Here is a 55,496-nt window from a genome sequence, read left to right on the forward strand (position 1 = left end):
GCGGGAATAGCTCAGTTGGTAGAGCACGACCTTGCCAAGGTCGGGGTCGCGAGTTCGAGTCTCGTTTCCCGCTCCAAATTCAGAAAAAACGCCGCTCATTGAGCGGCGTTTTTTTTTTGCTTTCGATTTGTCTCCAGACCACCCAAAGGCCCGCCAGTCAGACTGAGCGGGCCTTTTGTGTGTGGGCTGTTTTCACATCGACAGAATCAGGCGCCCGGCGAACAGAATCAGGATCACCCCCATGGTGCGTTCGAACCAGTGCCCCATGCGCATGAACAGAACACGCACCCGGTGGCTGGAAAAGAACAGCGCAACGATCACGAACCACAAGGCATTCACCAGGCACATCCAGGCCCCGTACAGCGCCTGAATCCCCAGCGGGGTGGCGGTGTTGATGAGGGTGGTAAAAATCGCCAGGAAAAACAGTGTCGCCTTGGGGTTGGTGGCATTGGTCAGGAAACCGGTGGTGAACGCCTTGGTCAGCGATTGTCCGGCCAGCGGTTCGTCCGGGTTCCTTGCAATGTCGAGCATCGTCTTGGGTTGGCTGCGCAACAGGTTGATGCCGAGGTAGAGGATGTAGGCGCCGCCGATGATCTTGGCCACGGTCAACAGCCAGGGCAGGGTGTGCATCAGGGTCCCGACACCCAGCAGGGTGTAAAGCACGTGCACGGAAATGCCCGCGCCTATGCCCAGCGCGGTGCAGATGCCCACGCCTCGACCGAAACGCACGCTCTGGCGGATGGTGATCGCGAAGTCTGGCCCCGGGGCCACCACGGCCAGAAAATGAATGATCGCCAGCGCCAGGAATTCACCCAGGTAATTCGAATACTGCATCTCAACTCCAGAACGTCAGGGGTGAAGCATTGCCGCGATAGCCGACAAAAAATGAAAGGCTCAGGCGTGGATCCGCCACGCCAGGTGTGACGGCGTGCATGCAGCGCGAATTGAACATGATGAAATCACCGGGCTCGGGACGCACTTGCAGGGCGGGTGCGCCGAGCAAGGCCGGGTCGATGCCGTAGCTGTCGCCGCGCAGGGCGTCGAACCGGTCCGGGGAAATATCGTGATTCCACATCTGCAGCGCGCCACCCTCGGCAGGCATGCTCAGATACAGGTTGCAGGCGAACTGTGCATCGAGGCTGTGTGCCTGGTAGCTGTCGGGTGCATCCCTGGCGAGGATGTCGTGATGGGCCAGGAAGCGGATCCCGGGCTTCACCACCCGGGCGAGCCCGACGGACATCTTGCGGCCATAGAGGTTTTCCAGATGGGCCCCGGCCGGCCAGGATTCGTCGAGCATGCAGCGCAGGGTGTCGACCGGCGAGGCGTAGGGTGCGCAGCGCTCGCGCAACTCTGCGATGTTGCGGGTTGCACGTGCGAAATAGTCCTCGACCAGCACGGGCTGGTTCTCTGCTTCATAAAAGGCCATGCCGATGCGACCGATACTCGGCGCGTTGAGATAGCCCTCGAACCCCGGTTCGAGAACCCGGTCGCCAATCTGTTTGGCCAGCGACGGCGCCAGGAAGCGTTTCACGCGCAAGGCGAGGACTTCTTCGGTGGCCAGTTTTTTTATGCACGTCTCATCGAGACGCTCAACGTCAAGCATCATGGTTAAAGTCCATTTAATTGATAGTCAACGGAACGGCGATTGCCTGCGGGCTCAGTCCACGCTGTAGTGGACCGACAGGGTGCCTTTCTTCTGCGAAACGGATGCAATCGTGACGTGGCCCAATTCCTTCAGGCTCCGTACATGGGTACCGCCGCAGCCGTAGGCCGGCAGGTCACCAAAACCGATTTCCCGGGCGCCTTCGCGCAACGAGGTCAGGCGCGGCAGGTCATGGGCGATCCATTGTTCGAGGCCGAACGCGATGGTCCGGGCATCCACCTCCTGCGCCGAATCCGTCGGTTTGAACTGCACCCGTCCTTCGCCAGGCCAGTGGTGCGCCTTGATCGGCATCCAGCCCATGGCTTGCACGAAGTGACCGATCAGGTGACCGGCTGAATGCATCCGCGTATTGAACCGGCGACGCGGTTCATCGACGCGAATCTGGGTCATGCCCGGCGCTACAGGGCGATCGACGAAGTGCAGGATGTGCTCCGGATCCTGCACCACCCGCAGTACCTGGCTGTCGCCGATCCGGCCGGTGTCAAAGGGCTGTCCGCCGCCCTGGGGGTGAAACAGTGTGGCACGCAACTCCACGGCGAATTCATGCTCGTGGGGCGTGCATTGCAGGACTTCCACGTTGGCCTTGAGGTCATCACTATGGAAAAACAGGCGAAGCGTCATAGTTCATGCCATCGTCAACGATTACGGATTTCATTATATGAATCGCGCAATTGCGTGATAATCCGTTCAAACATCAAAGGACTGTTGCGTCGTGAGCATAAATCTTCCCCTGCCATTGCTCGGCGAAATGGCGATTTTCGTCAAGGTCGTCGAGACCGGTAGTTTCTCCGAGGCCGCACGTCAGCTGGGCGCCTCGCCCTCGGCGATCAGTCGCAGCATTTCGCGCCTGGAGAAGGCCTTGGCCACGCGCCTGCTGCAACGCACCACGCGCAAGTTACGTCTGAGCGATGCGGGCGAGGAGGTCTTCAAGCGCTGTCGGGAGATGGTCAGCGCTGCCAAGTCGGTCATGGAGATCAGTGGCCAGTTCACCGATGAGGCGCAAGGGCTGGTGCGCGTCAGCGTTCCCAAGGCGGTCGGGCGTTTCGTGATCCACCCGCACATGCCCGAGTTCCTGCGGCGTTATCCCAAGGTTGACGTGGAGTTGTTGCTGGAGGACCGGGAGGTGGACCTGATCGACGAGCAGGTCGACCTGGCGATTCGCATCACCGATCATCCGCCCGCCGGCCTGGTAGGGCGGCAATTGCTGACCATCGACCACATGCTGTGCGCGACACCGCAGTACCTGGCGGAACATGGCACCCCGACCCATCCCCACGACTTGCTCAACCACAGTTGTATCTACCTGGGCGAAACGCCAAGCGATGCACGCTGGAAATTCAAGCAGGGCACCAAGTCGGTCACCGTCGGCGTGCGTGGGCGCTATGCCGCCAATCACACCGGCGTACGACTGGGCGCGGTGTTGCAACACATCGGCATTGGCAGCTTGCCGTACTTCACGGCACGTCATGCGCTGGAGCAGGGGTTGATCGTGCAGGTGTTGCCGGACTGGACGTTTCTGGCGTCGTACCACGGCGGCGCATGGTTATTGCATTCGCCCACCCGTTATCTGCCGCCGAAGTTGCGGGTGCTGATCGATTATCTGGTGGAGTGTCTGGAGAAGGAGCCGACCCTGGGCAAGCCGGGCAAGGTCGCGACGGCGTATGAGCTGCCGGAGAGTGATGGGTTGTTTTGAAAGCGTGTGCCGTCAACTGTAGGAGCGAGCATGGTCCGGGCGGCGTTCCGACGATGGGCTCTGAAACACCGCGGGGTGCCAGGTACCCCACGTCATCGTTAACGTCCATCGTCGGAACGCCGCCCGGACCATGCTCGCTCCTACAGGTACAGTTACAGGTCAGTGCTTGCTCGCGTCGTTCGACATTGCCAGCAGCTGTTTTTCCTGGTTCCAGTCGAACGGTTCGTCGTTCTGTTCGGCTTCGAAGCGCCGATCTTCCAGGGCCTGGTACAGGTCGATTTCTTCATCGGGCATGTAGTGCAGGCAGTCGCCGGCGAAGTACCACAGCAGGTCGCGAGGCACCAGGTGAGCGACTTGCGGGTAACGGGTCATCACCTGGCACAGGATGTCCTGGCCCAGATACTGGCTTTCGATCGAGTCGATCGGCAGCAAGGCACGCAGTTCGTCGAAACGCTCCAGGAACAAGGCATGGCTTTCTTCGGGAACCTGTTCGGCCTCACCCACGGCGACCAGAATGCTGCGCAAGTGGTCAAGCAAGACGAGATGGTCGGCAACGACGTTGGACACGAGATAAGTCCTCAAGAGCAAAACGGGCGCGGGAGTATAAAGCCCCCGCGCCGGTTTTTACATGGCTGGCGGGATCAGCGGACTTTCCCCGGTGCCAGGGCCAGTTGCTCCTTGTCGAAATCGTCGACGTCTATCACCTTGCGTCGCGCCACTTCGGCGGCCTGCAGGCTGTGGGCCTCCATTGGCTGCAACACGCCAGCCTCGAGCGCCGCATCGATGACGTTTTCCCCTGCCGACGGTTTGACCTGACCGCTCTTGAGCGCCACATGCAGCTTTTTCTGTGCAGGTTTCACCGCCTCCAACACGTCGCAGGCGTGCTGCAGGGCGCCGACGGCGTCATCGGCCGATTGTGGGCGGAAGCAGCCACCGAGCAGTTCCTCCAGGGTCGGATCGCCTTTGGCCCGGCCAATCACCGCCGCGACTTCGGCGCCGAGTTTGTCCGACGGGCCTTTGTGCCGGCGTCCGAATGGAAACACGATGACCCGCAGCAGGCAGCCCAGCACTTTGTTCGGGAAGTTGGTCAGCAGTTCATCCAGCGCGCGTTCCGACTGGCCGAGGCTTTCCTCCATCGCCCAGTTGAACAGCGGCGCCATGTGCTCGGGTGAATCCAGGTCGTGATAGCGTTTGAGCGCGGCGGAAGCCAGGTACAGGTTGCTGAGCACATCCCCCAGACGCGCCGACAGGCGTTCGCGGCGTTTCAGCTCGCCACCGAGCAGCATCATGCTCAGGTCGGCGAGCATGGCGAATGCCGCCGCCTGACGGTTGAGCGCGCGGAAATAGCCCTGGCTGAGCTTGTTGCCCGGCGCCTTCTCGAAGTGACCGAAGCCGAGGTTGAGCACCAGGGTGCTGGCCGCGTTGCTGACGGCGAAACCGATGTGCCTGAGCAGCAGGCCATCGAATTCGGTGAGCGCCTGGTCCTTGTCCTCACGTCCGGCGAGGGCCATTTCCTTCAGCACGAATGGATGGCAGCGAATCGCGCCCTGGCCGAAGATCATCAGGTTGCGCGAAAGGATGTTGGCGCCTTCCACGGTGATGAAGATCGGTGCGCCGTTCCAGCTGCGGCCCAGATAATTGTTCGGGCCCATGATGATCGCCTTGCCGCCGTGCACATCCATCGCGTGGCTGATGCACTCGCGGCCGCGTTCGGTGAGGTGATACTTGAGGATGGCCGAGAGCACTGACGGTTTCTCGCCAAGATCCACCGCGTTGGCGGTGAGCATCCGCGCCGCGTCCATCATCCAGGCATTGCCGCCGATACGCGCCATCGCTTCCTGGATGCCTTCGAAGGCCGACAGCGGCACGTTGAACTGTTCACGGATCTGCGCGTATTGACCGGTCACCAGGCTGGTGAACTTCGCCGCGCCAGTGCCGACCGCCGGCAGCGAAATCGAACGCCCCACCGACAGGCAGTTCATCAGCATCATCCAGCCCTTGCCGAGCATGTCCTGGCCGCCGATCAGGAAGTCCAGCGGGATGAACACGTCCTTGCCGGCGTTTGGGCCGTTCATGAAGGCTGCGCCCAGCGGCAGGTGGCGCCGGCCGATTTCAACGCCCGGCGTATCGGTGGGAATCAGCGCCAGGCTGATGCCCAGGTCTTCTTCCTCACCCAGCAGGTGATCGGGGTCATAGGCCTTGAAAGCCAGGCCGAGGAGGGTGGCCACCGGGCCCAGGGTGATGTAACGCTTTTCCCAGTTCAGACGCAGGCCAAGGGTTTCCTGGCCGTTCCATTCACCCTTGCAGATCACGCCGGTGTCAGGCATCGAGCCGGCATCGGAGCCGGCCAGTGGCCCGGTCAGGGCGAAGCATGGGATGTCATCGCCACGCGCCAGTCGTGGCAGGTAATGGTTGCGTTGTTCGTCGGTGCCGTAGTGCAACAGCAGCTCGGCGGGGCCGAGGGAGTTGGGGACCATTACGGTGGACGCGAGGTCGCCGCTGCGGGTCGCCAGTTTCATCGCCACCTGGGAGTGGGCGTAGGCGGAAAAACCCTTGCCGCCATACTCCCTGGGAATGATCAGGGCGAAGAAGCCGTTGTCCTTGATGTGCGCCCAGGCTTCGGCGGGGAGGTCCATGTCCTGGCCGATCTGCCAGTCGGTGACCATGGCGCAGAGTTCTTCGGTCGGGCCATCGATGAAGGCCTGTTCCTCTTCGGTCAATTGGACCTTGGGGTAGGACAGCAACTTGTCCCAGTCCGGACGACCGCTGAACAGTTCACCGTCCCACCACACCGTGCCGGCGTCGATGGCGTCGCGCTCGGTTTCCGACATCGGCGGCAGGGTTTTCTGGAACCAGTCGAACAGCGGCGCGCTGAAGTATTTGCGGCGCAGGTCGGGCAGCAACAGCGGGAGGGCGACGGCGGCGATCAACAACCACAGGACCAGCAGCAACCAGCCCGGCGCGCGACTGAAAGCGCCCATCGCCACCACGTAAACGGCAACGATGCACAGGGCAGGCATGGGGGCGATACGGCGGTGGGCTAAATACGCAATCCCGACAACCAGAACCAGCATCCACAACAGCAGCATATTTAATCCTCCGGGAAACAAGGGCAAAAACAACCTTCAGAGCTTAGACGGCATCCGCGAAACCGGTGAGTCAGAGCGGTGTGATTGAAATCGTGGGAAATCTTCAAAGGGTTCGTAGGATCGGTTGGCAGCACAGCGCACCAATCGTTCGAGGGGCGGGCGGCAAAGCGTCCATGTTTGGCCGAAACGTCGTTATCTCTGTGCTGAACCTGTCGCTAGACTCGTGGCTTATTCAGGAGATTGTTCGCATGCACGAGTATTTGAGTCCCGGTCTCTTCATCGATAGTGACCATCCGTCGGTGGTGGAGTTCGCCGAAAAACACCGTGGCAAAGGTCGCGATCCGCTCGAACAGGCGATCAATCTCTACTACGCAGTGCGTGAGGCCGTGCGGTACAACCCCTACACCTTCAGTCGCGACCCCGGCACCCTGCGCGGCAGCCACGCACTGGCGGCCGGGGAAAGTTACTGCGTACCCAAGGCCACGCTGCTGGCCGGTGCTGCTCGCCACTGCGGGATTGCCGCGCGGATCGGCCTGGCGGATGTGCGCAATCATCTGTCGACCCCGCGCCTGCTGGCGTTGCTCAAGAGCGATGTGTTCGCCATGCACGGTTATACCGAACTGTTCCTGAACGGCCGCTGGGTCAAGGCCACGCCGGCGTTCAATCAGCAGTTGTGTGAACTGTTCAAGGTGGCGCCGCTGGAATTCGATGGCGTCAACGACAGCGTGTTCCACCCCTTCAATCGCGACGGCGAGCCGTTGATGGAGTATCTGGTCGACCACGGCCAGTTCGCCGACGTACCGCAGGCCTTCTTTTTCGAGCACCTGAAAAAGTGCTACCCGCATTTGTTCGGCGAAGCATTGCCGCTGCTGCTGGGTGACATGCAAAGCGATATGCAGGCTGATGTGCTGGCGGATGCGAGCCGCACCTGATCCGGCGTATGCTGCCCTGGCATTCATCCATCAAGAGGCAGCCATGCTGAAAATCTGGGGTCGGAAAAATTCGTCGAATGTCAGGAAGCCCTTGTGGGCGGCCGAAGAGCTGGACCTGGCCTATGAAGCCATCGATGCGGGCGGTGCCTTTGGCGTCGTCGACACGCCGCAGTACCGGGCGATGAACCCCAATGGCCGGGTGCCGGTGATCGAGGACGATGGTTTCGTGCTGTGGGAGTCCAATGCGATCGTGCGCTACCTGTTGGCCCGGCATGCCCCGGGCACCGCGTGGTATCCGGACGACCTGAAGGCGCGCGCCATTGCCGACAAGTGGATGGACTGGACCACATCGAGTTTTGCCGGCCCGTTCCGCACGGTGTTCTGGGGTGTTCTGCGCACGCCGGCCGATCAGCAGGACTGGCCCGCCATCCATGCGGCGATCAGGGAATGCGACACCTTGTTGTCGATGGCCGATCAGGCGCTGGCGCTCAAGCCGTACCTGTCGGGCGATGAAATCGGCATGGGCGACATCCCCCTCGGCAGTTTCATTTATGCCTGGTTCGAGATGCCGATCGAGCGTGCCCCGCAACCTCACCTGCAAGCCTGGTACGCACGGCTGCAGCAGCGTCCGGCGTATCGCAAGGCCGTCATGACCGCTTTGACTTAATACTGACTATCGACACACTTCACTGTACTTGTGTGGCGGCGACACGCACCATTGTGCTCTTGCGCTTCGGTTGCGTTGTGCGCCGCCCGCCCTTATTTGTTCTTTTTCTCCTTCTTGGTGCGTAGACCCGATATGAGTTCCGCTCTGTCCATCCGGCAGCTAACCAAAACCTACGGCAACGGTTTCCAGGCCCTGAGTGGTATCGATCTGGACGTCGCCGAAGGTGACTTTTTCGCCTTGCTCGGCCCTAACGGTGCCGGCAAATCCACGACCATCGGCATTCTCTCGACCCTGGTGAACAAGACCAGCGGCACGGTGAATATCTTTGGCCACGACCTGGACCGAAATCCTGCGCAGCTCAAGCGCTCCATCGGCGTCGTGCCGCAGGAATTCAACTTCAACCAGTTCGAAAAAACCTTCGACATCGTCGTGACCCAGGCGGGTTACTACGGCATCCCGCCGAAAGTCGCCAAGCAACGCGCCGAGCAGTACCTGACCCAGCTCGGCCTGTGGGACAAGCGCGATGTACCGTCACGTTCGCTGTCTGGCGGCATGAAGCGTCGCCTGATGATCGCCCGTGCGCTGGTCCACGAACCGCGCCTGCTGATCCTCGACGAGCCGACGGCGGGGGTGGATATCGAACTGCGTCGTTCGATGTGGACCTTCCTCACCGAACTGAACCAGAAAGGCATCACCATCATCCTCACCACGCATTACCTGGAGGAGGCTGAGCAGTTGTGCCGTCATATCGGGATCATCGACCACGGCACCATCGTCGAGAACACCAGCATGAAACAGCTGCTGGGCCAATTGCATGTGGAGACCTTCCTGCTCGACACCCGCAACGCACTGAGTGTCGCGCCGCAGTTGCTCGGTTACCCGTGCCGATTGCTCGATGCGCATACCCTTGAGGTCCAGGTCGAGAAGACCATGGGCATCACCGCGCTGTTCACCCAGCTGGCGCAGCAGAACATCGAAGTATTGAGCCTGCGTAACAAAACCAATCGTCTCGAGGAGTTGTTCGTGTCCCTGGTGGAGAAAAATCTGTCGAAGGTGGCCGTATGAATTCCGAGCTGCGACCCAACCTCGTCGCCCTCAACACCATCGTTTACCGTGAGGTCAGGCGCTTCACGCGGATCTGGCCGCAGACCTTGCTGCCACCGGCCATCACCATGGTTCTGTACTTTGTCATTTTCGGTAACCTGATTGGCCGGCAGATCGGTGACATGGGTGGTTTCACCTACATGGAATACATCGTGCCGGGGCTGATCATGATGTCGGTGATCACCAACTCCTATGGCAACGTGGTGTCGAGTTTCTTCGGCAGCAAGTTCCAGCGCTCCATCGAGGAATTGATGGTGTCGCCGGTATCGCCGCACACCATCCTGATCGGCTTTACCCTCGGCGGTGTGCTGCGCGGGTTGATGGTCGGGCTGATTGTCACGCTGCTGTCGATGTTCTTCACCCACCTGCAGGTGCATCACCTGGGCATCACCATTCTGGTCGTGGTGCTGACGGCGACGATCTTCTCGCTGCTGGGTTTCATCAACGCAGTGTTTGCGCGCAACTTCGATGACATTTCGATCATCCCGACCTTCGTGCTGACGCCACTGACCTACCTGGGCGGTGTGTTCTATTCGATCTCGTTGCTGTCGCCGTTCTGGCAGACCGTTTCCCTGGCGAACCCTGTGTTGCACATGGTCAATGCCTTCCGCTTCGGCATCCTGGGGGTGTCGGACATCAGGATCAGCGTGGCGATCACTTTCATGCTGGTGGCCACGGTGGTGCTGTATGTCGGCTGCGCGCGGTTGCTGGTGAGTGGGCGAGGGATGAGGACTTAAGGGATTTCTTCGGGGGGCTATGGGTCTGTGCGCGTATCCATTTCACGGGTGTAGATCCATTTTATTTGTGAGGGCGGCTGGCGGAACCATAATCCGCCATCACCCAAAAAACGGATATTTACCCAGTCCAAAACAGAACCGAGGTCACCCCATCCGCCTTTTCTTGCGCCGCGCCCACTGCCGACTCACCCACCACCGCCAGTACACCATCACCAGACAATACGCGAGCGCGCCCAGCAGCAGGCCTGTCACCACCGATCCCAGCAGGAAGGGTTGCCACAAGGTCGACAACTCGCCGCTGATCCATTCCCAGGTCAATTCGTCCGGCAAGGTCCTGGCGGGCACGTTCATCAGCCAGGCGCCCATCTGATAGGTGCAGAAAAACACCGCCGGCATGGTGATCGGGTTGGTCAGCCAGACCAGGCTGACGGCGATCGGCATATTGCCGCGCACCACGACGGCCAGGGCAGCGGCCACCAGCATTTGCATGGGAATCGGCAGGAACGCCGCGAACAGCCCCACCGCCATGGCACGGGCCACCGAGTGGCGATTGAGGTGCCAGAGGTTCGGGTCATGCAGCAGGGTGCCGAGAAAGCGCAAGGATTGATGTTCCCTGATGCTGGTCGGGTCTGGCATGTAACGTTTGAATAAGCGCCGGGGCATAGGGCTTCTCGGTCGGTCAAGGCGGCAAGTATGTCTGGATTCCATGAACCGCCTATTCAGAGTTTGTGACAATTATTGACCACGCTCGTGCCGTCAGCCGGCTATGACTAGAAGGGGGACTCTCAAGGACGGGCTTATGCGCACAGGGATGATGGCGCTGGCGTTGGGTCTGCTGACCTTGCGTTTTTTACCGGCATTGCCGCCGGTCTGGTTGTGGGGGGTGTTGCCGGTGGCCGCTTTGATGCTGTTGCCGTTCAGAACCTACCCTTTGGCGTTTTTCCTCTTCGGCTTCAGTTGGGCCTGCGCGAGTGCGCAATGGGCGCTGGAGGATCGCCTGGCGTTCGATCTCGATGGTGAAACCCGTTGGGTCGAGGGACGGGTGGTGGGTTTGCCGCAAAACGGCGAAGGGGTGGTTCGATTCGAATTGACCGACGTCCGTTCGCGTCGGGCAAAGGTGCCGCAAAGCCTGCGCCTGGCCTGGTACGACGGGCCGCCGGTCAACAGCGGCGAACGGTGGCGGCTGGCGGTGAAGTTGAAGCGTCCGGCCGGGTTGCTCAATCCTCATGCCTTCGACTACGACGCCTGGTTGCTGGCGCAACGCATCGGCAGCACCGGCATCGTCAAGGCTGGCCAGCGCCTCGCCGAAGCCCGTTGGGCCTGGCGCGACGACGTGCGCAAACACTTGCAGGCAGTGGATGCCCAGGGCCGGGCCGGGGCTCTGGCGGCGCTGGTGCTGGGCGACGGCGCCGGGCTCACCCGCGAAGATTGGCAGGTGCTGCAGGACACTGGCACCGTGCACCTGCTGGTGATTTCCGGGCAGCACATCGGCCTGCTGGCCGGCGTGATGTACCTGTTGATCGCCGGTTTGGCTCGTTACGGGCTATGGCCGAACCGTTTGCCGTGGCTGCCCTGGGCGTGCGGGCTGGCATTCGCCTCGGCGCTGGGCTACGGGCTGCTGGCGGGGTTCGAAGTGCCCGTGCGGCGGGCCTGCGTGATGATCGGCCTGGTGCTGTTGTGGCGCCTGCGTTTTCGCCACCTTGGCGCCTGGTGGCCGCTGTTGCTGGCCCTGAATGCGGTTCTGCTGTTCGATCCGCTGGTCAGCCTGCTGCCGGGTTTCTGGTTGTCCTTCGCGGCGGTGGCGGTGCTGATCTTCACTTTTGGCGGCCGCCTCGGGCCCTGGCGATGGTGGCAGACCTGGACCCGCGCACAATGGTTGATGGCCATCGGCTTGGGCCCCTTGCTGCTGGTGCTGGGATTGCCGATCAGCCTCAGCGGCCCGCTCGCCAATCTGCTGGCGGTGCCCTGGATCAGTCTGCTGGTGTTGCCGCTGGCCTTGTCGGGCACGCTGTTGCTGCCTGTCCCTTACGTGGGAGAAGGCTTGCTGTGGCTGGCCGGCGGGCTGATCGACGGGCTGTTCAAGGGCCTTGCATGGCTGGCCGGGCACGCGCCGGCGTGGGTGCCGGTGGCGATTCCATTCTGGGCGTGGGCCTTGGCAAGCCTTGGCGCACTGCTCCTGTTGCTGCCCCGTGGCGTACCGCTGCGTCCGTTGGGGTGGCCGCTGCTGCTGATGCTGGTGTTCGCGCCCAGGCCCCAGTTGGCCGAAGGCATCGCCGAAGTCTGGCAACTGGATGTCGGCCAGGGGCTGGCGACGCTGGTGCGAACCCGTCATCACACCTTGCTGTACGACAGCGGTCCACGCTTGCGCGACGTCGACCTTGGCGAGCGTGTCGTCCTGCCGACCTTGCGCAAACTGGGCGTGGACCGGCTCGACCTGATGTTGATCAGTCATGCGGACGCCGATCATGCAGGCGGCGCGCAGGCGATTGCCAAGGGGCTGGCGGTGACCCGGGTCATCAGCGGCGACCCCGTGGCGCTGCCCGATGAATTGCACGCGCAGCCGTGTGACAGCGGCCAGCAATGGAGCTGGGATGGTGTCAGCTTCCAGCTCTGGCAATGGCCCCAGGCCTCGGACAGCAATCAGAAGTCCTGTGTGCTGCAGATCGAGGCCAAGGGTGAACGTTTGTTGCTCAGCGGTGACATCGACAGCGCCGCCGAGCGCGCCCTGCTCGACAGTCCGCTGGCCGTGCCCACCCAGTGGTTGCAGGCGCCGCACCATGGCAGCCGCAGTTCGTCCTCGATGGCCTTGCTGGCGACGCTGCAACCCACAGCGGTGCTGATTTCACGTGGCAACGGCAATTCGTTCGGCCACCCGCATCCCAGGGTCATGGCGCGGTATCGAAAGCGCGGCATGATCGTGCATGACAGCGCCGAGCAGGGCGCCATTCGTCTGCGTCTTGGACGCTTCGAGCCGGCCTGGACGATGCGTCAGCAACGGCGTTTCTGGCGTCTCGCGCCCTGAGCGCCGCCTGTCTACGCCCGACCGGATGCGACATCACGCGCTTCGGTGAACCGACCCCCCTATGTTAGAGTGGCGCACTTTTTCGAGGGGACTGACACTGTGTGGGAATTGGTCAAATCCGGCGGCTGGATGATGCTGCCGATCATTCTGAGTTCCATCGCGGCCATGGCGATCGTCGCCGAACGTCTGTGGACCCTGCGAGCCAGCCGCGTGACCCCGGAGCATCTGCTCGGCCAGGTCTGGGTGTGGATCAAGGACAAGCAGCTCAACAAGGAAAAGCTCAAGGAGCTGCGCGCCAACTCGCCCCTGGGTGAGATCCTGGCGGCAGGCCTGGCCAACTCCAAACACGGCCGCGAGATCATGAAGGAGTGCATCGAGGAAGCCGCGGCACGGGTCATTCACGAACTGGAACGCTACATCAATGCACTGGGCACCATTGCCGCCATGGCGCCTTTGCTGGGCCTGCTCGGCACCGTGCTGGGCATGATCGACATTTTCAGCGCCTTCATGGGCACGGGCATGACCACCAACGCGGCGGTGTTGGCCGGCGGTATTTCCAAGGCCTTGATCACCACGGCAGCGGGCCTGATGGTGGGTATTCCGGCAGTGTTCTTCCACCGATTCCTGCAACGCCGCATCGATGAACTGGTGGTGGGCATGGAGCAGGAAGCGATCAAGCTGGTCGAGGTGGTGCAGGGTGATCGCGACGTGGACTTGCACGAGGGTAAAAAAGCGTGAAATTCCGTCGCAAGCCACGGGAGAACGTAGACATCAACCTCGCGTCGCTGATCGACGTGGTGTTCATCCTGTTGCTGTTTTTCGTCGTGACCACAACCTTCACCCGTGAAACCCAGTTGCGCGTGGACTTGCCCGAAGCGGTCAGCGGTTCGCCCGCCGAAGACCAGGCGAAACATCTGGATGTGACCATCAGTGCCGACGGCGTGTTCTCGGTGAATAACCAGATCCTGCCAAAGAGCGATCTCGCCACCTTGATGGACGCCTTGCGGAAAGAGTCCGCTGGCGACACCAATCTGCCGCTGTCCATCAGCGCTGACGGCAAGACCCAGCACCAGTCGGTCATCACGGCCATGGATGCCGCCGGCAAGCTGGGCTTCAGCCATCTGCGCATGACCACAGTCGAGGCGGCGCCGCCCGCGCCCTGATGGCCATGTCCGATCGTTTGCTCGCCGCGTGGTATCAGGGGCATCCAGCCCTGAAATTGTTGCAGCCGCTGGAATGGTTGTACCGGCGCGTGGTCACCCGCAAGCGCGAACGCTTTCTGGCGGGTGAGGGTGAGATCTATCAGCCGCCGGTGCCCCTGATCGTGGTCGGTAACATCACCGTGGGCGGCACCGGCAAGACCCCGCTGATTCTGTGGATGATCCAGCACTGCCAGCGCAGCGGCCTGCGGGTCGGCGTGGTGAGTCGCGGTTACGGTGCCAGACCGCCACAACTGCCATGGCGCGTCGAAGCCGAGCAGGATGCCGCCGTGGCGGGCGACGAGCCATTGCTGATCGTCCAGCGTACCGGCGTGCCCTTGATGATCGATCCGGACCGCAGCCGCGCGGTCAAGGCGCTGTTGGCGAGCGAGCCGCTGGACCTGATCCTGTCCGATGACGGCATGCAGCATTATCGCCTGGCGCGGGACCTTGAACTGGTCCTGATCGACGCGGCCCGTGGCTTGGGCAATGGACGTTGCCTGCCCGCCGGCCCCCTGCGTGAGCCGGTCGAGCGCCTGCACAGCGTCGACGCCGTGCTGTACAACGGTGCCGCCCAGGACCGTGCGGACGGTTTTGCCTTTACCTTGCAACCCGGCGCGCTGGTCAATCTGCAGAGCGGCGAGCGGCGTGCCCTGGACCACTTCCCCGCCGGCCAGGCGCTGCATGCAGTGGCCGGCATCGGCAATCCGCAGCGTTTCTTCACCACCCTCGAAACGCTACACTGGCAGCCAGTGCCCCACGCGTTTGCCGATCACGCCGAATACAGCGTGCAGGCCTTGAATTTCACACCGTCATTGCCCGTGGTGATGACCGAAAAGGACGCGGTGAAGTGCCGCGCCTTCGCCGCCGCCGATTGGTGGTACCTGACAGTCGATGCTGCCCCCTCGCCGGCCTTCGTGGCCTGGTTCGATACGCAGTTGATGCGTCTGTTGCCGGCTCGTCTTTTGCCTTAAACCGTTGTTCTCCAGGGAATGCTCATGGACACCAAACTGCTCGACATCCTCGCTTGCCCGATCTGCAAAGGCCCGCTCAAGCTCAGCGCCGACAAAACCGAATTGATCAGCAAGGGCGCCGGCCTGGCGTACCCGATCCGCGACGGTATTCCGGTCATGCTCGAAACCGAAGCCCGTACCCTGACGACCGACGAGCGCCTGGATAAATGAGCGCAGCCTTTACCGTTGTCATTCCATCGCGTTATGCCTCCACCCGCTTGCCGGGCAAGCCGTTGCTGCTGATTGCCGGTAAGCCGATGATCCAGCATGTCTGGGAACAGGCGAGCAAGAGCAGTGCCCAGCGCGTGGTGGTGGCCACCGACGATGCGCGCATTGTCGAGGCCTGCAAGGGCTTTGGCGCCGAAGTGGTGCTGACCCGCGAAGATCACAATTCCGGCACCGACCGTCTGGCCGAAGTGGCGAGCCAACTGGGCCTGGCGCCTGATGCCATCGTGGTCAACGTTCAGGGGGACGAGCCGCTGATCCCGCCGAGCGTGATCGATCAGGTAGCCGCCAACCTGGCCGCACACACCGAAGCGCGCATGGCCACCCTGGCCGAGCCGATCGAAGACGTGGAAACCCTGTTCAACCCCAATGTGGTGAAGGTGGTCAGCGACCTCAACGGCCTGGCGCTGACCTTCAGTCGCGCGACCCTGCCTTGGGCCCGAGATGCGTTCGCCAAAAGCCGCGATCAGTTGCCAGAGGGCGTTCCGTATCGCCGTCATATCGGGATCTACGCCTACCGCGCCGGGTTCCTGCATGACTTCGTCAGCTGGGGGCCGTGCTGGCTGGAAAACACCGAATCCCTGGAGCAGCTGCGTGCCTTGTGGCATGGCGTGCGCATTCATGTCGCCGACGCGCTGATTGCGCCGCCGACCGGTGTCGATACCCCCGAAGACCTCGAACGCGTTCGTCGCCTGCTGGAGGCCTGATGCGGGTTCTGTTCGTCTGCCTCGGCAATATCTGCCGCTCACCTACAGCCGAAGGCGTGCTGCGCCACAAGCTGCGCGAAGCAGGTTTGGCCGATCAGGTCGAAGTGGCTTCAGCCGGTACCGGTGACTGGCACGTCGGCAAAGCGCCGGACAAGCGCAGCCAGGCGGCGGCCAGGCGTCGGGGTTACGACCTGTCTGCCCAGCGTGCGCAGCAAGTCACCCGTGCCGATTTCGCCACTTATGACCTGATCCTGGCCATGGATCACAGCAACCTGCGCAATCTGAAGGCCCTGCAACCGGCCACGGGCAAGGCCGAGCTGGACCTGTTCCTGCGGCGTTATCAATCGCCGGTCGACGAAGTTCCGGATCCGTACTACGACGACCAGGGATTTGATCAGGTGCTCGATCTGATCGAGGGTGCCACTGATCAATTGCTGATCGAATTGAAGGGCCGGTTATGAGTTTGCAGGTGCAGCGCGAGGTTTCCCTAAAGCCGTTCAACACCTTTGGCGTGGATGTCCGGGCCCGTTTGTTTGCAGAGGCCCGTAGCGATGCCGACGTGCGCCAGGCGCTGGCCTATGCCGAGGAGCAGGGAGTGCCGCTGTTGGTGATCGGCGGCGGCAGCAACCTGTTGCTCACCGCCGACATCCCGTCGCTGGTGCTGCGCATGGCCAGCCGGGGCATTCGTATCCTCGAGGACGACGGCAGTCGCGTCGTCATCGAAGCCGAAGCGGGCGAGCCCTGGCATCCGTTTGTGCTGCACACCCTCGCGCAGGGGTTGTCGGGGCTGGAAAACCTCAGCCTCATTCCCGGCACCGTTGGCGCCGCGCCGATGCAGAACATCGGCGCCTATGGCGTGGAAATCAAGGACGTGTTCGCCGGGCTGACCGCGCTGGATCGCCAGACCGGCGAGCTGCGTGACTTCACCCTGGACGAGTGCAACTTTGCCTACCGCGACAGCCTGTTCAAACAGCAACCAGCCCGCTGGTTGATCCTGCGGGTGCGGTTTGCCCTGAGCCGCATTGCGCACTTGCACCTGGAATACGGCCCGGTGCGTCAGCGCCTGACCGAACAGGGGGTCGACCAGCCAACCGCCACCGACGTCAGCCGGGCGATCTGCAGCATTCGCAGCGAAAAGCTGCCCGACCCGGCCGTGCTCGGCAATGCCGGCAGCTTTTTCAAGAACCCGCTGGTATCGGCCACGCTGGTCGCGCAACTCAAGGGCCAATACCCCGACCTGGTGGCTTACGCACAACCCGACGGCCAGATGAAACTGGCCGCCGGCTGGCTGATAGAGCGCGCCGGGTGGAAAGGTTTCCGCGACGCCGACGCCGGGGTGCACAAGGCCCAGGCGTTGGTGCTGGTCAACTATGGCAACGCAACAGGGCTGCAATTGCTCGATCTGGCTCAGCGCATTCAGAAAGACATTTCGGAGCGCTTCCATGTCGAGCTGGAAATGGAGCCAAACCGCTATTGAAGCTACGCTGTCAGGATTGATTTGAAAGCCCTGTACAACTTCCATTGTGCAGGGCTTTTTTGTTAATACTGGGTTAACTTGGTCAGCTAACGATACAAGCCATTTGCTCCACCAAAGGCCCGGTGCAGACGCTCGCGTCTACACAAGAGAGCCTGATTAGCCTGAGCCGATCTGCGTGACTGCACCCGCCGAACACCCGGCGGCAGATTGCTCGACCCCATAACCTTCATCTCTATGCGGGCGTGCCCATGATTACCCTCAAACTCAATGGTCAAGACCATCAACTCGACGTCTCCGAGGACATGCCGCTGCTCTGGGCGATCCGCGACGTGGCGGGTTACAACGGCACCAAATTCGGTTGTGGCATGGGCCTGTGCGGCGCTTGCACCATCCATATCGACGGTTCACCGGCGCGCAGCTGCATCACGCCGATCGGCTCGGTCGTCGGCCAGGACGTCACGACCATCGATAACCTGCACGCCGATCCGGTCGGCCAAGTCGTCCAGCAGGCTTGGCTGGACAGCGCCGTGGCGCAGTGTGGTTATTGCCAGGGCGGGCAAATCATGTCGGCGACGGCGCTGCTCAAGGCCAACCCGAACCCCAGCGACGAACAGATCGAGGAGGCCATGGTCGGCAACATCTGCCGGTGCGGCACCTACAACCGGATCAAGACCGCGATCCGCCAGGCCTCCACTCACCTGAAGGGGGCCAAGGCATGAGCCAGTTACCCAATGATTTTGCCCTGAGCAACCTCAGCCGCCGTGGCTTTCTCAAGGGCGTCGGTGCCACCAGTGCCCTGGTGATCGCCGCCAGTTGGGGCTGGCAGGACGCATTCGCCGCCGACCCGGAGAAAAAATTCGGCGCCGACGGCATGCCCAACGGCTGGATCGATGACCCGAAGGTCTACGTCAGTATTGCGACGGACGGCACAGTGACCGTGGTGTGCAACCGCTCGGAAATGGGCCAGGGCGTGCGCACCAGCCTGACCATGGTGGTCGCCGATGAGCTGGAGGCCGATTGGGCGCGGGTCAAGGTGCAGCAGGCACCGGGCGATGAAGTGCGTTTCGGCAACCAGGACACCGACGGCTCGCGCAGCATGCGCCACTGGTACGAACCCATGCGGCGTTGCGGTGCCGCTGCGCGGACCATGCTGGAGCAGGCGGCTGCCGACCAGTGGAAAGTCCCGGTCGGCGAGTGCCACGCCCAGCTGCATAAGGTCATCCACAAACCCAGCGGCCGGGAGCTGGGCTACGGCGAGCTGGCGGTCGCTGCGGCTGCATTGGCCGTGCCCGCCCGTGACGGCCTGCGACTCAAGCAACCGTCGGAGTTCCGTTACATCGGCAAGGAAAGCGCCCGGGCCATCGACGGTGCAGATATCGTCAATGGCCGCGCCATCTACGGCGCCGATGTGCATTTCGATGGCATGCTCTATGCCACCATCGCCCGTCCGGCGGTCTACGGCGGCAAGGTGAAGTCGCTGGACGACAGCGCGGCGCTGAAGGTCCCCGGGGTGATCAAGGTCCTGCAGATCGAAAGCCGGCCATTGCCCTCGGAGTTCCAGCCGCTCGGCGGCGTGGCGGTGGTGGCCAGCAACACCTGGGCCGCCATCAAGGGGCGCGAGGCGCTGAAGATCGAGTGGGACGACGGCCCCAATGCCAGTTACGACTCGATTGCCTACCGCAAGGAGTTGGAAGCAGCATCCCTGAAACCGGGCAAGGTGGTGCGCAACACCGGCGACATCGACAAGGCGCTCGGCAGCGCCGACAGCACGCTGGAAGCGTCGTACTACCTGCCGCACCTGTCGCAATCGCCGATGGAGCCGATGGTCGCCATCGCCCGCTTCAAGGACGGCGTCTGCGAAGCCTGGGGGCCGAGCCAGGCACCGCAGGTTACCCGCGAGCGGATCGGCGAACGCCTAGGGCTTCCCTTCGACAACGTGACCTTCAACGTCACCTTGCTCGGTGGTGGCTTCGGGCGAAAATCCAAGCCGGACTTCATCATCGAAGCGGCCGTACTCGCCAAGGAGTTTCCCGGCAAGGCCGTGCGGGTGCAATGGACCCGCGAAGACGACATCCATAACTCCTACTTCCATACGGTCTCGGCCGAATACCTGAAGGCCGGTCTGAACAAGGACGGTCTGCCGTCCGGTTGGCTGCACCGCACCGTGGCACCGAGCATTACCGCCTTGTTCGCGCCGGGCATGAACCACGAGGCCGCCTTCGAGCTGGGCATGGGGTTCACCAACATGGCCTACTCGATTCCCAACGTGCGTCTGGAAAACCCGGAAGCCGTGGTGCACACCCGGGTTGGCTGGTATCGCTCGGTGTCGAACATTCCCCACGGTTTTGCGATTCAGAGCTTTGTCGATGAACTGGCGCACAAGGCCGGCGAGGACCCGCTCAAGTACCAGATCAAGTTGCTCGGTCCCGATCGTCAGATCGACCCACGCACCTTGAGTGAAGAATGGAACTACGGCGAGTCGCCCGAGCGCTATCCGATCGATACCGGGCGCATGCGCACGGTCCTGGAAACCGCCGCGAAAGCCGCCGGTTGGGGGCGCAAGCTGCCGAAGGGGCGAGGCCTGGGCCTGGCGGTGCACTACAGCTTCGTCACCTACGTGGCGGCGGTGATTGAAGTCGAGGTCAAGGACGACGGCACGCTGATCGTGCACAAGGCCGACATCGCGGTGGACTGCGGTCCACAGATCAACCCCGAGCGGATCCGCTCGCAGTTCGAAGGCGCTTGCGTGATGGGTCTGGGCAACGCGGTACTGGGGGAGATCAGCTTCAAGGACGGCAAGGTCCAGCAGGACAACTTCCACATGTACGAAGTGGCGCGCATGTCCCTGGCGCCCAAGGAAGTCGCGGTGCACCTGGTCACACCACCGGGCGTGGTGCCGCTGGGCGGTGTCGGCGAGCCGGGCGTACCACCGATTGCCCCGGCGCTGTGCAACGCGATCTTCGCCGCGACGGGCCAGCGCATTCGTAACTTGCCGGTTCGCTTCCAGTTGCAGGGTTGGCAGAAGGCGCAGGCGTAATGGACAGCGTCGATCTGAATGTCTTGCGCAGCGTGTTGCAATGGCGCCAGGCCGGTCAGCGAGTGATGCTGTACAGCGTGGTCCAGACCTGGGGCACCGCGCCCCGGGCGCCTGGCGCCATGCTGGCCTTGCGCGAGGATGGCGTGGTGATTGGCTCGGTGTCCGGTGGCTGTATCGAGGACGATCTGATCGCCCGTCTGCACGACGGGCGAATTCCGCCTGACGGGCCGGCCGTGCAACTGATCACCTATGGCGTCTCGCTCGAGGAGGCCGCACGCTTTGGTTTGCCGTGCGGCGGTACCTTGCGCCTGACCGAGGAGCGCGTCGGCGACCCGGCCTGGGTGGCCGAACTGCTGGCGCGCTGCGAAGCCCATGAAATCGTTGCGCGCACGCTGCAGATTGCCACCGGCGAAGTCCGATTGCAGCCTGCGGCCAAGGGCGACGTACTGAGCTTTGACGGCCACACGCTGCGGGCGATCTACGGTCCGCGCTGGCGCTTGTTGTTGATCGGTGCGGGGCAACTGTCGCGGTACGTGGCCGAGATGGCGCGGTTGCTGGATTTCGAAGTGCTGATCTGCGACCCGCGCACGGAGTTCGTCTACGGCTGGGAGGAACAGCACGGCCGTTTCGTCTCCGGTATGCCCGACGAAGCCGTGCTGAACATCCAGACCGACGAACGCACGGCCATCGTCGCCTTGACCCACGATCCGCGCCTGGATGATATGGCACTGCTCACGGCCCTCGATTCCCGGGCCTTTTATGTCGGTGCGTTGGGCTCGCGGGTCAACAGTCGCAAGCGTCGGGAAAATCTGGCTCAGCTAGGCTTGTCTCAAACCGCCATCGACCGTTTGCATGGCCCGATCGGTTTGCACATTGGCAGCCATTCACCGGCGGAGATCGCCTTGTCGCTGCTGGCCGAGATCGTGGCGATCAAGAATGGCGTGGAGCTGAAACAGAAGAAGGAGAGCGTATGAGCGAGCCTGTGGGTGTCATCGTCCTGGCCGCAGGGCAGGGCGCCCGGTTCAGGCAGGTCGCGGGTGCCGACAGGGACAAGTTGCTGGCCGACTGCACGGGGCGTGATGGTGCCGTTCGTTCGGTGATCGAGCAGGTGCTGCTCAGCGTACCGGTGAACCTGGCGAAGCGTGTGCTGGTGACCACCGGGGATCGCCCGCAGGTGATTCGCATGGCCCAGGCCTACGGTTTCGAGATTGTGTTGATCGAATCGACCGGCATGGGCGACAGCCTTGCGGCGGGCGTCGCGGCCTGCCCACAGCTGGGAGGGTGGTTGATCCTGCTGGGTGACATGCCGTTCATCCTGCCATCCACGGTGGAGCGGGTGCTGGCGGGGCTGACGGAGGAGGGGATCAGTGTTCCGTTGATCAATGGCGAGTACGGCCATCCGGTGGGGTTTGGACGCCGGTTCGGGCCGGCCTTGATGGCGCTGTCGGGAGACCGGGGAGCGAAAGCGTTGTTTGCCTCGGCGAAGGTGGTCGAGGTGCAAGTGGATGATTGCGGCGTACTGTGGGATGTGGATGTGCCGGACAGGTTGGTGTTCACCGGATAATCCCCCACAACGGGCAAAGCGCGGCACGGGGGACGGCAGCATAAAAAAGCCCCGCCTGGCATCACCGGGCGGGGCTTTTTAGTCGCTGCAGGAATCAGACGAGCGGTTTAGGCTCGTGTTCCTTTTCCTGAGCTTCGTGCTGCACGAGCGCTTCCTGTACGGAGCGCGGCGCTTCGTGGATCACCGATTCAGCCGTCTCAGCGGGGGCCTCGACGACCGGGGCAGGGGCTGCCTCGGCTACTTCGGCAACTGGCTCGTCAGCGACGACGGCTGCGACCGGAGCGGCAGCGGCGGCCAGTTCGGCTTCCTTCTGCAGACGCTCTTCCTCACGCTTGCGACGACGCACTTCACGTGGATCGTTCGGCGCGCGACCGCTTGGCGTCAGGGCGCTGACAGGGGCCGCCTCGACCGCCGGAGCAGGCTCCTCGACAACCACCGGTGCTTCCACCACGGGTGCCGGCTCGGCAGCTGCCACCACAGGTTCGGAAACCAGGGCTTGGGCTGTTTCAGGCTCGGCAACCGGCGCTGGAGCAGGGGTTTCAACGACAGCGGGCTCAGCCACCCAGTTGAATGCCGTCTGCTCTTCACGCACTTCGCGCACGGTTTCGGTCACTGTCTCAGCAGCCACCTCAGGCGCCACTTCAATGGTTGGCTCCGCGACCACGGCAGGCGCTTCGACGACCACAGTCGGCTCAGCTTCGGCCGCAGGCTGTGCATCCACAACCGGTGCCACTTCGATTTCCGGGGCGGCAGTCGCTTCCACCGGGGTGGTCGCTTCAACGACCGGCGCTTCGACTGGGGCAGTTTCCAGTGTGGCGGCAGTGGCACGTTCAGCCTGCTCGTGGGCCTGAGCTTCGGCTGGAGCGCTGATCACGGTGCTGGCAACGGCGGCGGTCACTGCCAGGCCTGCGGCCAGGTCGGCGGCGCTGGGTGCTTCGCTGCCTTCAGCGGATTCCGCTTCTTCCGAACCTTCGATCAGGTTGCCGTTGGCATCGCGCTGACGCTCGCGGCGGTTGCTGCGGCGACGCTGGCCACGGGAGCGGCGGCGTGGACGATCGCCTTCGGCGTTCTCCTGGCCGTCTTCCGACAGTTGCTCTTCGTTGCCGGTCAGTTCTTCTTCGGCCACGGCAGCCGCTTGCTCTGCGCGCGGTTGACGTTCTTCACGCGGTGGGCGCGGAGCCCGCTCCTCGCGTGGCTGACGGGCTGGACGCTCTTCAGCGGTCACGGCAGCAGCAGCGGTCTCCGGCGCAGCAGCATCCAGAGGCTCGCGCAGTACACGAACCCGCTCTTCACGCTCGCCGCGAGGCTTGCGATCTTCGCGAGGGGCGCGCGGTGCACGTTCTTCACGCGGGGCACGTGGAGCACGTTCTTCGCGGGCGGCCGGGGCTTCCTCACGGGCTTCACGCGGCTCGCGCGGGGCGCGTTCTTCACGCGGCGCACGTTCCTCGCGAGGTTTGCGCTCTTCATCGCGGCGACCGTTACGGTTGCGGCTCTGCTGACGACCGTTGCGACGTTCTTCGTTGCGTGCCGGGCGTTCGGCAGCGGCTGGTTTGGCAACCACGGCTGGCGCGACAGGCTCTTCCTTGGTGGCAAACAGGCTGACCAGCGACTTCACCAGGCCCTTGAACAGGCTTGGCTCTGGCGCGGCGGCCGGCGCAGCCACCGGTGCGGCAGGCACGTCGGTCGGAACCGGAGCGTTGGCGCGGGCCGGCGCAGTCTTGACCGCCGCTTCCTGGCGAACCAGGGTGCGGGTGGCAGCGGCTGGCTGGACTTCCTCGACTTCGGCGGCGGCCGCAGCGATTTCGTAGCTGGACTGGTTGTTGGCCGCTTCCGGGCTGTCATCGCGCAGGCGCTGAACTTCGAAGTGCGGCGTTTCCAGGTGATCGTTCGGCAGAATGACGATACGGGCACGGGTGCGCAGTTCGATCTTGGTGATCGAGTTGCGTTTTTCGTTGAGCAGGAAAGCTGCAACCGGAATCGGCACCTGCGCGCGAACTTCGGCGGTACGGTCTTTCAGGGCTTCTTCTTCGATCAGGCGCAAGATCGCCAGGGACAGCGATTCGACGTCGCGGATGATGCCGGTGCCGCTGCAGCGCGGGCAGACGATGCCGCTGCTTTCGCCCAGCGATGGACGCAGGCGCTGACGGGACATTTCCAGCAGGCCGAAGCGCGAGATGCGACCGACTTGCACGCGAGCGCGGTCGGCTTCCAGGCATTCGCGGACTTTCTCTTCCACGGCGCGCTGGTTCTTGGCAGGGGTCATGTCGATGAAGTCGATGACGATCAGGCCGCCGATGTCGCGCAGGCGCAACTGACGGGCGATTTCTTCGGCGGCTTCAAGGTTGGTCTGCAGGGCGGTTTCTTCGATGTCGCTGCCTTTGGTGGCGCGCGCCGAGTTGATGTCGATGGACACCAGGGCTTCGGTCGGATCGATGACGATGGAGCCGCCGGAAGGCAGTTCAACGACGCGCTGGAAAGCGGTCTCGATCTGGCTTTCGATCTGGAAACGGTTGAACAGCGGAACGCTATCTTCGTACAGCTTGATCTTGCTGGCGTACTGCGGCATCACCTGGCGAATGAAGGTCAGGGCTTCGTCCTGGGCTTCAACGCTGTCGATCAGCACTTCGCCGATGTCCTGGCGCAGGTAGTCGCGGATGGCGCGAATGATCACGTTGCTTTCCTGATAGATCAGGAATGGAGCGGAGCGATCCAGCGAGGCTTCCTTGATGGCGGTCCAGAGTTGCAGCAGGTAGTCGAGGTCCCACTGCATTTCTTCGCTGCTGCGGCCCAGGCCGGCGGTGCGCACGATCAGACCCATGTCGGCAGGTGCAACCAGGCCATTGAGGGCTTCGCGCAGTTCGTTGCGCTCTTCGCCTTCGATGCGACGGGAGATGCCGCCGGCACGCGGGTTGTTCGGCATCAGGACCAGGTAACGGCCCGCCAGGCTGATGAAGGTGGTCAGGGCAGCGCCCTTGTTGCCACGTTCTTCTTTTTCGACCTGAACGATGACTTCCTGGCCTTCGCTCAGGACGTCCTTGATGTTGACGCGGCCTTCAGGGGCTTTCCTGAAGTATTCGCGGGAGATTTCCTTGAGGGGCAGGAAGCCGTGGCGCTCGGAGCCGAAATCGACAAAGGCAGCCTCGAGGCTCGGTTCGATGCGAGTAATCCGGCCTTTGTAGATGTTGGCCTTCTTCTGCTCGCGTGCACCGGATTCGATGTCCAGGTCGTAGAGGCGTTGGCCATCTACCAGTGCAACACGCAACTCTTCGGGTTGAGTTGCGTTAATCAGCATTCTTTTCATGTAGTACCGTCGGTTTCCGGGCTGCCGGAAACGGCGTTCGGCACACACGACTTCTCACGGTCGGTGTCAGGTGCGTCGGGAATGGTTGGCCAGTCCCGTGTCCAGCGAGGTCCGGCCAATGTGGGCCTTCGTCGCGACGTACGCGTCCTGCTTGCTGTGGCTACTTAAGCACTCAGTCAGGAGGAGGAATCAACCGGCGGCTGTGGACGAGATGAAGCGTCTAGATAAAGCCTATTGCTACACAGTCCAGCGGTTGTGCATCTCCACCCTACACGTATCCCTGATAATTCGGGTGCTGCCGCGCGCAGAATCCGCAGCGGGTTGGCATTTACCGTGAGCTCCGAAAGGGGAGGTCACGCATCATGGCTAATTTAGGCGTTGTTTCCGAAGCTCTCGCTCGGGGTCATCCGCAGCTGACTGCACTTTGTGAACTGGCCGTGAATATGGCGCGCGCAGCGAGTCAAAACTCTGCTTTGCGGCGTGATTCAGGCCTCATGTCACCTGCGCTCGTTACACCTGCAAACTCCACCGTTACGTAGCGAAAGCCCCGTAGGACGGCCTCGCGTCCTGGTGAATTGCTTTGGTCAGGGCCGGTTTTTGACCGTTAATCCGCTGTCCAGGCCGCTTTTGGCGGCGTTCGCGACTATAGCAGTAATGATTAAGTGCTTCAATTCCATAAAAAATTGATATCATCCGCGCCATGACGACTACTGCCCCCTCGACTCCAGGCGTACAACTGCTTGAGGTCTCGCCGGAATATGCCGGCCAACGTATTGACAACTTCCTTCTCGCTCGGCTCAAAGGCGTGCCCAAGACCTTGATTTACCGCATTTTGCGCAAGGGCGAAGTGCGAGTGAACAAAGGTCGGATCAAGCCCGAATACAAGCTGCAGGCGGGCGATATCGTGCGCGTCCCGCCGGTTCGCGTGCCGGAGCGCGACGAGCCGGTGCCGCTGGCGCAGGGCTTGCTGCAACGTCTCGAGGCCTCGATCGTGTTCGAGGACAAGGCGCTGATCGTGATCAACAAGCCGGCCGGCATTGCGGTTCACGGCGGCAGCGGCTTGAACTACGGCGTCATCGAAGCCTTTCGTCAGTTGCGTCCCGATGCCAAGGAGCTCGAGCTGGTGCACCGGCTCGACCGCGACACCTCCGGCCTGCTGATGATCGCCAAAAAGCGCAGCATGTTGCGCCATTTGCACGCCGCCTTGCGCGGCGATGGCGTCGACAAGCGCTACATGGCGCTGGTCCGTGGCAACTGGGCCACCTCGATCAAGCAGGTTCGCGCACCGTTGCAGAAGAGCAATCTGCGCTCCGGTGAACGTATGGTCGAAGTCGATGAAGAGGGCAAGGAAGCGCTGACCGTGTTCAAGGTGCTGCGTCGTTTTGGCGATTTTGCCACCCTGATCGAAGCCAAGCCGGTGACCGGTCGCACCCATCAGATCCGCGTGCACACCTTGCACGCCGGGCATTGCATTGCGGGCGACAGCAAGTATGGCGACGAAGCATTCAGCAAGGAAATTCGCGATCTGGGCGGCAAGCGCCTGTTCCTGCATGCCTACATGCTGACCGTGCCGTTGCCTGATGGTGGCGAGCTGAAGCTGCAGGCTCCCGTCGACGAAATGTGGGCCAAGACCGTGGAGCGTTTGAGTGAGCCACTCTGATTACAAGCTCCTGATCTTCGATTGGGACGGCACGCTCGCCGATTCCATCAGTCGGATCGTCGAGGCGATGCATGTCGCGTCCGAGCGCTCCGGCTTTGAGTTGCGTGATGATCTTGCCGTGAAGGGCATCATTGGCCTGGGTCTGCCGGAAGCCATCCGTACGTTGTATCCGGACATTGGTGACGATCAGCTCATCGACTTTCGCCAGCACTATGCCGACCACTACATCGCCGCAGAAGCCGTGCCTTCGCCATTGTTCGAGGGTGTGGTGGAGTCGATGGAAGCATTTCGTGCCCAGGGCTATCACCTGGCCGTCGCAACGGGCAAGGCTCGTCGCGGGCTGGATCGGGTGCTGAAGGCGCATGGTTGGGAAGACTATTTCGACATCACCCGTGCGGCCGACGAAACCGCCAGCAAGCCCCATCCGCTGATGCTTGAGCAGATCCTTGCGCACTGTAACCTTCGTCCCGGGCAAGCGTTGATGGTCGGCGATTCGTCATTCGACCTGCAGATGGCGCGCAATGCCGGCATGGATTCGGTGGCGGTGAGCTACGGCGCGCAGTCCATCGACGCCTTGAAACTGTTCGAGCCGGCGCTGGCCATCGATCATTTTTCAGAATTGAACGCCTGGCTGAATCAGCGGGCCTAATGGATTTTTGCTGGGGTAGAAGGCATGACCGACGAATGGAAGGCGCCCGCCAAAGTGGATGCGCAAAGCGGTGACGAGAAAAGCTGGAAGCTGCTGGAGAAGACCTTGCTGGCCGGTGTTCAGGAGCAGCGTCGCTCCCGTCGCTGGGGAATTTTCTTCAAGCTGCTGACCTTTGTGTACCTGTTCGTCGCGTTGGCCCTGTTCACACCCCTGATGGACATGGAGAAAGCGGCCAGCCGTGGCGCCAGCTACACGGCGCTGATCGACGTGAACGGCATGATCGCCGACAAGGAGCCCGCCAGCGCGGACAATATCGTTGGCAGCCTGCGGGCGGCCTTCGACGATGACAAGGTCAAGGGCGTGATCCTGCGGATCAACAGTCCGGGCGGCAGTCCGGTGCAGTCGGGTTATGTCTATGACGAGATTCGTCGCCTGCGTGGTTTGCACCCTGACACCAAGCTGTATGCGGTGATTTCCGATCTGGGGGCGTCCGGCGCCTACTACATCGCCAGTGCGGCCGACCAGATTTACGCCGACAAGGCGAGTCTGGTGGGCTCCATCGGCGTCACGGCGGCCGGTTACGGTTTTGTTGGCACCATGGAAAAGCTCGGTGTCGAGCGTCGTACCTACACCTCCGGCGAGCACAAGTCGTTTCTCGATCCGTTCCAGCCGCAGAAGCCTGAAGAGACTGCCTTCTGGCAGGGCGTGCTCGACACCACCCACAAACAGTTCATCAACAGCGTCAAGCAGGGGCGTGGCGACCGCCTGAAGGATAAAGAGCATCCCGAGCTGTTCTCCGGGCTGGTCTGGTCCGGTGAGCAGGCGCTGCCGCTGGGCTTGATCGATGGCCTGGGCAATGCCAGTTCGGTGGCGCGTGATGTGATTGGCGAGAAAGAGCTGGTGGATTTCACCGTTCAGGAGTCGCCGTTCGATCGCTTCTCGAAGAAACTCGGCGCCAGTGTGGCCGAGCAATTGGCGATGTGGATGGGTTTTCAGGGGCCTGCGCTGCGCTGATTGACGGATTGCATGAAAAAAAGCCGGCCCTTGTGGCCGGTTTTTTCATGGGGGCGCTCAGGGGATTTCAACACCCTCGGCCAGCAGCATGTCGATCAGGCGGATCAATGGCAGGCCGATCAGGCTGGTGGCATCCGGGCCTTCGGTGCGTTGAAACAGGCTCACACCCAGGCCTTCGGCCTTGAAACTGCCCGCGCAATCGTAAGGCTGCTCGGCCCGCAGGTAGCGTTCGATGCGTGCAGCGTCGAGTGTGCGCATGTGAACGGTGAACGGCACGCAGTCGACCTGACAATGGCCGGTCTGGCTGTTGAGCAGGGCCACACCGGTGAGGAAGGTCACGCTGGCGCCGCTGGAGGCGAGCAGTTGTTCGCGGGCCTTCTCGAAGGTGTGGGGCTTGCCGATAATACGTTCGCCGAGCACCGCCACCTGGTCGGAGCCGATAATCAGATGAGCGGGATGGCTGCCGGCAAGGGCCTGCGCTTTTTCCCGGGCGAGGCGTTTGACCAGTTCGATCGCAGGCTCGTCCGGCCGGCGGCTTTCGTCGATATCCGGCGAGCTGCAGATGAACGGCAGTTGCAGGCGGGCCAGCAATTCCCGGCGATAGGCCGAGCTTGAAGCGAGTAATAAAGGCAGCATGTGCATCTCCGGATCACAGGTGCGAATTCTAGCGAGGCTTCCAGGTGACGGACAGGGCGGAATTTCCTTTGACATGGCCGGGGGCATCCCTATAATGCTGCGCCTATGTTGAATGACCCGATTCCACCTCACGTTGACCCGCGCAAATTGGCTGACCGTGGCACCACCCTTCAAGGTGAAATGCTGCTGGCCGATTTGAAGAGACTCTGCGACCCGCTTTCCGACACTGTCGGTACGGTGCAGGCACAATTCGTTTTTGAACGAGATGAACGTAAGTCTGTGGTCATCCACAGCTTTATCGACACCGAAGTCAAAATGGTTTGCCAGCGTTGTCTTGAGCTGGTCACCCTGCCGATCCATAGCGAATGCAGTTATGCTGTGGTGAAGGAGGGTGCGAATACCCAGTCGTTGCCGAAAGGTTATGACGTGCTGGAACTGGGCGAAGATCCTTTGGATCTGCAGTCACTGATCGAGGAGGAGCTTCTGCTCGCCTTGCCCATTGTGCCTGCTCATCATCCGGAAGAATGCCAGCAGCCGGCGGGAGCAGATGAACCCGAACCGAGCGAGGACGAGGTAACGCGGTCCAACCCGTTCAGTGTATTGGCGCAGTTAAAGCGTGACCCAAACGTTTAGGAGTTAATCAATTATGGCTGTTCAGCAGAACAAAAAATCCCGCTCTGCCCGTGACATGCGTCGTTCGCACGATGCTCTCGAGGCTAGCACCCTGTCTGTAGAAAAAACCACCGGTGAAGTTCACCTGCGTCACCACGTATCGCCAGAAGGCGTATACCGTGGCCGTAAAGTGATCGACAAGGGCGCTGACGAGTAATCACTTGTCTGCTCAAGTCATCGCGATTGACGCAATGGGCGGGGACTTCGGTCCCCGCAGCATTGTCCAGGCCAGCCTCGCTTGCCTGTCTGCTACACCCTCGCTGCACCTGACCCTCGTCGGTCAACCCTCCCTTCTTGAAGAACTGATCGCTGGCCATTCGGCTGTGGATCGCTCGCGCCTGTCGATTGCACCCGCGTCCGAAGTCGTCACCATGGACGAAAAGCCTGCCCAGGCCTTGCGCGGCAAACCGGATTCGTCGATGCGGGTGGCGCTCGAGTTGCTGCGTGATGGCAAGGTCCAGGCGTGCGTCAGTGCCGGCAACACCGGTGCGCTGATGGCGTTGTCGCGGTTTGTGCTCAAGACGCTGCCGGGTATCGATCGCCCGGCGATGGTGGCGGCGATTCCGACGCAGAAAGGTTATTGCCAGTTGCTCGACCTGGGCGCCAACGTCGATTGCAGCGCCGAGCACCTGCTGCAGTTTGCCGTGATGGGCTCGGTGGCTGCCGAAACCCTGGGCATTGTTCGTCCGCGTGTGGCGTTGCTCAACATCGGCACCGAAGACATCAAGGGCAATCAGCAGGTCAAGTTGGCGGCGACCTTGTTGCAGAGCGCTCGAGGCATCAACTACATCGGCTTTGTCGAAGGTGATGGTCTGTACCGTGGCGAAGCGGATGTGGTGGTATGCGACGGTTTCGTCGGCAACATCCTGCTCAAGTCGAGCGAGGGGCTGGCGACCATGATTGCCGGGCGCATCGAGGCGCTGTTCAAAAAAAACTTTGCATCAAAAGTCGTCGGCGCAATGGCGTTGCCGCTGATGAAGCGGCTGCAGGCTGACCTTGCTCCCGCGCGGCATAACGGCGCAAGTTTCCTTGGTTTGCAGGGAATTGTGGTGAAAAGTCATGGTTCTGCCGGTGTTCAGGGCTTTCAGAGTGCCATTTCGCGAGCGCTGATCGAGATCCAGGAAAACCTCCCGGAGCGCATTCACGGTCGGCTGGAGGACCTGTTGCTTTAGGCGTTTTCGTCGGACAATGCTTAAATGTGACCGCTTGGTTCCATTGGCCATCCAAACTGTCAGTTTCTTGCGTCCCCGGTGGGGCGCCAATTCTTCGACGACAAGATCATTAGGGGCTTGTTACATGTCTGCTTCCCTCGCATTCGTCTTTCCAGGACAGGGTTCGCAGTCCCTCGGCATGCTGGCCGAGTTGGGCGCGCAACATCCAGTGGTCCTTGAAACATTCAAAGAAGCATCCGATGCGCTTGGCTACGACCTGTGGGCACTGACCCAGCAGGGGCCGGAAGAGCAACTCAATCAAACCGATAAAACCCAACCGGCCATTCTGACGGCCTCGATCGCCTTGTGGCGTCTGTGGCTGGCTGAGGGTGGCGCGCGCCCTGCGTACGTCGCCGGTCACAGCCTGGGCGAGTACAGCGCACTGGTCGCGGCAGGCAGCCTGAGCCTGGGCGATGCGGTGAAGCTGGTCGAACGTCGTGGCCAGTTGATGCAGGAAGCCGTTCCGGCCGGGCAGGGCGGCATGGCTGCCATCCTCGGTCTGGAAGATGCCGACGTGCTGGCAGCCTGTGCCGAAGCGGCGCAGGGTGACGTGGTCAGCGCCGTCAACTTCAACTCCCCTGGCCAGGTGGTCATCGCCGGTGCCAAGGCCGCCGTCGAGCGTGCCATCGAAGGCTGCAAGGCCCGTGGCGCCAAGCGCGCGATGCCGTTGCCGGTGAGCGTGCCGTCGCACTGCGAGCTGATGCGCCCGGCGGCCGAGCGTTTTGCCGAGTCGATCGCCGCGATCGACTGGCAGGCGCCGCAGATTCCGCTGGTGCAGAACGTCAGCGCCCAGGTGCCGGCCGATCTGGAAACCCTCAAGCGCGACCTGCTCGAGCAGCTCTACAAGCCCGTGCGCTGGGTAGAATCGGTTCAGACCCTGGCCGCCAAAGGCGCGACCCAACTGGTCGAATGCGGTCCTGGCAAAGTCCTGGCTGGCCTGAACAAACGTTGCGCCGAAGGCGTTTCGACTTCCAACCTCAATACCCCAGATGCTTTCGCTGCCGCCCGTGCAGCGTTGGCCTGAATCAGGAGAAGCTTGCATGAGTCTGCAAGGTAAAGTTGCACTGGTTACCGGTGCCAGCCGTGGTATCGGCCAGGCTATCGCCCTGGAACTGGGTCGTCAGGGTGCCATCGTCGTCGGCACCGCGACCTCCGCCTCGGGCGCCGAGCGCATTGCCGCAACCCTGAAGGAAAACGGCATCCAGGGCACAGGCCTGGAACTCAACGTTACCAGCGACGAGTCGGTTGCACAGGTACTGGCGAGCATCCAGGAACAGTTCGGTGCGCCGGCGATCCTGGTCAACAATGCCGGTATCACCCGCGATAACCTGATGATGCGCATGAAAGACGACGAGTGGCATGACGTCATCGATACCAACCTGAACAGTCTATTCCGCCTGTCCAAGGGCGTTCTGCGCGGCATGACCAAGGCCCGTTGGGGTCGAATTATCAGTATTGGTTCGGTTGTGGGTGCCATGGGCAACGCAGGCCAAGTAAACTATGCCGCCGCCAAGGCAGGTCTGGAAGGTTTCAGTCGTGCCATGGCGCGTGAAGTCGGTTCGCGTTCGATTACGGTAAACTCGGTGACCCCAGGGTTCATCGACACCGATATGACCCGTGAACTGCCCGAGGCACAGCGTGAAGCCTTGCAGACACAAATTCCGCTGGGCCGTCTGGGGCAGGCACAAGAGATCGCGTCCGTGGTCGCTTTTCTTGCATCCGACGGTGCGGCATACGTGACTGGGGCTACAATCCCGGTGAACGGCGGGATGTACATGTAGGTTAAATGTGACGGATTGCTTCAAAAAAATGTCATACGAGCTGTCTAAAATCCGTTATAAAGCTGCAATCTTTTTATAGGCAGAGGGTCGCCGGGTTTGAGGAGTGAAGCTTTCAGTTGAAAAGCTGAAAAGTCTTTCTATACACTTATCCACTGGCCAGCTGCCTGAATTTGTCCATTAGGAGTGAAAACAAGGTATGAGCACCATCGAAGAGCGCGTCAAGAAAATCGTTGCCGAGCAACTGGGCGTTAAAGAAGAAGAAGTGATCAACACTGCTTCCTTCGTTGAAGACCTGGGTGCCGACTCCCTTGACACCGTTGAGCTGGTGATGGCTCTGGAAGAGGAATTCGAGACCGAAATCCCTGACGAAGAAGCTGAGAAGATCACTACTGTACAAGCTGCAATCGACTACGTTAACGCCCACCAGGGTTAATCGTTTGTAATCGTTGCTCGCTGTCGTGGAAAAACCGCACTGCCGTCACGGCGTGCGGTTTTTTCTTTAGGCCTGATGCAAAGTCGTCATTTGAAAAAGGAGAGTGTTGTGTCGCGTAGACGCGTCGTAGTCACCGGTATGGGTATGCTGTCGCCACTGGGCACAGATGTGCCGAGCAGTTGGCAGGGCATTCTGGCTGGCCGCAGTGGCATTGGTCTGATCGAACACACCGACCTTTCTGCCTATTCCACCCGTTTTGGCGGCTCGGTAAAGGGCTTCAATGTCGAGGAATACCTGTCGGTCAAGGAAGCTCGCAAGCTTGACCTGTTCATTCAATACGGCCTGGCCGCCGGTTTCCAGGCGGTACGCAATGCCGGTCTGGAAGTCACCGACGCCAACCGTGAACGCATCGGCGTGGCCATGGGCTCGGGCATTGGCGGACTGACCAATATCGAAGAAACCAGCCGCACCCTGCATGATTCCGGTCCACGGCGGATTTCTCCGTTTTTCGTGCCCGGCTCGATCATTAATATGATTTCCGGTTTCCTGTCGATCCACCTGGGCGCACAGGGACCCAACTACGCCATCGCCACTGCGTGCACCACCGGCACGCACTGCATCGGCATGGCGGCCCGCAACATCATGTACGACGAAGCCGACGTGATGATCGCCGGCGGCGCCGAGATGGCCGCCTGTGGCCTGGGCATGGGTGGCTTCGGTGCCTCGCGTGCGCTGTCCACCCGCAATGACGAACCGGCCCGTGCGAGCCGTCCGTGGGACAAGGGCCGTGATGGCTTCGTCCTGTCCGACGGTGCCGGTGCGCTGGTGCTTGAAGAGCTGGAACACGCCAAGGCCCGCGGCGCGACCATCTACGCCGAGCTGGTTGGCTTTGGCACCAGTGGCGATGCCTTCCACATGACGTCGCCTCCGGCAGACGGTGCCGGTGCCGCACGTTGCATCAGCAATGCCCTGCGCGATGCCAAGGTCAATCTCGACCAGGTCCAGTACATCAACGCCCACGGCACCTCGACGCCGGCCGGCGATCTGGCCGAGGCCTGTGCGATCAAGTCGGTGTTCGGCGATCACGCCTACAAGCTGGCTGTCAGCTCGACCAAGTCCATGACCGGTCACCTCCTGGGTGCCGCAGGCGCAGTCGAGGCCATCTTCAGCGTACTGGCCATCAACAGTCAGGTGGCGCCGCCGACCATCAACCTTGATGAACCGGACGAAGGGTGCGACCTCGATTTCGTGCCGCACACGGCGCGCAACATGGATATCGACGTCGTGCTGTCCAACTCCTTCGGGTTTGGTGGCACCAACGGCTCGCTGGTGTTCCGCCGGTTCGCCGGCTGATGGACAGCTGGGTCGACGGTCAGCCGGCTGACGCTCTGTCGCTGAAGGATCGCGGCCTGGCTTACGGCGATGGTCTGTTCGAGACCATTGCCGTGCGGGGTGGTCAGCCGTTGTTGCTGGATCGGCATCTGTCGCGCCTGGCGCAGGGCTGCACACGGCTGGCGATCAACGCCGACCATGCCTTGATCCGTAGCGAGGTGTTGGCCTACGCCTCGGCTCTGGAGGAGGGCGTGCTCAAGCTCATGCTCACCCGTGGCGACGGCTTGCGCGGTTACGCGCCCGACCCGACGGCACAGGCGCGACGCATCCTCCAGGGCAATCCTCCTGCTGCCTATCCTGTCGTCCATGCCGAGCAAGGCATTCGCCTGTTTCCCTGCGCCACGAGACTGTCGAGGCAGCCACTGCTGGCGGGGCTCAAGCATCTGAACCGCCTGGAGCAGGTGATTGCCCGGTCAGAATGGCAAGACGCCGAGCACGCCGAAGGCCTGATGCTGGATCAGGCGGGGCGGGTGATCGAAGGCGTATTCAGCAACCTGTTCATCGTGCGCGATGGCGTGTTGATCACGGCCGATCTCAAGCGTTGTGGCGTTGCCGGGGTGATGCGCGCGGAATTATTGTTTCAAGCCGAGTCCTTGGGAATCTCCACGCAAATCACCGACATCAGCCTCGAACAGCTGCAATGGGCCGATGAAGTCTTTGTCTGCAACAGTGTCTACGGCGTCTGGCCTGTGCGTGCCTATGCAGCACTGAGCTGGCCGGTTGGGCCGCTCACCCGTAAACTCCAACACATTTCCCGCGCGCTACTGGATGCTTGATACGTGAGACGTAAACTCTTGCTGTTGCTGGAAACCGGCCTGGTTCTGGCAGGTTTGTGTCTGGGCGCTTCAGCCTGGAAGATTCACACGGCATTGCACCAACCGCTGAACATTGCCCAGGAAGCGCTGCTGGACGTGCCCAAAGGCACGACTCCCACTCGCACCTTCTACCGTCTTGAAGCCGATGGCGTGATCAAGGACGCTTTCTGGTTGCGCGTGTACTGGCGTTTCAACCTTGCCGGGCAACCCCTGCACAGTGGGGAATACCGCATGCAACCCGGTATGACCGTTGATGGTCTGATCGACCTGTGGAAGCGTGGCGAGATGGTCCAGTACAGCCTGACGTTGGTCGAGGGCTGGAATTTCCATCAGGTGCGCACGGCCCTGGCCAAGGCTGAGAAGCTCGAGAAGACTCTGGACGGCTTGAGCGACAGCGAGGTGATGGCCAAACTTGGCCACAAGGGCGTTTTCCCGGAAGGGCGTTTCTTCCCGGACACCTACCGTTTCGTTCGCGGCATGAGTGATGCCGAGCTGCTGAAAAAAGCCTATGACCGCCTCGATGAGGTGCTGGCCGCAGAGTGGGCGCAGCGCGCGGCGGACGTGCCCTATACCGATCCCTACCAGGCGCTGATCATGGCGTCGCTGGTGGAGAAGGAGACCGGCGTGCCGCAGGAGCGCGGGCAGATTGCCGGAGTGTTCGTGCGACGCCTGGGCCTGGGGATGCTGTTGCAGACGGATCCGACCGTGATCTATGGCCTGGGCGATCGTTACAACGGTAAATTGACCCGCGCCCATCTCAAGGAGTCGACCCCCTACAACACTTACATGATCGCCGGCCTGCCGCCGACGCCGATTGCGATGGTCGGCCGCGAAGCGATCCATGCCGCGTTGAATCCGGTGGATGGCAAGAGCCTGTACTTCGTTGCCCGGGGCGATGGCAGCCATGTGTTCTCCGACGATCTGGACGCCCACAACAGTGCCGTGCGCGAGTTCCAGCTCAAGCGACGTGCCGATTATCGCTCCAGCCCGGCGCCGGTCACGGCTCCTGAAACGAATGGTGAGCCGGCGCCGATCCCGCCGGCTTCGCCTGACACCGACCCGCAAGCGTTGCCGCCTGTGACCCCGTCCGAACCCGTTCAGACACCGACGCAGGTGCCAGGCCAGGAGCCGGTCCCGCGTCCGAGCGAAGAACCTGCCAAAGAGCCCGCTGCCGGTTCTGCACCCGAATCGGACGCCTCCGCGCCGCAAAGCCCGCAATGAACCTGACTAAGGACTGCCTGTGACTGGCTTGTTTATTACCCTGGAAGGCCCTGAAGGCGCCGGCAAGAGCACCAACCGCGAGTACCTGGCCGAGCGCCTGCGCGCCGCCGGACTTGAAGTGGTACTGACCCGCGAGCCAGGCGGTACGCCGCTGGCCGAACGCATCCGCGATGTGCTGCTGGCCCCGGTCGAGGAGTCCATGGACCCGGATGCCGAGCTGTTGCTGGTATTCGCTGCCCGCGCCCAGCATCTGGCCGGCGTGATCCGCCCGGCACTGGCGCGGGGCGCCGTGGTGCTGTGCGATCGCTTTACCGATTCGACCTACGCCTATCAGGGCGCAGGTCGTGGTTTGTCGCTGGAGCGCATCGCGACTCTGGAAACCTTCGTCCAGGGCGATTTGCGCCCGGACCTGACGCTGATTTTCGACTTGCCGGTGGAAGTCGGCCTCGCCCGAGCCAGCGCCCGTGGCCGTCTGGATCGCTTCGAGCTGGAAGGCCGGGCCTTTTTCGATGCCGTGCGCAGCGGGTTCCTCAAGCGTGCCGCAGCCGAGCCGGCGCGTTACCTGCTCGTCGATGCCGCACAGCCTCTGGCGCAGGTCCAGCAGTCACTGGACGCCTTGTTGCCGCGTCTGCTGGAGCTGAGCCGTGGCTGAAGCCTATCCCTGGCAGGACAGCCTCTGGCAGCAGTTCACTGCTCGCAAGCAGCATGCTCATGCCTATCTGCTGCATGGGCCGGCCGGGATTGGCAAACGCGCGTTGGCCGAACGCCTGATGGCCCGTCTGCTGTGTCAGCAGCCGGTCGAGCAGGGCGCTTGCGGCGAGTGCAAATCCTGCCTGCTGCTCAAGGCCGGCAGTCATCCGGATAACTACATTCTCGAGCCGGAGGAGGCCGACAAGGCCATCAAGGTCGATCAGGTGCGAGAGCTGGTCAGCTTCGTGGTGCAGACCGCGCAGTTGGGTGGGCGCAAGGTCGTGCTGATCGAGCCGGTCGAGTCGATGAACATCAACGCCGCCAACGCCTTGCTCAAAAGCCTTGAGGAGCCGTCGGGCGATACGGTGTTGCTGCTGGTCAGCCATCAGAGCAGCCGCCTGTTGCCGACCATCAAGAGCCGTTGCGTGCAGCAGGCCTGCCCGTTGCCGAGCGAGGCGCAGAGCCTGGCGTGGCTGGCGACTGCGCTGCCCGACTGCGCCGAAGAGGAACGTATCGAGTTGCTGACCCTGGCCGCCGGCTCGCCGCTGGCGGCGGTCAAGCTGCACGCTCAAGGTGTGCAGGAGCAGCGGGCATTGGTGGTCGACGGCGTCAAGAAGCTGCTCAAGCAACAGCAATCACCCACGCAACTGGCCGAGGGCTGGAATTCGATTCCGCTGCTGTTGCTGTTCGACTGGTTCTGCGATTGGTCGAGCCTGATCCTGCGGTATCAGTTGACCCAGGATGAGGACGGGTTGGGGCTGACCGATATGCGCAAGGTCATTCAGTACCTGGCGCAAAAAACCAGCCAGGAAAAAACCTTGAATATGCAGGACTGGATTCTCGCCCAGCGCCAGAAAGTCTTGAGCAAGGCCAACCTCAATCGCGTGCTGTTGCTGGAAGCCTTGCTGGTGCAATGGGCGTCTTTGCCTATCCAGAAGTGATCGACTGCGCCTAGACTCTGAACATCGGCAGTGGAGGTCAGCATGAATGAAACCGCGAACCAGGGCCCGCGCAACGGCATCCTGTCCTTGACCATCAAGGACAAGTCCGTGCTTTACGCGGCCTACATGCCGTTCATCAGGAACGGTGGCCTGTTCATCCCGACCAACAAGAGCTACAAGTTGGGCGACGAGGTGTTCATGCTGCTGAACCTGATGGACGAACCGGAAAAAATCCCGGTGGCCGGCAAGGTCGCCTGGATCACGCCCAAAGGTGCCCAGGGCAACCGCGCCGCTGGCGTCGGCGTGCAGTTCAACGATGGCGACAGCGCGGCGCGCAGTCGAATCGAAACCCATCTGGCCGGAGCCCTGAAGTCCGACCGTCCCACCCATACGATGTAAGTTGCCACCCCTTTATGCTTGTAGATTCCCATTGTCACCTTGATCGCCTTGACCTTGCCGCACACGACGGCTCCCTGGATGCCGCACTCGAGGCGGCCCGGCAGCGAGGCGTCGGGCACTTCCTGTGCATCGGCGTGAGCGCCGACAACGCGGCCGACGTCAAGGCCCTGGCCGAGCGCTACGACGATGTCGATTGCTCGGTGGGCGTGCATCCGCTGGACGTCCAGCCGGGGGCCGCACCGGCGCTGGATTGGCTGTTGCAGGAGCTCAACCACCCGCGCGTGGTGGCGATCGGCGAAACCGGCCTGGATTATCACTACGAGCCTGAAGCGGCGCAGTTGCAGCAGGAATCCTTTCGCCTGCACCTGCAAGCGGCACAGCAGACCGGCAAACCCGTGATCATTCACACCCGGGGCGCCCGGGCCGACACCCTGGACCTGTTGCGCGAGGCGGCGCTGCCCCAGGCCGGCGTCCTGCACTGCTTCACCGAGGACTGGGAGATGGCCAGGGCGGCGTTGGACATGGGTTATTACATTTCCTTGTCCGGGATTGTCACGTTCCGCAATGCCGATGCGCTGCGTGACGTCGCCAGTAAAGTGCCCGCCGACCGTTTGCTGGTGGAAACCGACTCGCCTTATCTGGCGCCGATTCCCCATCGGGGCAAGCCGAATCTTCCGCAATATGTGCGGGAAGTGGCAGAGTTTCTGGCCATGCTGCGCGGTGAGTCCTACGAGCGATTGGCCGAGCAGACCACCGAGAATTTCAAGCGGCTGTTCCCGCTGGCGCATGTGAAAGGCTGAATCGCAGGCAAAAAAAACCCGGGTTCTGGGGGGTGAATCCGGGTTAAGACCATTAGGAGTAAAACAATGGTACGCGGTCCGTTGGTACCAATATCGGCGCGGCACTTGGGGGAGATGCCCCGCCGACAGTTGAAGTATTGATCAGTATTGCGTCGAGTCCAGTTCACCGGTCGCGGTTTTTAAACATTTTTGGAATACAGCCGCTTCAGAAGCGTTCTCATTAAAAGAGGACCTGGCGAGAAATCATCGAGAAACACAGATATGCTCGGATGATCCGTGCATTTTTGCGCAAGTTAGGCATAATACGCGGCTTCGAATTTTGACCCCGACAGACCTTTTCTTATGCATAAAGAACCTCGTAAGGTCCGTGAGTTTCGCCGCCGCGAGCAGGAAATTCTCGATACCGCGCTCAAGCTGTTCCTCGACCAGGGTGAAGACAGTGTCACCGTCGAGATGATTGCTGATGCCGTGGGTATCGGCAAAGGCACGATCTACAAGCACTTCAAGTCCAAGGCGGAGATCTATCTGCGCCTGATGCTCGATTACGAGCGTGATCTGAACGAGCTCCTGCATTCGGCGGACGTCGACAAGGACAAGGAAGCCCTGTCCCGGGCCTACTTCGAATTCCGCATGCGCGATCCGCAACGCTATCGCTTGTTCGATCGTCTCGAGGAAAAGGTGGTCAAGGGCAACCAGGTGCCGGAGATGATCGAGGAGCTGCACAAAATTCGCGCCTCGAACTTCGAACGCCTGACGCTGTTGATCAAGGGCCGGATCAGTGAAGGCAAGCTCGAAGACGTGCCGCCATACTTCCATTACTGCGCGTCCTGGGCACTGGTCCACGGCGCGGTGGCGCTGTATCACTCGCCGTTCTGGAGCAATGTGCTGGAAGATCAGGAAGGTTTCTTCCAGTTCCTGATGGACATCGGCGTGCGCATGGGCAACAAGCGCAAGCGTGATACCGACACGCCGAGCACCTGATTGAGTCAGTTGCGTCATCGCGCCATGATTTCGCTATATGGCGCAGTACCTCAGGAATATACTCAGGCATAGGACTTGCTAAAACTTGATTTGTGAGTCAAGTTTTGCTGTGTCCGATTTCCCTTCGCCGGAGTGATCATGATCGTTGACCGTCAAGGCAGGCGTTTCCGCAATCTGCGAATCAGCCTGACCTCCGCCTGCAATTACGCGTGTACCTACTGCGTGCCCAACGGCAAGCGGCTGGTGGCTGCGCAGGATGAGCTGTCGGCTGAAGCCATGGCGCGCGGCGTGGCGTATCTGATCGAAGCGGCCGGCATCGAGCGATTGCGCATCACCGGTGGCGAGCCGCTGGTCAGCCTCAAGCTGGAAGCTTTCATGGCGGCTGTCGGGCAGATGGGCCTCGAAGACATCAGCCTGACCACCAATGGCCAGTTGCTGGCGAAAAAACTGCCGTTGTTGGTCAACGCCGGCATCCGCCGCCTCAATGTTTCTCTCGATACCCTCGATGCCAGTGCGTTTCGCGGCATTGCCCGTGGCGGCGACCTGGCGACGGTGCTCGACGGCATGGAGCAGGCCAGCGCGGCCGGGATGAAAATCAAGGTCAACATGGTGCCACTGCGTGGGCAGAACCTGGATCAAGTGATGCCCCTGCTTGATTACTGCCTGGAGCGTGGTTATGAGCTGCGCTTTATCGAATTGATGCGCATGGGCCACCTGGCCAGCGATTCCAATGGTTTCCTGCAACAGTTCGTCAGCCTGCAACAGCTGTTGAGCCTGATCGGCGATCAGTATGAGTATCTCCAGGCCAATGCCCCCGTGGACGCCACCGCCGTGCGTTACGAGATTCCCGGGCATGGCTACTTCGGTGTGATCGCCAACGAAAGTGTTCCGTTCTGCCGGACCTGCTCGCGGTTGCGCCTGTCGTCGACCGGCTGGCTGCATGGTTGCCTGTCGTCGAGCAACCGCCACTATGTCGGGGACCTCCTGGACAAGCCGCGTCATCAGGCCCTGCCGGCCTTGCAACGCCTGCTGGTGAAAGCCTTGGGTGACAAGCAGGATGTGGCGTTCTCCGGTGGCGCGACCGTCATGAAGATCATCGGCGGCTGATCCATCCTCATTGGGGCAGGTTACGGGCATCCTGAGCTGGCGCGGAAGCTGCATCTCATGGCCATTCGCCGGTTTTCCGTCACCGGCCTCTGGAGGGTAGGATGCGTAGCCTGGTTTTGCTGCTGGCCGTTTTGGCACTTGGCGGCTGCATGAATGTCAGCGATATGGCTGAAGGGACTCGCTACCACATGAGCGATGCCGGTCTGCTCGATCACAGCGACAGCCGTCGGACGAACAACCTGCGCATCCAGCCGGACTCGTTCGTCTACATCGCGCAAGGCGCCTTCGCGCCGCCGCACAGCGCCGTCTATCCACGGCCCAACGTGATCGCCGAAGTGGCTTTCGACGGCTTCATCGAATACTTCCCGATGGTCCGCCGGGCGCGGGCTCCGGAGGGGCTCGACCAGGCCATGGGCGAGGCCCGTGCGTTGGGCGCCCATTACCTGCTGTATACCCGTTTCGCCAAGGCCGACGACCGCATCGGCAACTCCGATGAATGGCTGGACCAGGAAGCCGTGGACCGCCTCGGTGTCGACACCGGGGTCATTCAGATCATGTTGATCGAGACCAGCACCCAGTATTTGATTGATACTGCACGCATCAAGAGTCGTGGCGGTTTACTGACGTTCCACGACAAAAAGCCGGAAGACCTGATGGGCCCGCCGCTGGAGCAATATGCGCGCAGCCTGCTGGGGATCAGCGACCAGTAAAGCGAAGGAGCACAGCATGAGTGGACCGCAGAAAGCCAACGACCTGTTGGGGCAAATCCCCAAGACCAAGGGCTTGCCGCCGGTCCACCTGTGGAACCCCGAGTTCTGCGGCGACATCGACATGCGCATTGCCCGCGACGGCACCTGGTATTACCTGGGCACGCCGATCGGACGCAAGCCGATGGTCAAGCTGTTCTCCACCATCATTCGCCGCGACGGCGATGATTACTTCCTGATCACTCCGGTCGAGAAAGTCGGGATCAAGGTCGACGACGCGCCGTTTGTGGCAATTGCCATGGAAGTGCAAGGCGAGGGCGAAGTACAGACCCTGCGTTTCACCACTAATGTCGACGAAACCACCGAGGCGGGTGCCGAGCATCCGATCCGGGTGATGATCGATCCTGATACCCAGGAGCCGGCGCCCTACGTGCATGTGCGCAGCAATCTCGAAGCCCTGATTCACCGCAATGTGTTCTACCAGTTGGTGGAGTTGGCAGTGAGTCGCGAGATCGATGGGAAGCGCTGGCTGGGGGTGTGGAGTGGCGGCGAGTTTTTCCCCATCGGCCTTGAGCCCTGACATTCCTCTTTGTGGGGGCGGGCTTGCTCGCGAAAGCGGTGTCACAATCAACATATACTGCGACTGACCCAGCGCCTTCGCGAGCAAGCCCGCTCCCACAGGGGGTTATGTATGTTCGCTTTGAAAATCCCGTTGACACCCAATCATATGATCATTAGCGTGGTCCTCCACAGCGAACCGCTTCGGAGTCTCCATGTCCAGCAGCTTTCATGCGTCGACGGTCGACTGGCTGGGTTGCTGGATTGCTGCCGGTCAGGTCAAGCCGGGGGAAGCGCTCAAGGTTGAAGCCGATCTCGGCCAGCAACTGGGCGTCAGTCGCACGGTCATCCGCGAAGCGATCAAGACCCTGGTTGCCAAGGGCATGCTCGAAGTCGGCCCCAAGGTCGGTACGCGGGTATTGCCGGTGCGGCGCTGGAACCTCTTCGATCCACAAGTGGTGGGCTGGCTGTCACGCAGCGGGCTGCCGGAAAATTTTGTCGACGACCTGCTGGACTTGCGCCGCACCATCGAGCCGATGGCAGTGCGCTGGGCGTGCGAGCGAGCGACGGTGGAACAGGTCGAGGCGATCCTGCTGGCCTACAACGCGCTGGAGCGCGCTGTTCACAGTGGTATCGATTACAACCGAGCCGACCGTTTTTTCCACGAATGCATCCTGGCGGCCAGCCACAACCAGTTCATCGAACAGATGGTTCCGGCACTCGGCGCGTTGCTGGCGGTGTCCTTCGAAGTGTCTGCGGCCGACCCGGACGAACTGCGGCGCACGTTGCCTATCCACAAGGACATGGCCGATGCCATCGCCACCCGCGATTCGGCGCGGGGCGTATGGGCATGCATGACCCTGATCGATAACGCCGACCTGGCGATCAAGCGTTTCTACCCGAAGGTCATGGCCGACAAGAAAGCCGGCTGACGGTACAAGGCCCCCGAGAGCGGGTGTGTTGCCAGAGAAGAACAACAAAAAGCGGAGGTTTCATGAAGTGCACTGCAGTCACCGGCCATCGCGCGCAACTGGGCGAAGGACCTTTCTGGGACGCGCCGACCCAGGCGCTGTACTGGGTCGATATCGCTGGCCGTCAGGCACTGCGTTTGATCGGTGCCAACGTGCAGATCTGGCAGATGCCCGAGCATGTGTCCGCGTTCATTCCCTGCGAAAGTGGCGATGCACTGGTGACCCTGAGCAGTGGCGTCTATCGCCTGGACCTGGATTCGCCGGGGCTTGAACCGCAGCTCACCTTGTTGTGCGTCGCCGATCCGCAGCCCGGCAATCGCGGCAATGAGGCCCGTTGCGATGCTCAAGGCCGACTCTGGCTCGGCACCATGCAGAACAACATCGGTGAAAACGGCGAAGACCTGCCGCTGGTTCGCCGCTCTGGCGGTTTGTTTCGCATCGACGGGGACGGCAGGGTCACGCCATTGCTGCGTAACCTGGGGATTCCCAACACGCTGCTGTGGAGCGATGACGCCACCGCGCTGTATTTCGCTGACAGCCTGGAGGGCACGCTCTACCGACATTTCATTCGCACCGACGGCAGTCTCGAACCCGCCCAGGCCTGGTTCGGCCCCGATGAGCGAGGCGGTCCCGATGGCTCGGCGATGGATTCCGAAGGGTTCATCTGGAACGCACGTTGGGACGGCAGTTGCCTGCTGAGGCTCAATCCGGAAGGGCAGGTCGATCGGGTGATCGAACTGCCGGTCAGCCGTCCCACCAGCTGCGTGTTTGGCGGTCCCGACCTGAACACCCTCTACATTACCAGTGCCGCGAGCCCCTTGAACCATCCGTTGGACGGCGCGGTGTTGGCCATTCAGGTCGATGTGGCGGGAAAACCCTGTACGAGGTTTGCCGGATAAATCCCAAAATATGGGATGTAAAATTATATATTGAGATTATTCGGCGGTCGGGTTTATAGTCGGCCCCATCAGTTGCACGCACTCACACTTAAAAAGAACAAGACAGGTGAAGTGATGAAACGATTTATCTACTGCTGTTTTGCCCGGACATCGACAGATGCCCGGTTTTCGTCGTGCCCACGGCCAGAGGTCAAGGCGCATGGCTGAGTTACTGACGCTGCCTCCCGTGCCCGAACCACCGAAGGGTCAGCGCCTGCACAACAAGGTGGTGCTCCTGACCGGTGCCGCCCAGGGCATCGGCGAAGCCATCGTCGCCGCTTTCGCTTCGCAGCAGGCCCGATTGGTCATCAGCGACATCCAGGGCGAAAAAGTCGAAGCCGTCGCGGCGCACTGGCGCAATCAGGGTTTCGACGTGCAGGCACTCAAGGTCGACGTGTCCAGTCAGCATGATCTGCACGCCATGGCCCGCCTCGCCGTTGAACGCCACGGGCGCATCGACGTACTAGTCAACTGCGCGGGCGTCAACGTGTTCCGTGACCCACTGCAGATGACCGAGGACGACTGGCGCCGTTGCTTCGCCATCGACCTGGACGGCGCCTGGTTCGGCTGCCGGGCGGTGTTGCCGCAGATGATCGAGCAGGGCGTCGGCAGCATCATCAACATCGCCTCGACCCATTCCAGCCACATCATTCCAGGCTGCTTTCCGTACCCGGTGGCCAAGCACGGTCTGCTCGGTCTGACCCGTGCACTGGGCATCGAGTACGCGCCCAAGGGCATTCGCGTCAACGCCATCGCACCGGGCTACATCGAAACCCAACTGAACATCGATTACTGGAACGGTTTTGCCGACCCGCGCGCCGAGCGTCAGCGCGCCTTCGACCTGCATCCGCCGCGCCGCATCGGCCAACCGATTGAAGTAGCGATGACGGCGGTGTTCCTGGCCAGTGACGAGGCACCCTTCATCAATGCTTCATGCATCACCATCGATGGTGGTCGCTCAGTGATGTATCACGACTGAGCCCGGCGATTTTCAGGCGCGGAACCACGCCTGTAATCCAATCATCATACGATATGACTATTTGCAGTAACCTTTGATTGGCTTTCAACTAACGCCCAACAAAAATAACAAGGAGTCAGCTTATGAATCGTCGGATCCGTTCCCTGTGCCGTGTCGCTTTGGCGGTCACTGCGGTCAGCCTCAGCAGCACGCTGCTGGCGGCTGAAGAAGTGAAGATCGGTTTTCTGGTCAAGCAGGCGGAAGAACCCTGGTTCCAGACCGAATGGGCTTTCGCGGAAAAGGCCGGGAAGGACAAGGGCTTCACGGTCATCAAGATTGCCGTGCCGGACGGTGAGAAAACCCTGTCGGCCATCGACAGCCTGGCCGCCAACGGGGCCAAGGGCTTCGTGATCTGCCCGCCGGACGTGTCCCTGGGCCCTGCGATCATGGCCAAGGCCAAGCTCAACGGGTTGAAAGTGATTGCGGTGGATGACCGTTTCGTCGACGCCAGCGGCAAGTTCATGGAAGAGGTGCCTTATCTCGGCATGGCGGCCTTCGAGGTTGGCCAGAAGCAAGGTGCGGCGATGGCCACCGAAGCGAAGAAGCGCGGCTGGGACTGGAAAGACACCTACGCGGTGATCAACACCTACAACGAACTCGACACCGGCAAGAAACGCACCGACGGTTCGGTCAAGGCCCTGGAAGACGCCGGGATGCCGAAGGACCACATCCTGTTCTCGGCGCTCAAGACCCTCGACGTACCGGGCAGCATGGACGCCACCAACTCGGCGCTGGTGAAACTGCCGGGCGCCGCGAAAAACCTGATCATCGGCGGCATGAACGACAACACCGTGCTGGGTGGCGTGCGCGCCACCGAAAGCGCCGGGTTTGCCGCCGCGAACGTGATCGGCATCGGCATCAATGGCACCGACGCCATCGGCGAGCTGAAAAAGCCCAACAGCGGCTTCTTCGGTTCGATGCTGCCCAGCCCGCACATCGAGGGCTACAACACCGCCAGCATGATGTTCGAGTGGGTGACCACCGGCAAGGAGCCGCCCAAGTACACCGCAATGGACGACGTGACGCTGATCACGCGGGACAACTTCAAGCAGGAACTGGAAAAGATCGGCCTGTGGAACTGAGGCTCGGTTGATTTCCCTGGCAGCCTCGGCGACGGGGCTGCCCGATCCGTGGGATGAGGTGGTTTATGCACGCGCAAGTACAGACACAACATGACAGCGTCGGCGGCAGTTTGCGCTTCAACGGGATCGGCAAGACCTTTCCCGGGGTGAAGGCGCTGGACACCATCAGCTTCGTCGCGCATCCGGGGCAGGTGCACGCCCTGATGGGCGAGAACGGTGCCGGCAAGTCGACGCTGCTGAAAATTCTCGGTGGCGCCTACACCCCGACCAGCGGTGATTTGCACATCGGTGAGCGGACGATGGCGTTCAAGTCCACGGCCGACAGCATCGCCTGCGGGGTCGCGGTGATCCATCAGGAGCTGCACCTGGTGCCGGAAATGACCGTGGCGGAAAACCTTTTTCTCGGTCATCTGCCCGCCAGTTTCGGTCTGATCAATCGTGGCGCACTGCGTCAGCAAGCGCTGGCCTGCCTCAAAGGCCTGGCCGACGAAATCGACCCGCAGCAGAAGGTCGGGCGCCTGTCCCTGGGCCAGCGCCAACTGGTGGAAATCGCCAAGGCACTGTCCCGTGGAGCACACGTGATTGCCTTCGACGAACCGACCAGCAGCCTCTCGGCACGGGAGATCGATCGCTTGATGGCCATCATTGGCCGCCTGCGCGACGAGGGCAAAGTGGTGCTCTACGTCTCTCATCGCATGGAAGAAGTCTTTCGCATCTGCAATGCGGTGACGGTGTTCAAGGACGGCCGCTACGTGCGCACGTTCGAAGACATGAACGAGCTGACCCACGACCAGTTGGTCACCTGCATGGTCGGTCGCGATATCCAGGACATCTACGATTACCGTCCGCGCAAGCGCGGTGCGGTGGCCTTGCGGGTCGATGGTTTGCAGGGACCGGGCTTGCGTGAGCCGATGAGTTTTGACGCGCACAAAGGCGAAATTCTCGGGTTGTTCGGCCTGGTCGGTGCCGGGCGTACGGAGCTGTTCCGTCTGCTCAGTGGCCTGGAGCGCAGCAGCGCCGGTCGCCTGGAGTTGCGCGGCCATGAGCTGAATCTGCGCTCGCCCCGGGACGCGATTGCCGCCGGCATCCTGCTGTGCCCGGAGGACCGCAAGAAGGAGGGCATCATCCCGCTGGGCAGCGTCGCGGAGAACATCAACATCAGCGCGCGGCCGGCCCATTCCGGTTTCCGCTGCCTGATTCGCGGGCTCTGGGAAAAGGACAACGCCGACAAACAGATCAAGGCGCTGAGGGTGAAGACGCCCCACGCCGGGCAACAGATCAAGTTCCTGTCCGGTGGCAATCAGCAGAAGGCGATTCTCGGTCGCTGGCTGTCGATGCCGATGAAGGTGCTGCTGCTCGACGAGCCCACCCGTGGCATCGATATCGGCGCCAAGGCCGAGATCTATCAGATCATCCACAACCTGGCCGCCAGCGGCATTGCCGTGATCGTGGTGTCCAGCGACTTGATGGAAGTGATGGGCATCTCCGACCGCATCCTGGTGATGTGCGAAGGGGCGATGCGCGGCGAGCTGAGCCGCGAACAGGCCAATGAATCCAACCTGCTGCAACTGGCTTTGCCGCGCCAACGCGCTGACGGCGTGGCGAACTGAGAGGTGACTATGATGACAACCCAAAACGAAACCCTGCCGACGGCGCGCAAACCGCTGGACCTGAGACGCTTCCTCGATGACTGGGCCATGCTGGCGGCAGCGGTCGGGATCTTCGTGCTCTGCACCTTGCTGATCGACAACTTTCTCTCGCCGCTGAACATGCGCGGCCTGGGGCTGGCGATTTCGACCACGGGCATCGCGGCGTGCACCATGTTGTACTGCCTGGCCTCGGGGCATTTCGACTTGTCGGTGGGCTCGGTGATTGCCGCTGCCGGGGTCGTGGCGGCGGTGGTGATGCGCGACACCGACAGTGTGTTTCTCGGTGTGGCGGCGGCGTTGTGCATGGGGCTGATCGTCGGGTTGATCAACGGCATCGTGATCGCCAAGCTGCGGGTCAATGCGTTGATCACCACCCTGGCGACCATGCAGATCGTGCGCGGCCTGGCTTACATTTTCGCCAATGGCAAGGCGGTGGGCGTGTCCCAGGAGTCGTTCTTCGTCTACGGCAATGGCCAGTTGTTCGGGGTGCCGGTGCCGATCCTGATCACCATTGTCTGCTTCCTGTTTTTCGGCTGGCTGCTGAACTACACCACCTACGGACGCAATACCATGGCCATCGGCGGCAACCAGGAAGCCGCACTGCTGGCCGGGGTCAACGTCGATCGGACCAAGATCATCATCTTCGCCGTGCACGGTGTGATCGGCGCGCTGGCCGGGGTGATCCTGGCCTCGCGCATGACCTCGGGCCAGCCGATGATTGGTCAGGGGTTCGAGCTGACGGTGATTTCCGCGTGTGTGCTGGGCGGGGTTTCGCTGAGCGGCGGTATCGGCATGATCCGCCATGTGATCGCCGGGGTGCTGATTCTGGCGATCATCGAGAATGCGATGAACCTCAAGAACATCGATACCTTCTACCAGTACGTGATTCGCGGTTCGATCCTGCTGCTGGCAGTGGTGATCGACCGGCTCAAGCAACGCTAGTCACCCTCAAATCCCCCTGTGGGAGCGGGCTTGCTCGCGAAAGCGGTAGATCAGCCAACCTATACGTTGACTGACAGGCCGCCCTCGCGAGCAAGCCCGCTCCCACAAGTGCTGTCCCCCCGCCTTCTGTCATCTCCCGCAAAAATCCCTTGCCCGCTGCCAATGCTTTCATGTTCAATTTGTACATGATTAGACAGGTACGATTTGACAAGAAACAACGGGTGGTCGACGAACTCATCCGGCGCATTGAAAGCGGCCTCCTGGAGGACGGCTTTCTTCTGCCGGGCGAGCATCAGTTGGCTCAGGAATTCCAGGTCAGCCGCGGCACGCTGCGTGAGGCGCTGGCCGAACTGAAAAGGCGCAAGTACATCGCGACGCAAAGCGGGGTAGGTTCCATCGTGACCTTCGACGGCGTGGTGCTCGACCAGCGCAGCGGCTGGGCGCAGGCACTGGCCGACAGCGGGGCGCTGGTCAACACCGAGGTGTTGCGGCTGGAGGCGGTCACTCGACCGGATCTGCTGTCGCGTTTCGGCACCGACCAATTCATCACCCTCGACCGCCGCCGTCGCGCCAACGACGGCACGCTGGTTTCCCTTGAACGTTCATTGATGCCCGCCACCGGAGGTCTGGAAAGCCTGCCGCGTGTCGGCCTGATCGACAATTCCCTGACCATCACCCTGGCCGCCTACGGCTACATCGGCGAACGCGGCGACCAGTGGATCGGCGCCGAGCCCTTGAGCGCCGAAGATGCCGAGCTGCTCGGACGTCCGACCGGCACGGTGTTCCTCAAGGCCCTGCGCACTACCTATGATCGGCAGAACCGTTTCATGGAACAGGTCGAAAGCCTGCTCGACCCCGTGCACTTTCGTCTGCACCTGCAATTTGGCAACCCGCAATGACCGCGCTCAATCGCGCCCTGGGCGCTTTTTACGGGCTGGCCCTGGGCGATGCCCTGGGCATGCCGACCCAATCCCTGAGCCGGGCCGAGATCCAGGCGCGCTTCGGTGACATCACCGGCCTGGAAGATGCGGGCCCGCATCAGCCGATCGCCGCCAACATGCCCAAGGGCTCGATCACCGATGATACCGAGCAGGCGATTCTGGTCGGTCAATTGTTGATCGATGGCCAAGGCACCATCGAGCCGTCGGTGCTCGCCCAGCGACTGATCGAATGGGAAGCCGTGATGCAGGCCAAGGGCTCGCAGGATCTGCTCGGCCCTTCGACCAAACGCGCCATCGAGATGATTCTCGCCGGCCATTCGCCCGAGGAAGCGGGGCGCTATGGCACCACCAATGGTGCAGCGATGCGCATCACCCCGGTCGGGATCGCCGCCGACGTCACCGATCCTCAGCACTTCATCGCCGCCGTGGTGCAGGCCTGTCAGGTCACCCACAACACCACGCTGGGCATTTCCAGCGCGGCGGCGGTCGCGGCCGTGGTCTCGGCCGGTATCAACGGCATGGACCTGGGCGAGGCGTTGAATCTTGGACAGCAGGTCGCCTTGCAAGCCGAGAAGCATGGACACTGGGTCGCGGGTGGGCGCATCGCTTCGCGGATCAGTTGGGCGCGGACCATCAGCGTCGAGCAGGACCAGGCCTTGCTGGCGGACCTGCTGTACGACGTGATCGGCACTTCGGTGGCGTCCCAGGAGTCGGTGGTCGTATCGTTCGCCCTGGCCCAGCAAGTGGCCATCGGCGAAATGAATGCCTTCGATGCAGTGTGCATGGCTGCCAGTCTTGGTGGCGACACTGATACCATCGCGGCGATTCTCGGCGCCATGCTCGGGGCCTGCCTGGGGCTTGAGAGCTGGCCTGCGGCGATGATCGAACAGGTCAAGGCCGTCAACGGGTTGGAGCTGGAGCCTTTGGTGCAAGGGCTTCTCGCCCTGCGCTGACGGGCCGACGCCTTCGCGGGCAAGCCCGCTCCTACAGGCTCAACGAAGATCCAGTGTGGGAGCGGGCTTGCTCGCGAAGGCCGCGCCGCCTATTTATTTTTCAACCGCAACGGAACGCACAACACGGCCAGGACGGCCGGCATGTTTTGTCGATTTCCGCATTGCCCACAACCACAAGAATGGCAACAGGAGCACTTTCACATGAGTTCATCATCCACCGGGCAAAGCGCCGGGCAACTGGAAACCCGGGGCATCGAGCCGGTACCGGAAGCCGAGTGCAACGGTCATCCGCTGCAACTGTTCTGGGTCTGGTTCGCTGCCAACATTTCCATCCTCGGCCTGCCGCTGGGTGCGACCTTGGTGGCGTTTCGCGGGCTGGCGATCTGGCAGGCGATCATCGTCGCAATTGTCGGCGCCGCCGGTTCCTTTGCGGTGGTCGGGATCATTTCGATTGCCGGTCGCCGGGGGCGGGCGCCGAGCCTGACACTGTCGCGGGCGATCTTCGGGGTGCGCGGCAATATCGGCCCGACCCTGGTCTCGCTGATGTCGCGCCTGGGCTGGGAAACCGTCAACACCACCACTGCGGCCTTCGTGTTGCTGTCGCTGTGCTCGATCCTGTTCGGCTCGCCGGTGGAGGCGAAAAGCGCGCCGCTGCTGACCCTGATCTTCATCGCGATTTTCGTGCTGCTGACCTTGTCGGTGTCGGGCCTTGGCCACGCGACCTTGCTGGTGATCCAGAAGTGGGCCACTTATGTCTTCGGGGCGCTGAACATCCTGGTCGGCGGTTTCCTCTGCGCCACCATCGACTGGAGCGCCGTGTTCAACGCCACGCCTGCGCCCATGAGCGCGATGATCATCGGCATCGGCACCATGGCCGCCGGCACCGGCATCGGTTGGGCCAACGCCGGGGCCGACATGTCGCGTTACCAGCACCGCAGCGTCAAGGCCGTGCGCCTGGTGGCGTCGGCGGCGTTTGGTGCGGGGATTCCGCTGGTGCTGCTGATCACCCTGGGTGGCCTGCTGTCGGTGGGCAACCATGACCTGGCGTCAGCCACCGACCCGATCGTCGCGATCCGTGACATGTTGCCGACCTGGATGGCCGTGCCGTACCTGATCACCGCCTTCGGCGGCTTGCTGCTGTCGAACAACCTGTCGGTGTATTCCGCCGGCCTGACCACCCTGACCCTGGGCCTGAAGGTCAAGCGCGTCTACGCGGTGGTGGTCGATATCGTGGCGATCTTCGCCGGTTCGATCTACTTCATGCTGATCGCCGACAGTTTCTACGGACCGTTCATCACCTTCATTTCCCTGCTGGCGGTGCCGATCACTGCTTGGGTCGGGATCTTCGTCGTCGACCTGATCCATCGTCATTACTACAGCCCCACCGACCTGTTGGACGTCAGCCCGAGCAGTGCCTACTGGTATCGCGGCGGCGTCGAGTGGCGAGCGTTCGGCGCATGGGCGGTGGCGATCGTGCTGGGTTTCAGCTTCACCACCATTGGCACCACCGAACAGACGGTGTGGTTCCGTGGGTTCCTGTCCGATTCGTGGCTGGGCCATAACGGCCTGGGCTGGATCGTGACGTTCCTGGTGGCCGGTGGACTCTATTTTGCACTCGGTGGCGCCAGGGATCGCCGCGCCGGGTTGACCGAGAATGCTCATGCCTAAGATGTTGCACACCGGCCAGGTCATCGTTGACCTGGTCATGGCCGTCGATAGATTGCCGCCACCGGGTGGTGATGTATTGGCGCAATCCGCCGGTTTCGAGGCCGGTGGCGGCTTCAATGTGATGGCTGCCGCGCAGCGTAATGGTTTGCCGGTGGTTTACCTTGGACGCCACGGCACCGGCCGTTTTGGCGACCTGGCCCGGGAAGCGATGAAGGCTGAAGGCATTCGTCTGGGCATCGTCCTGCCGGCCGAGCGGGATACCGGAATCTGCGTCGCCGTGACCGATGCGTCGGCCGAGCGCAGTTTCATTTCCTACATCGGCGCCGAAGGCGAGGTGAGTGCCGAGGAGTTGTCCGGCGTGCCGGCCGAGGCGGGCGATTATGTCTACGTCAGTGGCTATAGCCTGACGCAGGCGGGCAAGGCTCGGGCGCTGGTGGATTGGGTGCTGGAATTGCCCGTCACTGTCGCCGTGGTGTTCGACCCAGGCCCGCTGGTGGATTCGCCGGACGCGCCGTTGTTGCGGGCCTTGTTGCCGCGCATCAATGTGTGGACCAGCAACAGCGTCGAGGCGTTGAAGATCACCGGGGCGTCGGACATGGGCGAGGCCTTGAATCGGCTGACCGGGCTGGTGTCGCCCAAAACCCTGCTGGTGGTGCGCGACGGTCCTCGGGGTTGCTGGATCAGCCAGCGTGATGAGCGTCAGCACGTTCCCGGGTTCAAGGTTGAAGCGGTGGACAGCAACGGCGCCGGGGATGCCCATGCCGGCGTATTTGTCGCCGGGTTGGCGCAGGGTTTGCCCGCAGTCGATGCGGCACGACGGGCCAATGCTGCAGCGGCGCTGGCAGTGACGCGCTGGGGGCCGGCGACTTCGCCGGGGGCGGCTGAGGTGGATGCTTTGATCAGCGAGACTGTTGGCGACTAGGCAATCGTCATCTCGAGCAGGCTCGCTCCCACAGGTGTTCACTCGCACCCTGTGGGAGCGAGCCTGCTCTCGATAGGGCCCTCACAGTCAACACAACTTCCGCCTTTACCCCGCCTTGCGCAACGCCTCGATCAACTCCTGCTTGCGCATGGTCGAGCGCCCCGCGATGTTCTTCGCCAAGGCTTCCTTCCTCAAACTGTCCACCGTCTGGGTATCACGTGACGCTTTGCTGTCCCGTGAATTGCCCTTGCGACTGGCGACTGCACGCCTCGATGATTCCTTGCGATCCTCGGACTTGGCCGCCGCCGGCTTGTTGCGGCCCGAGCCGCCACTGCGTTCGCCGCCGCCCGACTGTTTATTGACCGTGGCCCAGGCGCGGGCTTCGGCTTCGTCTTTCGGCACGCCCTTGTGCTCGTAGCTGTCCTCGATGTGTTCTGCCTTGCGTTTCTGCTCGGCGGTGTATTTTTCTTTGCTTCCACGAGGCATGGGATCTTCTCCTGGTGTTTGCATCGAGGGTCACCACCGCAGGCGGCGGCGACCCGATCTGGCGGGTATCAGGCATCCAGCTTGCGCGCAGCCTCGACACCGGCAGCGCTGAGTTTGATCGGCAGATTCAACGAATGCTCGCCAGCCTCGTTGCACACCACATGACCCTGCTGGATCAGCCCGCGCTCCTGCAAGGTGGCGAGGGTGCTGGCCACGACCTTCTCCCCCCGGTAATTGTCCAGGACCTCTTTGCCCAGCCCGCTTGGGTGGGCATGCAGCAGACGGGTCAGGACTTCTTTCTCAAGGTTTTCATCGACGTTCATGGTTACCTCTTCATGGCTGTTGATTGGTCGTGAGTTCGATTTACTGGCTGGCGCCGCCTTCGGAACCGGAACCACCGGTGGTGGTTTTGGAACCGGTGCCAGGACCGGCGTTATCAGGTGTGGCGCCGGGGGCGTTCATGCCACCTTGACGGCCCGTATCATTGCCCTGGATTCGTGGGTCGGTGCCCGTGGACGGCGGCAGGTTGTGATCGACACTCGTGCCGTCGGTGTTCAACCCGGGTGCGCTCTGGATGGCGGGAGATTGCGGTTTTGTCACCGGGTCGGTTGGACCGGTGCCGGAAGCGGTGGTGTCGGCAAACGCAGCGCAGGACAACAGCGAAGCGAGGGTGAGGGCAGTCAATCGGGACATGATCATGGTGTCGTCTCCATCTATTTCAATTGAGGTCCTTACCTGATGTTGGTCCGCCCTCGATTTCGATTGGTGCCTGATGAACGACGAACGGTTACGGCCGGGCCGCGCGCAGAATGTCTGTGACGCGAACAGC

58 protein-coding genes and 1 tRNA gene are annotated in these 55,496 nt (G+C 62.0%); 48 read left to right on the plus strand and 11 right to left on the minus strand.

Features of this window, described 5'->3' with window-relative positions; all coding sequences use genetic code 11:
- Positions 1 to 76, plus strand: a tRNA-Gly gene (locus tag QIW53_RS24345).
- A 116-nt stretch (positions 77 to 192) separates the two neighbouring features.
- On the opposite strand, the gene QIW53_RS24350 is transcribed toward QIW53_RS24345, so the two are convergent.
- Genes QIW53_RS24350 through QIW53_RS24360 form a run of 3 tightly spaced genes read right to left on the minus strand, consistent with a single transcriptional unit; the run spans position 193 to position 2,284 of the window.
- Positions 193 to 834 (minus strand): LysE family translocator, encoded by a 642-nt coding sequence (locus QIW53_RS24350; protein ID WP_371052107.1) that lies wholly within the window; start codon positions 832 to 834, stop codon positions 193 to 195.
- A 1-nt stretch (position 835) separates the two neighbouring features.
- Positions 836 to 1,606: a 2OG-Fe(II) oxygenase gene (locus tag QIW53_RS24355; protein WP_371052108.1), complete on the minus strand. Its 771-nt coding sequence runs from the start codon at positions 1,604 to 1,606 to the stop codon at positions 836 to 838.
- Positions 1,607 to 1,657: 51 nt separating this feature from the next.
- A complete protein-coding gene (locus tag QIW53_RS24360) occupies positions 1,658 to 2,284 on the minus strand; it encodes an alanyl-tRNA editing protein (protein ID WP_371052109.1) in 627 nt (208 codons plus the stop codon).
- Positions 2,285 to 2,375: 91 nt separating this feature from the next.
- Here QIW53_RS24360 and QIW53_RS24365 point away from each other — a divergent pair, with 91 nt between their 5' ends.
- Positions 2,376 to 3,356 carry a LysR family transcriptional regulator gene (locus tag QIW53_RS24365; protein WP_371052110.1) on the plus strand — a complete coding sequence of 327 codons (981 nt, stop codon included), beginning with the start codon at positions 2,376 to 2,378 and terminating at the stop codon, positions 3,354 to 3,356.
- A 159-nt stretch (positions 3,357 to 3,515) separates the two neighbouring features.
- Here the strand turns inward: QIW53_RS24365 and QIW53_RS24370 are convergent, their stop codons facing one another.
- A complete protein-coding gene (locus QIW53_RS24370; protein ID WP_371052111.1) occupies positions 3,516 to 3,923 on the minus strand; it encodes a PA2817 family protein in 408 nt (135 codons plus the stop codon).
- Positions 3,924 to 3,997: 74 nt separating this feature from the next.
- Positions 3,998 to 6,445: an acyl-CoA dehydrogenase gene (locus QIW53_RS24375; protein WP_371052112.1), complete on the minus strand. Its 2,448-nt coding sequence runs from the start codon at positions 6,443 to 6,445 to the stop codon at positions 3,998 to 4,000.
- 248 nt (positions 6,446 to 6,693) lie between these two features.
- Here QIW53_RS24375 and QIW53_RS24380 point away from each other — a divergent pair, with 248 nt between their 5' ends.
- The 4 genes from QIW53_RS24380 (at position 6,694) to QIW53_RS24395 (ending at position 9,885) form a co-directional block, all read left to right on the plus strand.
- Complete coding sequence (locus tag QIW53_RS24380; protein WP_371052113.1) at positions 6,694 to 7,377, plus strand: transglutaminase-like domain-containing protein; 684 nt, start codon at positions 6,694 to 6,696, stop codon at positions 7,375 to 7,377.
- A 43-nt stretch (positions 7,378 to 7,420) separates the two neighbouring features.
- On the plus strand, positions 7,421 to 8,044 hold the full coding sequence (locus QIW53_RS24385; RefSeq protein WP_371052114.1) for a glutathione S-transferase family protein: 624 nt from the start codon (positions 7,421 to 7,423) through the stop codon (positions 8,042 to 8,044).
- A 132-nt stretch (positions 8,045 to 8,176) separates the two neighbouring features.
- On the plus strand, positions 8,177 to 9,109 hold the full coding sequence (locus QIW53_RS24390; protein ID WP_371052115.1) for an ABC transporter ATP-binding protein: 933 nt from the start codon (positions 8,177 to 8,179) through the stop codon (positions 9,107 to 9,109).
- Complete coding sequence (locus QIW53_RS24395; RefSeq protein ID WP_371052116.1) at positions 9,106 to 9,885, plus strand: ABC transporter permease; 780 nt, start codon at positions 9,106 to 9,108, stop codon at positions 9,883 to 9,885. The genes QIW53_RS24390 and QIW53_RS24395 overlap by 4 nt, the downstream gene beginning before the upstream one ends.
- A 144-nt stretch (positions 9,886 to 10,029) precedes the next feature.
- Here QIW53_RS24395 and QIW53_RS24400 read toward each other — a convergent pair whose 3' ends face one another.
- Positions 10,030 to 10,548, minus strand: a complete 519-nt coding sequence (locus tag QIW53_RS24400; protein ID WP_371052117.1) for a DUF2062 domain-containing protein — start codon at positions 10,546 to 10,548, stop codon at positions 10,030 to 10,032.
- 136 nt (positions 10,549 to 10,684) lie between these two features.
- Between QIW53_RS24400 and QIW53_RS24405 the strand changes: the two genes are divergently transcribed.
- The 12 genes from QIW53_RS24405 (at position 10,685) to QIW53_RS24460 (ending at position 22,129) form a co-directional block, all read left to right on the plus strand.
- Complete coding sequence (locus QIW53_RS24405) at positions 10,685 to 12,907, plus strand: DNA internalization-related competence protein ComEC/Rec2 (protein WP_371052118.1); 2,223 nt, start codon at positions 10,685 to 10,687, stop codon at positions 12,905 to 12,907.
- Between the two features lie 99 nt (positions 12,908 to 13,006).
- Positions 13,007 to 13,645 (plus strand): MotA/TolQ/ExbB proton channel family protein, encoded by a 639-nt coding sequence (locus tag QIW53_RS24410; protein WP_371052119.1) that lies wholly within the window; start codon positions 13,007 to 13,009, stop codon positions 13,643 to 13,645.
- Positions 13,642 to 14,070 carry an ExbD/TolR family protein gene (locus QIW53_RS24415; protein WP_371052120.1) on the plus strand — a complete coding sequence of 143 codons (429 nt, stop codon included), beginning with the start codon at positions 13,642 to 13,644 and terminating at the stop codon, positions 14,068 to 14,070. Before QIW53_RS24410 ends, QIW53_RS24415 begins: the two co-directional genes overlap by 4 nt.
- A complete protein-coding gene (lpxK, locus tag QIW53_RS24420) occupies positions 14,070 to 15,080 on the plus strand; it encodes a tetraacyldisaccharide 4'-kinase (protein WP_371052121.1) in 1,011 nt (336 codons plus the stop codon). Before QIW53_RS24415 ends, lpxK begins: the two co-directional genes overlap by 1 nt.
- 24 nt (positions 15,081 to 15,104) lie before the next feature.
- A complete protein-coding gene (locus QIW53_RS24425) occupies positions 15,105 to 15,290 on the plus strand; it encodes a Trm112 family protein (protein ID WP_187677807.1) in 186 nt (61 codons plus the stop codon).
- Complete coding sequence (gene kdsB, locus QIW53_RS24430) at positions 15,287 to 16,051, plus strand: 3-deoxy-manno-octulosonate cytidylyltransferase (protein ID WP_371052122.1); 765 nt, start codon at positions 15,287 to 15,289, stop codon at positions 16,049 to 16,051. Before QIW53_RS24425 ends, kdsB begins: the two co-directional genes overlap by 4 nt.
- On the plus strand, positions 16,051 to 16,512 hold the full coding sequence (locus QIW53_RS24435) for a low molecular weight protein-tyrosine-phosphatase (RefSeq protein WP_371052123.1): 462 nt from the start codon (positions 16,051 to 16,053) through the stop codon (positions 16,510 to 16,512). The genes kdsB and QIW53_RS24435 overlap by 1 nt, the downstream gene beginning before the upstream one ends.
- Entirely contained in the window at positions 16,509 to 17,528 is a 1,020-nt protein-coding gene (gene murB, locus QIW53_RS24440) for a UDP-N-acetylmuramate dehydrogenase (RefSeq protein ID WP_371052124.1), read from the plus strand. The genes QIW53_RS24435 and murB overlap by 4 nt, the downstream gene beginning before the upstream one ends.
- A gap of 248 nt (positions 17,529 to 17,776) precedes the next feature.
- On the plus strand, positions 17,777 to 18,247 hold the full coding sequence (locus QIW53_RS24445) for a (2Fe-2S)-binding protein (protein WP_371052125.1): 471 nt from the start codon (positions 17,777 to 17,779) through the stop codon (positions 18,245 to 18,247).
- On the plus strand, positions 18,244 to 20,565 hold the full coding sequence (locus QIW53_RS24450) for a xanthine dehydrogenase family protein molybdopterin-binding subunit (protein ID WP_371052126.1): 2,322 nt from the start codon (positions 18,244 to 18,246) through the stop codon (positions 20,563 to 20,565). Before QIW53_RS24445 ends, QIW53_RS24450 begins: the two co-directional genes overlap by 4 nt.
- Positions 20,565 to 21,539, plus strand: coding sequence for an XdhC family protein (locus QIW53_RS24455; protein WP_371052127.1), 975 nt, complete (start codon positions 20,565 to 20,567; stop codon positions 21,537 to 21,539). Before QIW53_RS24450 ends, QIW53_RS24455 begins: the two co-directional genes overlap by 1 nt.
- Positions 21,536 to 22,129 (plus strand): nucleotidyltransferase family protein, encoded by a 594-nt coding sequence (locus QIW53_RS24460; protein WP_371052128.1) that lies wholly within the window; start codon positions 21,536 to 21,538, stop codon positions 22,127 to 22,129. Before QIW53_RS24455 ends, QIW53_RS24460 begins: the two co-directional genes overlap by 4 nt.
- A 94-nt stretch (positions 22,130 to 22,223) precedes the next feature.
- On the opposite strand, the gene rne is transcribed toward QIW53_RS24460, so the two are convergent.
- The gene (gene rne / locus QIW53_RS24465; RefSeq protein ID WP_371052129.1) at positions 22,224 to 25,430 is read right to left on the minus strand and encodes a ribonuclease E; all 3,207 of its coding nucleotides are present in this window, start codon (positions 25,428 to 25,430) and stop codon (positions 22,224 to 22,226) included.
- 700 nt (positions 25,431 to 26,130) lie between these two features.
- Between rne and rluC the strand changes: the two genes are divergently transcribed.
- The 3 genes from rluC to QIW53_RS24480 are packed head-to-tail and all read left to right on the plus strand — an operon-like array spanning position 26,131 to position 28,753.
- Positions 26,131 to 27,090, plus strand: a complete 960-nt coding sequence (gene rluC / locus QIW53_RS24470) for a 23S rRNA pseudouridine(955/2504/2580) synthase RluC (RefSeq protein ID WP_371052130.1) — start codon at positions 26,131 to 26,133, stop codon at positions 27,088 to 27,090.
- Positions 27,077 to 27,739: an HAD-IA family hydrolase gene (locus QIW53_RS24475; RefSeq protein WP_371052131.1), complete on the plus strand. Its 663-nt coding sequence runs from the start codon at positions 27,077 to 27,079 to the stop codon at positions 27,737 to 27,739. The genes rluC and QIW53_RS24475 overlap by 14 nt, the downstream gene beginning before the upstream one ends.
- 24 nt (positions 27,740 to 27,763) lie before the next feature.
- Complete coding sequence (locus QIW53_RS24480; protein ID WP_371052132.1) at positions 27,764 to 28,753, plus strand: S49 family peptidase; 990 nt, start codon at positions 27,764 to 27,766, stop codon at positions 28,751 to 28,753.
- A gap of 57 nt (positions 28,754 to 28,810) precedes the next feature.
- Here QIW53_RS24480 and QIW53_RS24485 read toward each other — a convergent pair whose 3' ends face one another.
- Positions 28,811 to 29,389, minus strand: coding sequence for a Maf family protein (locus QIW53_RS24485; RefSeq protein WP_371052133.1), 579 nt, complete (start codon positions 29,387 to 29,389; stop codon positions 28,811 to 28,813).
- Between the two features lie 105 nt (positions 29,390 to 29,494).
- Here QIW53_RS24485 and QIW53_RS24490 point away from each other — a divergent pair, with 105 nt between their 5' ends.
- The 27 genes from QIW53_RS24490 (at position 29,495) to QIW53_RS24620 (ending at position 54,181) form a co-directional block, all read left to right on the plus strand.
- Positions 29,495 to 30,022 (plus strand): YceD family protein, encoded by a 528-nt coding sequence (locus QIW53_RS24490; RefSeq protein WP_371052134.1) that lies wholly within the window; start codon positions 29,495 to 29,497, stop codon positions 30,020 to 30,022.
- Positions 30,023 to 30,035: 13 nt separating this feature from the next.
- Positions 30,036 to 30,218, plus strand: a complete 183-nt coding sequence (rpmF, locus tag QIW53_RS24495) for a 50S ribosomal protein L32 (RefSeq protein ID WP_003179396.1) — start codon at positions 30,036 to 30,038, stop codon at positions 30,216 to 30,218.
- A 4-nt stretch (positions 30,219 to 30,222) separates the two neighbouring features.
- Positions 30,223 to 31,233 (plus strand): phosphate acyltransferase PlsX, encoded by a 1,011-nt coding sequence (plsX, locus tag QIW53_RS24500; protein ID WP_371052135.1) that lies wholly within the window; start codon positions 30,223 to 30,225, stop codon positions 31,231 to 31,233.
- Positions 31,234 to 31,357: 124 nt separating this feature from the next.
- Positions 31,358 to 32,296: an ACP S-malonyltransferase gene (gene fabD / locus QIW53_RS24505; protein ID WP_371052136.1), complete on the plus strand. Its 939-nt coding sequence runs from the start codon at positions 31,358 to 31,360 to the stop codon at positions 32,294 to 32,296.
- Between the two features lie 16 nt (positions 32,297 to 32,312).
- Entirely contained in the window at positions 32,313 to 33,053 is a 741-nt protein-coding gene (gene fabG / locus QIW53_RS24510; RefSeq protein ID WP_371052137.1) for a 3-oxoacyl-ACP reductase FabG, read from the plus strand.
- A 196-nt stretch (positions 33,054 to 33,249) separates the two neighbouring features.
- Positions 33,250 to 33,486 (plus strand): acyl carrier protein, encoded by a 237-nt coding sequence (acpP, locus tag QIW53_RS24515; protein ID WP_371052138.1) that lies wholly within the window; start codon positions 33,250 to 33,252, stop codon positions 33,484 to 33,486.
- A gap of 108 nt (positions 33,487 to 33,594) precedes the next feature.
- Positions 33,595 to 34,839 (plus strand): beta-ketoacyl-ACP synthase II, encoded by a 1,245-nt coding sequence (gene fabF / locus QIW53_RS24520; protein ID WP_371052139.1) that lies wholly within the window; start codon positions 33,595 to 33,597, stop codon positions 34,837 to 34,839.
- Positions 34,839 to 35,654, plus strand: coding sequence for an aminodeoxychorismate lyase (gene pabC, locus QIW53_RS24525; RefSeq protein WP_371052140.1), 816 nt, complete (start codon positions 34,839 to 34,841; stop codon positions 35,652 to 35,654). Before fabF ends, pabC begins: the two co-directional genes overlap by 1 nt.
- A 3-nt stretch (positions 35,655 to 35,657) precedes the next feature.
- Positions 35,658 to 36,914 carry an endolytic transglycosylase MltG gene (gene mltG / locus QIW53_RS24530; RefSeq protein WP_371052141.1) on the plus strand — a complete coding sequence of 419 codons (1,257 nt, stop codon included), beginning with the start codon at positions 35,658 to 35,660 and terminating at the stop codon, positions 36,912 to 36,914.
- 19 nt (positions 36,915 to 36,933) lie between these two features.
- A complete protein-coding gene (gene tmk / locus QIW53_RS24535) occupies positions 36,934 to 37,566 on the plus strand; it encodes a dTMP kinase (protein WP_371052142.1) in 633 nt (210 codons plus the stop codon).
- On the plus strand, positions 37,559 to 38,545 hold the full coding sequence (locus QIW53_RS24540) for a DNA polymerase III subunit delta' (protein WP_371052143.1): 987 nt from the start codon (positions 37,559 to 37,561) through the stop codon (positions 38,543 to 38,545). The genes tmk and QIW53_RS24540 overlap by 8 nt, the downstream gene beginning before the upstream one ends.
- Positions 38,546 to 38,587: 42 nt before the next feature.
- Positions 38,588 to 38,944: a PilZ domain-containing protein gene (locus QIW53_RS24545; RefSeq protein ID WP_192306040.1), complete on the plus strand. Its 357-nt coding sequence runs from the start codon at positions 38,588 to 38,590 to the stop codon at positions 38,942 to 38,944.
- Between the two features lie 14 nt (positions 38,945 to 38,958).
- Complete coding sequence (locus QIW53_RS24550) at positions 38,959 to 39,744, plus strand: TatD family hydrolase (protein WP_371052144.1); 786 nt, start codon at positions 38,959 to 38,961, stop codon at positions 39,742 to 39,744.
- Positions 39,745 to 40,086: 342 nt separating this feature from the next.
- Positions 40,087 to 40,725, plus strand: coding sequence for a TetR/AcrR family transcriptional regulator (locus QIW53_RS24555; protein ID WP_201193115.1), 639 nt, complete (start codon positions 40,087 to 40,089; stop codon positions 40,723 to 40,725).
- A gap of 138 nt (positions 40,726 to 40,863) precedes the next feature.
- Positions 40,864 to 41,832: a GTP 3',8-cyclase MoaA gene (locus QIW53_RS24560; RefSeq protein WP_371052145.1), complete on the plus strand. Its 969-nt coding sequence runs from the start codon at positions 40,864 to 40,866 to the stop codon at positions 41,830 to 41,832.
- A 101-nt stretch (positions 41,833 to 41,933) separates the two neighbouring features.
- Complete coding sequence (locus QIW53_RS24565) at positions 41,934 to 42,542, plus strand: DUF4823 domain-containing protein (protein ID WP_371052146.1); 609 nt, start codon at positions 41,934 to 41,936, stop codon at positions 42,540 to 42,542.
- A 16-nt stretch (positions 42,543 to 42,558) separates the two neighbouring features.
- Positions 42,559 to 43,119 (plus strand): DUF1285 domain-containing protein, encoded by a 561-nt coding sequence (locus QIW53_RS24570; protein WP_371052147.1) that lies wholly within the window; start codon positions 42,559 to 42,561, stop codon positions 43,117 to 43,119.
- Positions 43,120 to 43,312: 193 nt separating this feature from the next.
- The gene (locus tag QIW53_RS24575) at positions 43,313 to 44,029 is read left to right on the plus strand and encodes a FadR/GntR family transcriptional regulator (RefSeq protein ID WP_371052148.1); all 717 of its coding nucleotides are present in this window, start codon (positions 43,313 to 43,315) and stop codon (positions 44,027 to 44,029) included.
- Positions 44,030 to 44,091: 62 nt separating this feature from the next.
- The gene (locus QIW53_RS24580; RefSeq protein ID WP_371052149.1) at positions 44,092 to 44,967 is read left to right on the plus strand and encodes an SMP-30/gluconolactonase/LRE family protein; all 876 of its coding nucleotides are present in this window, start codon (positions 44,092 to 44,094) and stop codon (positions 44,965 to 44,967) included.
- 199 nt (positions 44,968 to 45,166) lie between these two features.
- The gene (locus QIW53_RS24585) at positions 45,167 to 45,985 is read left to right on the plus strand and encodes an SDR family oxidoreductase (protein WP_371052150.1); all 819 of its coding nucleotides are present in this window, start codon (positions 45,167 to 45,169) and stop codon (positions 45,983 to 45,985) included.
- Positions 45,986 to 46,107: 122 nt separating this feature from the next.
- Positions 46,108 to 47,106, plus strand: coding sequence for a substrate-binding domain-containing protein (locus QIW53_RS24590; RefSeq protein WP_371052151.1), 999 nt, complete (start codon positions 46,108 to 46,110; stop codon positions 47,104 to 47,106).
- A gap of 65 nt (positions 47,107 to 47,171) precedes the next feature.
- Positions 47,172 to 48,716, plus strand: a complete 1,545-nt coding sequence (gene araG / locus QIW53_RS24595; protein WP_371052152.1) for an L-arabinose ABC transporter ATP-binding protein AraG — start codon at positions 47,172 to 47,174, stop codon at positions 48,714 to 48,716.
- A 12-nt stretch (positions 48,717 to 48,728) separates the two neighbouring features.
- Positions 48,729 to 49,697 (plus strand): L-arabinose ABC transporter permease AraH, encoded by a 969-nt coding sequence (gene araH / locus QIW53_RS24600; protein ID WP_371052153.1) that lies wholly within the window; start codon positions 48,729 to 48,731, stop codon positions 49,695 to 49,697.
- A gap of 185 nt (positions 49,698 to 49,882) precedes the next feature.
- Positions 49,883 to 50,596, plus strand: coding sequence for a GntR family transcriptional regulator (locus QIW53_RS24605; protein WP_371052154.1), 714 nt, complete (start codon positions 49,883 to 49,885; stop codon positions 50,594 to 50,596).
- A complete protein-coding gene (locus tag QIW53_RS24610) occupies positions 50,593 to 51,591 on the plus strand; it encodes an ADP-ribosylglycohydrolase family protein (protein WP_371052155.1) in 999 nt (332 codons plus the stop codon). The genes QIW53_RS24605 and QIW53_RS24610 overlap by 4 nt, the downstream gene beginning before the upstream one ends.
- A gap of 201 nt (positions 51,592 to 51,792) precedes the next feature.
- The gene (locus QIW53_RS24615) at positions 51,793 to 53,259 is read left to right on the plus strand and encodes a purine-cytosine permease family protein (protein ID WP_371052156.1); all 1,467 of its coding nucleotides are present in this window, start codon (positions 51,793 to 51,795) and stop codon (positions 53,257 to 53,259) included.
- Positions 53,252 to 54,181: a PfkB family carbohydrate kinase gene (locus tag QIW53_RS24620; protein WP_371052157.1), complete on the plus strand. Its 930-nt coding sequence runs from the start codon at positions 53,252 to 53,254 to the stop codon at positions 54,179 to 54,181. Before QIW53_RS24615 ends, QIW53_RS24620 begins: the two co-directional genes overlap by 8 nt.
- A 105-nt stretch (positions 54,182 to 54,286) precedes the next feature.
- Here the strand turns inward: QIW53_RS24620 and QIW53_RS24625 are convergent, their stop codons facing one another.
- The 3 genes from QIW53_RS24625 to QIW53_RS24635 form a co-directional block, all read right to left on the minus strand.
- Entirely contained in the window at positions 54,287 to 54,667 is a 381-nt protein-coding gene (locus QIW53_RS24625) for a Rho termination factor N-terminal domain-containing protein (RefSeq protein WP_371052158.1), read from the minus strand.
- Positions 54,668 to 54,735: 68 nt separating this feature from the next.
- Complete coding sequence (locus QIW53_RS24630) at positions 54,736 to 54,990, minus strand: hypothetical protein (RefSeq protein WP_371052159.1); 255 nt, start codon at positions 54,988 to 54,990, stop codon at positions 54,736 to 54,738.
- Positions 54,991 to 55,030: 40 nt separating this feature from the next.
- Complete coding sequence (locus QIW53_RS24635; RefSeq protein ID WP_371052160.1) at positions 55,031 to 55,366, minus strand: hypothetical protein; 336 nt, start codon at positions 55,364 to 55,366, stop codon at positions 55,031 to 55,033.
- Between the last annotated feature and the right edge of the window lie 130 nt (positions 55,367 to 55,496).

The sequence above is a fragment of the Pseudomonas fluorescens genome (genome assembly GCF_041354075.1).
GTDB lineage: Bacteria > Pseudomonadota > Gammaproteobacteria > Pseudomonadales > Pseudomonadaceae > Aquipseudomonas > Aquipseudomonas fluorescens_CE.

Bases quoted from the DNA above. Each gene is read 5' to 3' on its own strand.
- QIW53_RS24550 (WP_371052144.1), top strand. From the start codon at position 38,959: ATGCTTGTAGATTCCCATTGTCACCTTGATCGCCTTGACCTTGCCGCA.
- QIW53_RS24580 (WP_371052149.1), top strand. From the start codon at position 44,092: ATGAAGTGCACTGCAGTCACCGGCCATCGCGCGCAACTGGGCGAAGGA.
- fabD (WP_371052136.1), top strand. From the start codon at position 31,358: ATGTCTGCTTCCCTCGCATTCGTCTTTCCAGGACAGGGTTCGCAGTCC.
- QIW53_RS24545 (WP_192306040.1), top strand. From the start codon at position 38,588: ATGAATGAAACCGCGAACCAGGGCCCGCGCAACGGCATCCTGTCCTTG.
- rluC (WP_371052130.1), top strand. From the start codon at position 26,131: ATGACGACTACTGCCCCCTCGACTCCAGGCGTACAACTGCTTGAGGTC.
- QIW53_RS24385 (WP_371052114.1), top strand. From the start codon at position 7,421: ATGCTGAAAATCTGGGGTCGGAAAAATTCGTCGAATGTCAGGAAGCCC.
- QIW53_RS24620 (WP_371052157.1), top strand. From the start codon at position 53,252: ATGCCTAAGATGTTGCACACCGGCCAGGTCATCGTTGACCTGGTCATG.
- rne (WP_371052129.1), bottom strand. From the start codon at position 25,430: ATGAAAAGAATGCTGATTAACGCAACTCAACCCGAAGAGTTGCGTGTT.
- pabC (WP_371052140.1), top strand. From the start codon at position 34,839: ATGGACAGCTGGGTCGACGGTCAGCCGGCTGACGCTCTGTCGCTGAAG.
- QIW53_RS24425 (WP_187677807.1), top strand. From the start codon at position 15,105: ATGGACACCAAACTGCTCGACATCCTCGCTTGCCCGATCTGCAAAGGC.
- QIW53_RS24555 (WP_201193115.1), top strand. From the start codon at position 40,087: ATGCATAAAGAACCTCGTAAGGTCCGTGAGTTTCGCCGCCGCGAGCAG.
- QIW53_RS24350 (WP_371052107.1), bottom strand. From the start codon at position 834: ATGCAGTATTCGAATTACCTGGGTGAATTCCTGGCGCTGGCGATCATT.
- murB (WP_371052124.1), top strand. From the start codon at position 16,509: ATGAGTTTGCAGGTGCAGCGCGAGGTTTCCCTAAAGCCGTTCAACACC.
- araH (WP_371052153.1), top strand. From the start codon at position 48,729: ATGACAACCCAAAACGAAACCCTGCCGACGGCGCGCAAACCGCTGGAC.
- QIW53_RS24590 (WP_371052151.1), top strand. From the start codon at position 46,108: ATGAATCGTCGGATCCGTTCCCTGTGCCGTGTCGCTTTGGCGGTCACT.
- fabG (WP_371052137.1), top strand. From the start codon at position 32,313: ATGAGTCTGCAAGGTAAAGTTGCACTGGTTACCGGTGCCAGCCGTGGT.
- QIW53_RS24460 (WP_371052128.1), top strand. From the start codon at position 21,536: ATGAGCGAGCCTGTGGGTGTCATCGTCCTGGCCGCAGGGCAGGGCGCC.
- QIW53_RS24405 (WP_371052118.1), top strand. From the start codon at position 10,685: ATGCGCACAGGGATGATGGCGCTGGCGTTGGGTCTGCTGACCTTGCGT.
- QIW53_RS24615 (WP_371052156.1), top strand. From the start codon at position 51,793: ATGAGTTCATCATCCACCGGGCAAAGCGCCGGGCAACTGGAAACCCGG.
- QIW53_RS24625 (WP_371052158.1), bottom strand. From the start codon at position 54,667: ATGCCTCGTGGAAGCAAAGAAAAATACACCGCCGAGCAGAAACGCAAG.
- QIW53_RS24390 (WP_371052115.1), top strand. From the start codon at position 8,177: ATGAGTTCCGCTCTGTCCATCCGGCAGCTAACCAAAACCTACGGCAAC.
- QIW53_RS24570 (WP_371052147.1), top strand. From the start codon at position 42,559: ATGAGTGGACCGCAGAAAGCCAACGACCTGTTGGGGCAAATCCCCAAG.
- QIW53_RS24490 (WP_371052134.1), top strand. From the start codon at position 29,495: ATGTTGAATGACCCGATTCCACCTCACGTTGACCCGCGCAAATTGGCT.
- QIW53_RS24575 (WP_371052148.1), top strand. From the start codon at position 43,313: ATGTCCAGCAGCTTTCATGCGTCGACGGTCGACTGGCTGGGTTGCTGG.
- QIW53_RS24380 (WP_371052113.1), top strand. From the start codon at position 6,694: ATGCACGAGTATTTGAGTCCCGGTCTCTTCATCGATAGTGACCATCCG.
- araG (WP_371052152.1), top strand. From the start codon at position 47,172: ATGCACGCGCAAGTACAGACACAACATGACAGCGTCGGCGGCAGTTTG.
- QIW53_RS24630 (WP_371052159.1), bottom strand. From the start codon at position 54,990: ATGAACGTCGATGAAAACCTTGAGAAAGAAGTCCTGACCCGTCTGCTG.
- rpmF (WP_003179396.1), top strand. From the start codon at position 30,036: ATGGCTGTTCAGCAGAACAAAAAATCCCGCTCTGCCCGTGACATGCGT.
- QIW53_RS24480 (WP_371052132.1), top strand. From the start codon at position 27,764: ATGACCGACGAATGGAAGGCGCCCGCCAAAGTGGATGCGCAAAGCGGT.
- QIW53_RS24565 (WP_371052146.1), top strand. From the start codon at position 41,934: ATGCGTAGCCTGGTTTTGCTGCTGGCCGTTTTGGCACTTGGCGGCTGC.
- QIW53_RS24435 (WP_371052123.1), top strand. From the start codon at position 16,051: ATGCGGGTTCTGTTCGTCTGCCTCGGCAATATCTGCCGCTCACCTACA.
- QIW53_RS24375 (WP_371052112.1), bottom strand. From the start codon at position 6,445: ATGCTGCTGTTGTGGATGCTGGTTCTGGTTGTCGGGATTGCGTATTTA.
- acpP (WP_371052138.1), top strand. From the start codon at position 33,250: ATGAGCACCATCGAAGAGCGCGTCAAGAAAATCGTTGCCGAGCAACTG.
- QIW53_RS24400 (WP_371052117.1), bottom strand. From the start codon at position 10,548: ATGCCCCGGCGCTTATTCAAACGTTACATGCCAGACCCGACCAGCATC.
- QIW53_RS24360 (WP_371052109.1), bottom strand. From the start codon at position 2,284: ATGACGCTTCGCCTGTTTTTCCATAGTGATGACCTCAAGGCCAACGTG.
- QIW53_RS24610 (WP_371052155.1), top strand. From the start codon at position 50,593: ATGACCGCGCTCAATCGCGCCCTGGGCGCTTTTTACGGGCTGGCCCTG.
- QIW53_RS24485 (WP_371052133.1), bottom strand. From the start codon at position 29,389: ATGCTGCCTTTATTACTCGCTTCAAGCTCGGCCTATCGCCGGGAATTG.
- QIW53_RS24355 (WP_371052108.1), bottom strand. From the start codon at position 1,606: ATGATGCTTGACGTTGAGCGTCTCGATGAGACGTGCATAAAAAAACTG.
- lpxK (WP_371052121.1), top strand. From the start codon at position 14,070: ATGGCCATGTCCGATCGTTTGCTCGCCGCGTGGTATCAGGGGCATCCA.
- QIW53_RS24450 (WP_371052126.1), top strand. From the start codon at position 18,244: ATGAGCCAGTTACCCAATGATTTTGCCCTGAGCAACCTCAGCCGCCGT.
- kdsB (WP_371052122.1), top strand. From the start codon at position 15,287: ATGAGCGCAGCCTTTACCGTTGTCATTCCATCGCGTTATGCCTCCACC.
- QIW53_RS24395 (WP_371052116.1), top strand. From the start codon at position 9,106: ATGAATTCCGAGCTGCGACCCAACCTCGTCGCCCTCAACACCATCGTT.
- QIW53_RS24560 (WP_371052145.1), top strand. From the start codon at position 40,864: ATGATCGTTGACCGTCAAGGCAGGCGTTTCCGCAATCTGCGAATCAGC.
- QIW53_RS24605 (WP_371052154.1), top strand. From the start codon at position 49,883: ATGATTAGACAGGTACGATTTGACAAGAAACAACGGGTGGTCGACGAA.
- QIW53_RS24455 (WP_371052127.1), top strand. From the start codon at position 20,565: ATGGACAGCGTCGATCTGAATGTCTTGCGCAGCGTGTTGCAATGGCGC.
- QIW53_RS24445 (WP_371052125.1), top strand. From the start codon at position 17,777: ATGATTACCCTCAAACTCAATGGTCAAGACCATCAACTCGACGTCTCC.
- QIW53_RS24635 (WP_371052160.1), bottom strand. From the start codon at position 55,366: ATGATCATGTCCCGATTGACTGCCCTCACCCTCGCTTCGCTGTTGTCC.
- QIW53_RS24585 (WP_371052150.1), top strand. From the start codon at position 45,167: ATGGCTGAGTTACTGACGCTGCCTCCCGTGCCCGAACCACCGAAGGGT.